Below are 57,671 nucleotides of genomic sequence, written 5' to 3'. Positions count from 1 at the left end.
CTGCGTAGCACATTAAAAGCAAACTGGAAAACAATCGTTACAATTTGTGCAGTTATGTCAACAGCAAAGGTAATGGGGTATAGTGGAATGATTTCAGATATTGCAAGTCTTTTAGTTGTAGTAACTGGAGGAGCATACCCATTAATTTCTCCATTAATTGGAGCAATTGGAGGATTTGTAACTGGATCAGGTACATCAACCAGTGTTTTATTTGGAGGATTACAAGTACAAACCGCACAAAACCTTGGACTTTCTGGTGCATGGATGGCAGCAGCAAATACTCTTGGAGCAGGTATAGGAAAGATGATTTGCCCTCAAAGTATTGCAATTGGTGCAAGTGCAATTAATCAATCAGGTTCGGAAAGTAAAATTTTAAAAAGCGTATTTAAATACTTTGTGTGTTATGTAGTTATAGCTGGAATAGTATGTTTTGTTGGAACACTTTAAGGCAGTTGATATATATTACAGGTGACCGTTTAAAGTTTACCAGGAAAATTCAGTAGTTTTTAGAAAATTAAAGAACTTTATTCAAAAGCCTACATTTTATACCCTTAGGGTATAAAATGTAAACTGAATTAGTTCGGCGTAGTAATTTGCTAAAGAAAGATAAAGTGAATTTTACATCTAATATCTTAGAAAGGAATGAATATTATGGCTGAGTATAATCAATTGACAGAGGAGATAATCTCAAAATTACAGGAGGCAGCACCAGGGCATATTTTAACAGGAGCTGATATAAACGATGACTATAGTCACGATGAAATGCCTATCTACGGAAAAGTAGCTCCACAAGTTGTGTTTATGGCACATTCTACAGAAGAAGTTGCTGCAGTGGTAAAAATATGTAATGAAAATAAAATACCAGTAACTCCAAGAGGAGCAGGAACAGGACTTACAGGTGGAGCAGTTCCACTACTTGGAGGAGTTTTAATCGATATTACAAAAATGAACAAAATAATTTCTTATGATTTAGAAAACTTTGTTGTTAATGTAGAAGCTGGAGTTCTATTAAATGACCTTGCAGAGGATTGTTTAAAACAAGGATTATTATATGCTCCAGATCCAGGTGAAAAATTTGCATGCCTCGGTGGAAATGTTGCAACAAATGCTGGTGGAATGAGAGCCGTTAAATACGGTGCGACACGTGATTATGTACGTGCAATGACAGTTGTTCTTCCAACAGGAGAAATTACTAAATTTGGTGCTACAGTATCAAAAACAAGCTCAGGTTATAGCCTTTTAAATCTAATGATTGGTTCAGAAGGTACACTTGGAATTATTACAGAACTAACATTGAAAGTAATGCCAGCGCCAAAGGTAGTAGCAAGTTTAATTATTCCTTTTGAAAATTTAGATGATTGTATTTCTACTGTTCCAAAATTTAGAATGGAACACATGAATCCACAAGCGATAGAATTCATGGAAAGAGAAATTGTTTTATCTAGTGAAAGATATATTGGAAAGAGTGTATTCCCACAAGTAATTGATGGAGTTACTGCAAATGCTTATTTACTCGTTACTATAGATGCAGGTAATGAAGATGAATTAAATAATCTTATTGAGCAAGCAAGTGAAATAGTATTAGAAGCAGGAGCAATTGATGTTCTTGTAGCTGATACACCTGCAAAAATAAAGGATGCATGGGCAGCGCGTTCAAGTTTCTTAGAAGCTATTATGGCAGAAACAAAATTATTAGATGAATGTGATGTTGTAGTTCCAGTAAATAAAATCGCTCCTTATCTTGCTTTTGTAAATAAAACTGGTGAAGAGTGTGGATTAACTATTAAGAGTTTTGGACATGCAGGGGATGGAAATCTTCACATATACCAATGTAGTAACGATTTAGAAGAAGAAGAATTCAAGACAAGAGTTGACAAATTCTTTAAGATTATTTACGAAGAAGCAATCAAATGCGGTGGACTTGTTTCAGGCGAACATGGAATTGGTAGTGGAAAGATGGCTTATTTAGCTGATAGCGTTGGAGAAATAAATATGGAATTAATGAAAGGTATTAAGGAAGTATTCGATCCAAATTCTATTATGAATCCAGGTAAGGTATGTTGTCCGATAGAAAATTAAGCTCATAATTAAAAAATTTATATATATATTAACATCCCATGAAATAAAAAAGGAAAAGATGAAAAAAAGAAAGGTAGGAAATTAAAATGGATTTTAAACAAGATGAAAATCACCAACAATTACTAGAAATGTATCGTGAATTTGCAGAAAATGAGGTAAAACCAATTGCAAAAGAAATCGATGAAAGTATGCGATTTCCAGAAGAAAATGTAGCAAAAATGGCTGAAATGGGCTTGCTTGGAATTCCATTTCCTGAAGAATACGGCGGAGCTGGAATGGACACATTAAGTTATATACAATGTGTAGAAGAATTATCTAAATGTTGTGGAACAACAGGTGTTATAGTTTCAGCACATACAAGCCTTTGTGCAACACCAATTTACACATTTGGTACAGATGCTCAAAAAGAAAAATATTTAAAACCACTTGCTTCAGGTGAAAAATTAGGTGCCTTTGGATTAACTGAACCAGTAGCTGGAACTGATGCTTCAATGCAAAAGACAACAGCAGTATTAGATGGAGACAATTATATATTAAATGGAAGCAAAATCTTCATTACTAATGCAGGATATGCAGACACATATATTGTATTTGCTATGACAGATAAGAGTAAAGGAACAAAAGGTATTTCAGCATTTATCGTTGAAAAAGACTTCCCAGGATTTTCAGTTGGAAGCCATGAATTAAAGATGGGAATTCGTGCATCTTCTACATGTGAATTATTCTTTGATAACTGTATAGTTCCAAAGGAAAATCTTTTAGGAGAAGAAGGAAAAGGATTTGGTATTGCAATGGCAACTCTTGATGGAGGCCGTATTGGTATCGCTGCACAAGCTCTTGGTATTGCAGAAGGTGCAATAGAAGAAACTGTAAAATATGTTAAAGAACGTGTTCAATTTGGAAAATCTATTGCTCAATTCCAAAATACACAATTTGAACTTGCTCAAATGCGTGCAAATACAGAAGCTGCAAAACTTTTAGTATATCAAGCTGCATGTGCAAAAGATGATCATCAAAAATTCACACATTTAGCTGCTATGGCAAAATTATTTGCTGCTAGAAATGCTACAGATGTAACAAATCGTTGTTTACAATTATTTGGTGGTTATGGATACACAAGTGATTATCCAATTGAAAGAATGATGCGTGATGCTAAGATAACAGAAATCTATGAAGGAACATCAGAAGTTCAAATGATGGTACTTTCAGGATGGATGCTTAGATAATATCATAAAAAACTAGTTAAAATGCCCTCACATTAGGCACATGAGAAAATAATAAATCAACCTGCATACTGATTTATTATTTTCAGATTGTGAATTAAACCTATTTAAATAAACTATATGAAAAAGACTAATTAAAATGCCCTCACATTAGGCACATGAGAAAATAATAAATCAACCTGCATACTGATTTATTATTTTCAGATTGTGAATTAAACCTATTTAAATAAACTATATGAAAAAGACTAATTAAAATGCCCTCACATTAGGCACATGAGAAAATAATAAATCACCTGCATACTGATTTACTATTTTTGGATTGTGAATTAAACCTATTTAAATAAACTATATAAAGATAACAAGTTTTCTACAATTGTAGGGAACTTGTTATTTTTTATGCCTTTATATAGATAAGCTAACTGTAAACTTTCAACACTAATTTAAAATACAGACTAAAATATACATATAGTTCGAAGTACGACCACAGAATAATTGGAAAACATTATCGATTTCCGTATGCATAAAAAATTGTAACATAGTTAATAATTTCTTTAACAAAACAATTATCTATATCGTAACAAATAAATATTTTTGTAGCCACAAGGGTCATAATATGGAGAATGGAATTTGAAAATGAGCTGCTAAAGATATTTAGCTTATGGTTGTTACACTTTGACTTGTCACACCCAAGGCGGGAGCATGTTTAAGTGACCACAACCGTGAGTTCACTATCTTCAGCGATATTTTTATAGCCATTCCAAGCAAACATATTTATTGATCTCTAGAGAAATTTTAAAAGGAAACTCGACTTACATACGTTCGCTGAGTAAGCGATTCACACCGAATCACAGATTCGGGTTCTCTGCTTAAAAGCCAAGGTCTTCTCCAATTAGTATAACCTTTATCTTTTTTGCGGGCCTGCTAGTTCTTGTTGTTACCATTTGCGAACAAATACAATCTGGGCTTAGACAGTCTCCACAGCTGCCATTTATATAGCATGGAGTCTTCATATCTTGAAAATGCTGCATATTTGATGGTGCAGCAATTGTTCTAGCTCTTTGAATTGCATCATCAAGAGTTTTCACAACTTTATTCATTCCAGCTACAACTATGACGCTTTTAGGTCCAAAAATCATGGCTGCTACACGATTCCCATTTCCATCGATATTAAATAGCTGACCGTCTTCGCTTATAGCATTGCTGCTCATTAAAAATGTATCACATAAAAGTGCTTTTCTCATAAGTTCTGTTCGTTCTTCAGGACTCTTTCCAGTATCTCTATCTATAACTTGATAGCATTTTTCTTTTACAAGTTCTTTTATGCCAATTTCAGTTAAGGTTTCAGAGCCACCCCAAGACACAACATGGTTTTCTGGAATCAAATCCAAAATTTGCTGAACTGCTTCGTCCTTAGTCTTGCAATAAAAAGCATCAAAATGACGCTTTTTCAAAGCCTCAATTACCTTTGTGCTTAACTTATCATAACGTTTTATTAATAAAGATTGTCTTGTCATTTTAAAGGTCCCCCTTAATTCATATATTTTATTTTATTCCTTGCGGAGAAAGTTAAATTGATATTTCTATAATATATTTATAACATAATCAACCAGTTTATATAAGAGCGCACTTTTCTGTAACATAGTATAAAAAATGATACTAAAAGATAAGTGAATATAATAATTTATTAGGAATATAATTAAGTAATGAAATCAAAGGAGATATGGATTTGAAGCTTGATTTAGATAAAAAAGATTTAATTTCTTTAGTTAAAGGAACGGACCCAAATTTAAATGTAATGGAGCATCCTAAAATAAGTTGTTGTGGAAATTATAGAGTGCAAAATAGTAGATGGGATTGGAATCAACATGTTTTTGAAAAGTATACTGATGAAGAAATATATGAAATATATAAGATATGCAAAAATAGTTGGGGTGAATAGATATCCAAATTTAAAGCTAGATTTATGTGGTACTTACCGAAATCATAAATATTTTGTTCCGAAAAGCTATGAAAATATCACTTAAAATTCTAAGTTGTAGGTTTCACCACTTTAGCATGCTCCTACTTTCAGTATGACAAGCTAAAGTGGAACAACCAACAACTAAGAATATTAGCAGCTCATTTTCAAATGTTTTCTCCATATTATGACCCTTGTGGTTACAAATATATTTATGATTTCTAGTGAAGATATGAACTTAAAGTTTTGAAAACTTTATAAACATATTTATCTAATAAGTCAAATTCTTAAATTGGGTATCTATAAGCGTGGAGGAATACACCTCTAAATATAACGTTAAGTAAATAAGTAGGTTTTGATTCTTGGAAGTCTCTGAAAATGCGGCGTTAACTTCGCGTAAAATGAACTTAGTATTGCAATCAAGAAGTTACTTTTTCATTTTAGGGGGAGAGTGAAAAAATACTTGACTTAGAGTCCACTCAAAGTAGTAGAATTTAGTTTGTAATAAGAATTACTTAAATATTTAATTCAATTTATGAATGAGGGCATGAAAATTACAATTTAATTTACTATTTTAAAAGAGTTAAGGAGAAACGAAGAGATGGAGAAGAAAAAATTAGGATTTGGATTTATGCGTCTTCCGCTAAAAGATCAAGAAAATCAAGAAAGTATCGATTTTGAAATGTTAAATAAAATGGTAGATACTTTTTTGGAAAGGGGCTTTACTTATTTTGATACAGCGTATATGTATCATGCATTTAAGAGTGAAATTGCTTTGAGAGAATCTTTAGTAAAACGTCATAAGAGAGATAGTTTTACAGTAGCATCAAAACTACCAACTATGTTTTTGAAAAAAGAGGGAGATCAAGAAAGAATTTTTGACGAGCAATTAGAAAAATGCGGTGTGGATTATTTTGATTATTATCTCCTTCACAACTTAGGTGTATCAAATTATAAAAATGCTCAAAAGTTCGATAGCTTTGCATTTGTTCAAAAAAAGAAAGACGAAGGAAGAGTAAAAAATATGGGCTTTTCTTTTCATGATAATGCAGATTTATTAGATGAAATCTTAACTGCTCATCCAGAAGTAGATTTTGTTCAATTACAAATTAATTATATTGATTGGGACAATGAAAGTATTCAATCTAGAAAATGCTATGAAGTTGCAAGAAAACATAATAAGCAAGTTGTTGTTATGGAACCAATTAAAGGCGGGACTCTTGCAAATGTACCAGAAGAAGCAGAGAAATTGTTTAAAGAATACCATAAAGATATGTCTGTGCCATCATGGGCAATAAGATTTGTAGCAAGTCATGAAGGAATAATGATGGTATTAAGTGGAATGTCAAATATGGAACAACTTCTTGATAATACAAGTTATATGCAGGATTTTGTGCCTTTAAATGATGAAGAAAAAGAAATTATTAAAAAAGCTACAGATATTATTAATAGTAGCATTGCAGTTCCATGTACTGCATGTCAGTATTGTGTAGATGGATGTCCAAAGAATATTCAAATACCAAAATATTTCTCTCTATATAATAACTATAAACAATTTGGCCCTGGGATTTCACAGGTCTACTATAATAATTTAACTCAAGAGCATGGAAAGGCTTCTGATTGCATAGGATGTAAGCAATGTGAAGGACATTGTCCACAACATATAGAAATTACAAAATGCTTAAATGATGTAGCGGCTGTATTTGAATAAGAATTGGATTAAAATGAAATAAATTATTTAAGAGCTAAGCAAAAAACAATTTTAACTATTGTTTTTACTTGGCTCTTTATTTTATCTCTAATTGAGAGGATATTTAAAAAATATATAAAGAACTAAGCTCTATCAATGTCCTTAATTAGTCCTAAATGTTCTGGCTTCCATCCAAGTCTTTCTTGAGTTAAAGCATTGGATGCTGGAATATCTGCAGCAATAAGCTGTCCTAGAGCTCCAAAATGGTTAGTTGCCTCTTCTAGAGATATTGATTTGGTTGGTACACTAAGACGACGGCCGATAGCTTCTGCAATTTCGCGCATAGGTACACCTTCGTTAGCTACTGCATGAAATATTGATCCGGTTGATGCTTTTTCTAGTGCTAGTCTATAAAGTTTTGCAGCATCAAGTCTGTTAACAGCTGGCCAGCGGTTAAAGCCATCGCCTACATAAGCAGAGAAGCCTTTACTGCGAGCTATTTCAATAAGTATAGTAACCAAGCCATATTTTTCACCATCACCATATACTATTGGTGCAGGACGAACTACTGACACACGCACGCCTTTAGATGCTAGCGAAAGTGCCAATGCTTCTGAAGCCGCTCTAGGACCTGCGGTTAAACTCTCACTAGCTCTATCATCTTCAGTTACGACATCGCCAGGCTTGATGCCTGCAGTTCCAAATGTAACTACTAATGGTTTATTAGTTCCTGCAAGTGCAGAGCCTAGTGCTTCAATAGCATTACGATCAGTTTCGCAGCAAGCTTCAAAATCAGTAATAAAATTATCATGATCAAAGGCTGCATGAATTACTCCGTCTGATAAAGAAGCACCACTGCGAAGACTGTCAAGATCCTCCAAAGAGCCATGATGGGCGGTAGCTCCAATAGCAGTAAGTGATGCAGCTGATGCATCTGACCTAGTAAGTCCTATTACATTATGTCCTGCATCAAGTAATTCTTTAACGATTTTAGATCCTATAAATCCTGTAGCACCTGTAACAAAAATACGCATGTTAAATTCCACCTTTCAAGTTGAATATGTTATCATAGTTAAAAGTTGTGAGTTACAAAATATAAAATGTGTAACTTATATATGAATTATAACATTTAAGTTTACGAGTTACAAGTATCTTTATATGTAACTTGATAATGTAGGATATTTTCTTTTTCCAATAAAACTTTTTAACAATGAAAAAAATTAAAAAGTTACAAATAAAGAAATTTAACAATATAATAATTTATATTAAACAAGAACCATATTACTTTATAAAATGTAGTATATTGAGGCTATAAGAAATAATAGATTTTAAATGAATATACCCTATATTTGTTTAGCTATATACATAATATTGGAATTAATATTATAATTATTATATGAAAATAGTGTAATTGAGAATACTATAATGTGCTTACACAAATGTGAATTTGGAAGAAAAAATGGATGAGCTTTGTCTAGTATTTATATTGGGTTGCCCTCAATAACAAAACTATATGAATTTATTATATTTTGAGGATAAAAAACAGCTCAAGCAGAATTTTTAGAAGCTAATAAAAAATGAATTTTATTTTAATAAGAAGTTCCTTAATGAAGATAGTATTTTGGAATTTATAAACTTATATATATTCAGGGGGAATAATATGTGGGAAATATTTAAAGAGCCAAATAAGCGCAGTAAATATGTTAAGAAGATAGTTCAGATGTTAAATGACTCTGAGACTTTGTATTATTTAAATATGGCTACTGATAAGCGTAATAGATATGATAGAGAAGCTATGACGGATCTATTCTTTTTTAAGACTAAAATTCTTATTGTGATGATTACGTTAATAGCACTTTTAAATAAGTTAGGATTGCCTGATATTATTAAGGGGTATCATAATGGAGGAGAATTTCCAATAAAATCTGCTTTTTTAGTTGGTTTAAGTTTTGTAATAATTATTATTCATATTTTAAAGCTGGATGATTATTGCATTAATAATCTTATATACAATAACGAGATGAATAAGAAAAAGAAGAAAACAAATGAATTTATAAATACAATAAAGAAAGATCCTAAAAATATTTCTTATGCTTTTCTTAGAAGCACTGTAAAAGAAGCATTTTCTAAGGTAATTGAGTCATTGGAACGCATGAATTTTGAAATGTGCCAAAAATATATGAGTACCGAGTTTTATGATGGGCTGCAATCACAATGTAAAAGATACTCTTTTGAGAATATTGGAAGGATAATTGAAGAACTTGAATTTATAGAAGCAGAGCCAGTTGGACTTATTCATCATCATGATAGCTATAAAGATATAGTCTGGTTCGTCATTAAATATAATGCAAAGGATTATGTTGTAGATGAAACAGATGGAGAGATTCTCTTTGGAAACAATAAAGTTAAGGAGTTTGAACAATATTGGAAGTTTCAAAAAGCAGAGGAAAATACCTGGCTGCTAAGTGATGTGGTAGCAAAAGGAGAGCGTGATATAAAAAAATGCTTTAATATTATTGAAGAGTTTTAATTTTGGCTACAATTTTAACACTCTATGTTTAAGAATAGGAATGATCAATGTAAAGTCAAAACTGTGCATAGTTTCTTTAGAAGTAGAAGAAATTATGCATAGTTTATTAAGTTTAATGTTTTAGCTAAGTATGTATGGTTTATATTAATTTTTTATATTCAAATAGTACACCTTTTGTAACCATTGTCCAAAGTATATCGAACAATTCATCTATTTCGATTTCCTGATTTTCATACCAATGGATTATGGTTGATATTACTGCAGAAAAACAAAATTCACAAAGATATTCAGCGTGAATATTATCCTTAGGTAAGTTAAATGCATTAAAGGCAATTGGAACAATTGTCTTTTTTAGTTTTCCTTTAAATTTAGGATCACCATTTTCACTGAGCAAAATTTTCAAATGTTCACTTTTAGTAAAGAAATATAGATCAGAAGCTTTAGGTCTTAAACCTTTAATTAAGTGAGGAAACAATATTTTGCTTGCATTATCATGTATATAATGAAGTAAAATATTTTCTTCTTGCTCAAGTATATCACTTACACTTGTGAAATAAGCATAGAATGTACTTCGATTATAGCCGGCTACATCGGCTATTTCTTTTACTGTTATTTTATCTAATCTTTTCTTTTTTAAAATCTTCCAAAATGCATCTATAATATTTCTTTTTGTTTGTTCGGTAATTTCAGGTTGTTTATTCATACTATCGCCTTCTTTCCAACACTTGGGTTTATTTTGTTGATTGATGAAAGTTTCATATCAGTTATAATTTAATTATACAACACCGTGTTGTGTGATTAAAGATGTAATTTGATTGAAAGATTGAAGATGCAATCAAGAAAATTTAAAAGGGGTGCTTTACAATGAAAATTAAGATGATAAAAAAGTTTTTACTGGTTATCGGAATAGTGGCTATTTGTTTTTTTGTTTTTAAAGTAGTGAAAACAAATTCAAAGAAAGAAGAAACCGTTTTGCCACCTCCTGTGGTAAAAACTCTAACGATCTCAACATCCAATAAAGATTCAGAATATGTCTATTCAGGAGTAGTCCAACCTCACTATAAAAGTCAACTGGCATTCCAAGTAGGAGGAAAGATTATTAAAAAAAATGTGTCAGTTGGAGATAAGGTAGAACAAGGTGCAGTTCTCATGGAAGTTGATTCTAGAGATATTGAACAAGCAGTAAAAAATTCTGAAGCGGCAGTTTCACTAGCAGAAGCCAAATATAAACTGGCTGAAGATAATTTGAAACGATATGAGCCACTTTATCAATCTAAATTTATATCTCAGGCAGAATATGATAATTATGTGAATGCTGATGAAACAGCGAAGGATGCATTAGAACAGGCCAATGCATTGCATACTCAAAGTTTAAATCAACTGGATTATTGTAAATTATGTGCTGATAAATCTGGAGTAATCAGTGGTATTGATGCTGAAGAAGGACAAGTTGTCACACCTGGGCAGAAGATTATAACACTAGTTCAGAATAATCAATTAGAAGTAGAAATTAACGTTCCTGAAAATAGAATTGACCAATTAAAAAGTGCTAAAGAAATCAATATAAGCTTTTCGGCTTTATCAGATGTTAAATTGAAAGGCTCTTTAGGAGAAATTTCTCCAGTAGCTAATGATGCATCACGTACTTACAGAGTTAGAATAAATCTTATAGATCCACCTCCTAACATAAAAATAGGAATGTCTTCTAGTGTGTCTATTAACGAAAATAACTCATCAAGTCAAATATGGATGCCACTTGGAGCCGTATATCAGCCAGATTCATCTCCTGCTGTTTGGGTTGTTAAAGATAATGCAGTCACCCTGAAAAATATTACAGTAAAGGATTTCGGTAGTGATCAGGTTACAGTAAGTGATGGCTTAAGCGAAGGAGATGTAGTGGTGACAGCTGGCATTACCAAACTACGCGAAGGTCAGGACGTAAGAGTAGGGAGTGATAATTAATGAAGGGTTTCAATCTGACAGAGTGGTGTCTTAATAGAAAACAACTGGTTTATTTTTTAGCTATTACAATAATTGTGTCTGGGATTTTTGTTTATCCTAAACTTGGAAGAAATGAAGATCCTGAATTTACTATTCGTGAGATGTACATAACTGTCGTTTGGCCAGGTTCAACTGCAAGTCAGGTTGAAGAGCAGGTTACAGATAAAATAGAGAGAAGACTTCAAGATATATCTAATAAGGACTATATAAAAAGTTACTCTTTTCCTGGTAGATCAGTTATTTTCATTGATTTAAAAGATGACGTGGCTTCAGATAGAATTAGAGACACTTGGGTTGAAGTTCGTAATGACATTAATGATATGAAAGGTAGTTTACCATCAAATATAGTTGGCCCTAATTTCAATGATAGATATGATGACGTGTATGGTTGTGTTTATGCATTAACATCTGATGGCTATACTTATGAAGAAATGAGAGAAAAAGCAGAGAATATTCGTAGGACTTTATTAAATGTAAAAGATGTTAAAAAAGTTGACTTAATAGGTGTTCAAACAGAAAAAATATCTATTCAGATAGAAAATACTAAAATGGCGCAGCTTGGTATTAGTCCGAATACAATCAGCAGTGCTCTACAGACACAGAATTCTGTTATACCATCTGGAATGATTCAGACATCAACAGATAATGTTTATCTTAGAGTAAGTGGAATGTTTGATAATGTTGACAATATCTCAAACCTACCAATTAAAGCAGGTAATCAAACATTTCGTTTAGGAGATATAGCAAGTATTACACGAGGTTATTCAGATCCTCCAGATCCTAAAATGTTTTTTAATGGAAAGGAATCGATAGGAATCGCAGTTTCTATGGAGAAGGGAGGAAATGTTCTAAACTTAGGTGAAAATTTAGACAAAACACTAGATGAGATTAAAAACGATTTACCTCTGGGCTTAAATATAGATCAGGTAGCTAATCAGCCTGAGGCTGTTACAGATTCTATTAATGATTTCTTAGAAACTTTTGTTTTAGCGCTTGTTATTGTAATGATAGTAAGTTTTGTAAGCTTAGGTTTCAGGACAGGATTAGTAGTTGCAATATCAATTCCACTGGTTATTGCAGGAGTGTTTGTTGGAATGTACTTTTTAGGGATCCCACTTCACAAAGTATCACTTGGAGCTTTAATAATTGCACTGGGACTATTGGTTGATGATGCAATTATAGCAATTGAAATGATGTCAGTTAAACTTGAGGAAGGATGGGATAGGTTTAGAGCAGGTTGTTTCGCATTTACATCAACAGCTTTTCCTATGCTTACAGGTACATTGATCACTTGTTCTGCTTTTACACCAATAGGCTTTTCCAAGGGAAGTGCATCTGAATACACTGGAAGCGTGTTTACTGTAGTTACTATATCATTACTTTTCTCATGGGCTGTTTCAGTTTGCTTTGTTCCAGTATTAGGTTTTGATTTAATAAAGATTAAAAATAATGAAAATAAAAAATCTGATGTATATGACAGCAAGTTTTATAATAAATTTCGTGGCGTTTTAAATTGGTGCTTAAATCATAGAAAATTAGTAATAACAACAACACTAATATTGTTTTGTACTTCTGGTTATGCACTTTCACATTATGTTCAAAAAGAGTTCTTCCCAGCGGCAACAAGGCCTGAACTTTTAGTAGATATGACTTTACCACAAGGTTCATCAATTAGTGCAACTCAAGAAGCTGCAGATCGTCTATCAGAAGCTTTAAAAGGAAATAAAGACATCGTTAATTATTCTTATTATGTTGGAAGAGGTGCTCCACGATTTGTTTTATCTTTAGAGCCTGCATCGCAGAATAGCAATGTCGCACAGTTTGTTATATTGACGAAAGATATTGCATCAAGAGAAAGGGTAAATAAGAATGTTCAGCAATTGCTTGATAGCGGGTTTGAAAATATTCAAAGTCATATAAAGGTTATCCAAAATGGTCCTCCTAGTAATTATCCTGTCATGTTTCGTGTTACAGGTTATGATAATGACAAAGTACGTGAAATTGCAGGAAAAGTACGAGATGCTATGGCATCTAATCAGAAATTATACAATATTAATTTCGACTGGTTTGAAAAAACAAAAGCAATGTCTATTGAAGTGGAACAGGATAAAGCTAGGGCACTTGGTTTAGACAGTCAACAAATTTCACTATTCTTGCAAGGACAATTATCCGGCACTACAGCATCTCAATTTAGACAAGATGATAAGACTGTAGATATAATAGTTAAAATGGATTCAGTTAATATTAATGATCTTGGTTATATAAAGAATATAAATATTCCAATACCAAGCGGCGGTTTTATACCAATGGATCAAATTGCTAAAATAAATTATGATGCTGAAGATGGCTATATAGTAAGAAGAGATTTGAAACCCACTATAACAGTTCAAGCAGAAGTATTACCAGGCATAACAGGAAATGATGCAGAAACAAATATATACAATCAGCTTGAAGATTTACGAAAGACCCTCCCTTCAGGATACAGCATAGATATGGGGGGAGCTCTTGAAAGAAGTAATAAAGGATTAGCTCAGGTTAGAGATGTTGCTCCTATTATGATAGTTTTAATGGTAATTCTTTTGATGCTTCAACTCCAAAACGTACCAAAGATGATAATGACCTTACTTACAGCACCACTTGGAATAATTGGGGTAACATTAGCTTTACTTATGCTTAACAGTCCAATGGGGTTTGTCGTAGTGTTAGGTATTTTAGCACTAATGGGTATAATCATAAGAAATTCTGTCATCTTGGTTGATCAAATTGCAAATCATATTAAGACTGGAGAATCTATCCGTGAAGCCATTATAGATTCAACTATCTTAAGATTTAGGCCAATTATCTTAACTGCTGTAGCTGCAATTTTAGGGATGTTACCATTAATTAAAAATACTTTTTGGGGTCCTATGGCAGTGGCAATGAGTGGAGGACTATTTGTTGCAACTATCTTAACCTTGTTTGTACTTCCAGTTATTTATGCTTCTTGGTACAAAGTAGACAAAAAGCCTGAAAATGAAATTGTTCTAGAGAATAAAGAAGTAGAAATAAAGGAGGAGGAAATTATTAATGAAGGCGAGAATGAATAATTTGTGTTAAATATAGATATCCAAACTAAGACCTGAACTTATGTGTATGCCTCATCGAAATGAATAACATACTTTTGTTCCAGTTTCTAGGTAATTCTGATGGGTGATTCTAAGTCTATAAAGTTGCACCCAAAGTGCTAGCCTCAAAGAACAAGCTTTGAACTAGCACATTTGGAACAACTTATAGCCAAAGAATCACATCCATCAAAATTACCAATGAAACATTCCACAAAAGTATATTACCCATTTCTAGTTGGGATATATTTCATAGTATAAATCTAACTTATAATTGGCTTATCTATATATAGATAAACAATATATAACTTAGACTTATGCAATAACCTGCCGAAAGTAAAAACATTGTTATTTCACAGGGCTATGAAAATTTCGCTGAAAGTACTAAATTGCAGGTTGCACTACTAATGCTTGCTCCCAATTTCATTGTGACAAGCATTAGTTGAACAACCTACAATTAAGAGCTTTTAACAGCTCATTTTCAATGCCTGCTGCATAAAAATGTTTCTACTTTCTAATATGGTATTTACTGCAAAGTATAAATCAAATTCTTAAGTTGTTTATCTATAGTGTTATTCAATGAGAACTTATGTGTATCCAATTTCTCTATTTGAGATATTTCTAATTTTAAATATTTAACTCATTAATGAGTGCTTATGAGCAAGCTATAGACATGAAAAAATTGAGTATAAGAAATATGAAAGAGTAGCAAATCAAATTATTAATTAAGTGGGTGAATAATAATGAATAAGAAGATAAATAAAGTAATTGCGGCTGGGATTACAGTTAGCATGATTAATGGAGCGATTATTCCTGCTTTTGCAGCTGAAAATGCGAAAACAGTGTCAGATAAAAATAATTCTATTGTATTAAATTCAAGTACATCAGGTGAAAACACTAATACTTTAAATGGACAAACTACTAAAACAAAGAAAGTTATCACTTTAGATGAGCTTATAAAATGTGCTGTTGATAATAGTGATAAGTTAGCTTTGAAAGAAAAAGAATTGAAACTGTATGATGATAAGTTGGATCTTCAGGATGAAAAAGATGATTTCTCCGATGATAACAATTTAAAGACCGGCAATGATAAAGTAGATGACTTTCCATCTGATAAGCTTAAACTTCAAAAGAAACAAACGGCTCAGTCTGAAGCTTTTTTGCATGATCAAATAACAAATGATGTTACAAAGAGGTATAATGCAATCATCTTAAAAAAGATTGATATAGACAAATTGAAAACAGGCTTAGAAATCAAAAATAATGATTTAGATGCTTTAAAAATGAAAGTTTCAGTAGGGCTTGCGATTCCTAATCAGTTGGATGACAAGCAGATTGAACTGAATAAGGCACAAGATGAGATAAAGGCTAAAGAAAACTCATTAAAAAATAATTTAGATTATTTAGGAGTATTAACAAATCTAAATTTATCAGATTATACATTGGATTCAAGTATTAGTTATGAAATATTAAAAATAGATGGCTCGCTAGATGAATATTTAGATGATAAAATAGATAGTTATTTAAAGTATAATTATGAAATTATTAAACTTACTGATGATTATATGCATGGGCTACGAGAAGAGGATATGAATAAACTTAGTTACTATGAAAATAAAGTAGTGAAGGTTAATAAAAATGATTATTATGAGATTGATGGTGATGGCAACAAAACTTTTAATACTCAGGAATATTGTTTAGCCATTGTTAGCTATGTGCAGCAATACTTAAATGCATTTAATAATTATCAGTCCTATTTAGAAGGTAGATACAGTTTAGCAGAAGCTAAGGTTAAATTAGATGATTCAAAGAAAAGTCTTAAAAATGTCTTAAAAGAGAATTATTCAACAGTGTGTGACTTAGAAAATCAAATAAAAAGATTAAATGAACAGATTATATCTAATAATACAAAGCTTAGGTCTTTAAAAGCAAAATTAGATTTAGGAATAATAACTGAAAATGACTTTAAAGCTGAACTTCTAAAGAGTAAGGATTTAGATAATTCACTAATGAATCTTATCAATACTTACAATATATTAAAAAATAGTATTGAAAAACCTTGGGTACTTAGCAGTAACTAATAGTAGTGGCGGTACTTTGAATTATATAGATAAACAATATATAGCTTAGACTTATGCAATAACCCGCCGAAAGTCGAAACATTGTTATTTCACAGGACTATGAAAATTTCGCTGAAATTGCTAAATTGCAGGTTGCACAACTAATGCTTGCTCCCAATTTAATTGTGACAAGCATTAGTTGAACAACCTACAATTAAGAGCTTTTAACAGCTCATTTTCAATGCCTGCTGCATAAAAATGTTTCTACTTTCTAGTATGGTATTTATTGCAAAGTATAAATCAAATTCTTAATTTGTTTATCTATATATGGAAATGTAACTAAATAACATAGGATTAGTTTAGAAAGTAGTTGGAATAACTTAAAAAATAATAGGTTATTTCAGCTACTTTTCTATTTTATGCAGTATATGGACATCTACCCAAAAAGACATACATATACTTTATTCTTTATGAATTATACTAGCAATTAGATACATGTTTGTAAAAGAGGCATTTGATATTGAGTTGTGATGGTTATTAGTTGAACACATTTCTGCTTGTCTTAAACTTGTTTTTGGAGCATGTAGAAATGGGGTTCAACCTTATACCTTAGAATCACCCATCAAAATTACATAGAAACTGGAACAAAAGCATATTATTCATTTCGGTAAGCTATACGCTATAAATTATAGCCAGTTTATATATGCTGAAATTCACAATTAAGGTTGAAATTCTTGCAATATATTACGGCAAATAACCAAGTTAATAAATTGTAATATTTTTGTTACAAATAATTAAGTATTTTAAATTAAAATATTGATATGGGTTATTGAGGTGTTGGTTTTTGCACGAAATAAAAAATATTTTGGCGATTATTGTTATATGATACAATTTTCTCATATAATGAGGTATAATTTTTAGTAGTTAAATGATAATCATGGAAAGATATTATATATGCCGTAATTCACAATGCATATTTTACAATTCACAATTGCAGCTAAAATGCTTGCAATATTTTAGAATTATTTATAAAGGATTATTTTTATAATATACATAATAAGAAATACGAGGGGATAAGGAAATGAGAAACAATTACAGATATAGCAGATATAACAGAAATGTTCGCATACGAAGAAAGAAAATATTAATTTTAACTATTATAATTGTGGCATTAGGAGGTTTGGCTACATCTATAATAGATGATAAATTTTTTTCAAAGGATAAGAATGTACAAGCACTTGCATCTAATGAGGCTGTTGTGTCAAAGCAAGATGATGAAGCTAATAAAACCAAAGAAGACGATACAAACGCTGAAGTACAAAGTGATTCTAATGTTGATGATGTTGCATCTGTAGAGAAATTTTTAACTCAACAAGCGAAAGGGCAGAAAATTGAAGATACTGATGGTAAAAAAGTCGTTTACTTATCTTTTGATGACGGACCATCTGAAACTAATACTCCATCAATATTAAAGACTCTTAAGGACGAAAATGTAAAAGCAACTTTTTTTGTTCTTGGAAAAGCAATAGATCAAAGTGAAACTAATAAAAATTTGCTAAAGCAGGAAGTTGAAGAAGGACATGCTATAGGAAATCATTCGTATTCACATAATTACAAGTACTTATATCCCAATGGAAGTGTCAACACAAATAACTTCATGTCGGAGATTAATAAAACTAATGAGTCTTTAAAGAAAGTGTTAGGAGAAGATTTTTCTACAAGGGCTATTAGATTTCCAGGGGGACATATGTCTTGGAAAAATACTGGAGAAGTAGACAAAATAATGAAGGAAAAAGATTACCATTATGTAGATTGGAATGCATTATCAAAAGATGCAGAAGGTCCTCATAAAAATGCAGATCAATTAACAGAAGAGGTTAAGAAGACTGTTGGAAACAAGACAAAAGTAGTACTATTAATGCATGACACATATGGTAAAGAAGAAACAGCTAAAGCATTACCAGGAATAATAGAGTATTTAAAGAACCAAGGGTATGAATTTAGGATTTTTAAATGAAATTCAATAGTGTAGTTATGAAAAATTTTTGTTATTTAGGTTTTAAGATTTATAATGTTTTGATTCTCAGTATGTCATAAATTATATGAAGTTAGGTTATGATAAGTTAAGAAGAATAGCAGAAAATAAAAATATATGATAAAATACCTTTGAATGTATTCTTTAATATTTTCAAAGGTATTTAAATCTAATTTTAATAAGAGGATAGAAGAAAAGATGGAAAAAAAAATAAGAATAGTTAGTCCTGTTTATCAGCAGATTGCCACAGATATTGCTTCAAAAATAGCAAGTGGACATTATCAAGTTGGTGAAAAAATATATGCACGTTCTGTACTTGCAAGTCAATATGGAGTTTCAGCAGAAACGGCTAGAAGAGCTATAGCAATACTTGCTGATGTGGATATTGTAGATACCAATAAGGGCAGTGGTGTAATAATAAAATCAACTGAAAATGCTATAAAGTTTATAAAGCAGTATAATGATGTTAAGACAGTTAATGATTTAAGAAACGATATATTAGATAAATTAGAAGAGCAGAAAAAAGAAAATGATTTATTAAGAGAACAAATAATTGATTTGTTAGATAGGACTGATAGATTTAAGTCCATAAATCCATTCATACCATTTGAGATACGTATAACTAAGGAAACGCCATACATAGATAAAAATGTAGCTGAAATTAATTTTTGGCATAATACCTCTGCAACAATTGTATGTATCAAGAGAAACGGATGTCTAGAAATGTCACCAGGACCATATGCTGTGTTACGCGATAACGATATTTTTTATTTTGTCGGTGATGAAAGCTGCTATGAGAGAGTAAATAAATTCTTATATCCATAATATTTCTGAATTAATTTGCAACGGGTAATATATTAATCATTTAGATTATAAAAATGGTTAGTATATTACCCGTTATAATTTTAGCGTGAAAAATCTGAATCCAAATCAAAATTAAATATATAACAACTCACTTCCAATGCCCATTGAATGCTATGAAACTGGAGTTTATTAATATGTATCTAATTTTAATCTTTGTAATATTTCAAATTTTAAATGTGAAACTCTATAACACAAAAAGCAAAAAAGTTCAAATTTGACAAAAGTAACAACCTTATATTACAATTAAGTTGTTACTAAAACTATAAAAAGTAACAACTTGTATATAGATATAAAGTTGTTAACAGAAAGGGAGTGGAATTTTTGATAGAATTTAAAAATATTCGCAAAGATTTTAAAAACAAAACAATACTCAAGGATATTACACTAAAGATAAATAGAGGAGAGCTTGTTGCTATTATAGGATCAAGTGGATGTGGAAAGACCACAACCTTAAAAATGATAAATAGGTTAATTAAGCCAACGTCAGGTAAGATTTTTATTAATGGAGAAGATATTGCATCAAAAGATGTGATAAAACTTAGACGAAATATTGGATATGTAATACAGCAGACAGGATTGTTTCCGCATCTAACAATTAGAGAAAATATTGAGATGATCCCTAAAGTTGAAAAGTTAAATAAAGCAAGTATAGAAAAAAGAACTCTTGAACTTATGGATATGGTTGGTTTAAATAGCAATGACTTTTTAGATAGATATCCAACAGAACTTAGTGGTGGGCAGCAGCAGAGAGTAGGAGTTGCAAGAGCCTTTGCTACTAATCCAGAAATAATTTTAATGGACGAGCCTTTTAGTGCATTAGATCCAATTACTAGGGCTCAGCTTCAAGAAGAATTAATTGATTTACAGAGTAAATTAAAAAGAACTATTGTGTTTGTAACTCATGATATGGATGAAGCAATAAAAATAGCAGATAAAATTTGCATAATGAATAAAGGCGAGATTATACAATATGATACTCCAGAAAATATACTTAAAAATCCTATAAATGATTTTGTTGATGAGTTTATTGGTAAGAATAGAATATGGTCTTCGCCAGAATTCATAAGAGCTAAGGATATAATGATTGATCATCCTGTTACTTGTTCTAAAAGTGCATCGCTTTTAAGATGTATTGAAAAAATGAGAAGTTCAAAAGTTGATAGCTTAATGGTTATAGATAAAGAAAATTATCTTTTAGGAATTATTACAGCAAAACAGATTCAAAATAAAACTGATAGAAATATTCCGGTTGAAGAGATAATGACTAATAAATTTATAAGCGTTGAGCCTGATGATTCTATTATAGATATTCTTGAACTTGTAAAGGAACATAGAATAGGACAAGTACCTGTTATTGATGACTTTGGAGTTCTAAAAGGAATAATTACGAAAAGTAGCTTAGTAACAACTCTAAGTAGTCAGTTTTTAGATACGGAAGAGGTGAAATAATATGAACGAATTTTTAAATTACATTTTTACAGCAAAAGAGCAGATAATTTCATTACTTTTTGAGCATATTAAACTTACAGCATTATCTGTTGGTATTGCAATAATAATTGGTATGCCTCTAGGAATTCTTACAAGCTATGTGAAAAAACTAAATAAGCCAATTCTAGGAATAGCAAGTGTTGTACAAGCGATTCCAAGCATGGCGTTACTGGGATTTGCAATACCGTTTTTAGGAATAGGTACGCCACCAGCAATTGTAATGGTAGTACTATATTCATTATTGCCAATAATAAAAAATACAACAACAGGAATTGATAATATTAATCCAGATATGATAGAGGCTTCTAAGGGAATAGGACTTACTAAATTTCAAGTTTTAGTTAAAGTTCAAATTCCATTAGCATTGCCAGTAATAATGTCAGGAATAAGAATATCAGCAGTTACAGCAGTAGGGCTTATGACTATGGCAGCATTTATTGGAGGCGGTGGCCTAGGATATTTAGTCTTTTCTGGTATAAGAACTGTTAACAATTATCAAATTTTAGCAGGAGCAATTCCAGCATGTATATTGGCATTAGTAGTAGATGGGCTATTTAGTATTGTAGAAAAACTTGTTACACCAATCAGTTTACAAAAGTCTAATAATAAATCTAAAGAAGCAAAAATCAAAGCTAGAAAAATACAAAAGACTATATTAGCAGCTACTGCATGTATACTTGTTGGAATATTTGTTGTAACTGGGATATCTCACAGAATTTCGAATAAAAAAGTTATTACAATTGGAAGTAAAGACTTCACAGAACAAGAAATATTAGGGAATATATTGTCAGAGCTTATTGAAAGAAAAACAGATATTTCAGTTAATCGTAAATTTGCATTAGGTGGTACTCAGGTTATATTTTCAGCTATGAAAAATGGTGATGTTGACATGTCTGTAGATTATACAGGTACAGCTTATGGAGATGAATTAAAGTATAAACCAATATCAGATGTAGAAGAAGTTTATAATACAGTAAAAAAAGATTTTAAAGATAAGTATAATATAGAAGTATTAAAACAAATGGGATTTAATAATACCTATACACTTGCTGTAACAAAAGAAACTGCTAAAAAATATAATTTAAAAACAATAAGTGACTTATTTAAAGTTTCAAATGACATTACTGCAACTACAACCTTAGAGTTCCTGAATAGGGAAGATGGACTAGTAGGTTTATCTAAAAAATATAATTTGAATTTTAAGAATACCGTGGGCATAGATGGTAGTCCAAGATATGCAGCTTTAATGAATAAAGAAAGTGATGTTATAGATGCATTTTCAACAGATGGATTATTAAAAAAATATGATTTAAGTGTTTTAAAAGATGATAAAAACTTCTTCCCTCCATATTATGCGGTTCCAGTTGTACGAGCTGAGACATTAAAGAAATATCCTGAAATACAACCGCTTGTAGAGGGAGTAGGAGATTTACTTAATAATGATGTAATGAGCGAATTAAACTATGAAGTAGATGAATTAAAAAAAGATCCTAAAGATGTTGCTGTAGATTTTCTAGAAAAGAATGGATTGATTTAATTAAATTAAAGTAAAATAAAATAAATTTAAGACAGGTTATTATGTAAAATGGAACCTATGAAATAGACACTAAAAAAAGACTATTTCAATAGGTTCTTTTTTTGTACAATAAAAGATAAGAAGAAATATAGTAAGGTTGTGAAAAGAATGAGTAAAAAATTATTTTCAGATGAAGAAATTAAAAGTTTATCAAAAAATAGATATGTTAAATCTGTAAGTAAACGTGGAATTACATATACAGATGAATTTAAAATATTGTTTATCGCTGAGCGTAGCAAGGGAAAACTACCTATTCATATTTTTCAAGATGCTGAATTTGATATAGATGTTATTGGAAATAATAGAATTTGGTGTGCAAGTAAAAGATGGCGTAATGCTTATAATGAATCAGGAGAGCTTGGTCTAAGAGATTCTAGAAAATTAAACAGTGGTCGTCCACTTAAACGTGAACTAACCGTTGAAGAAATAATAGCCAAAAAGGATGCAGAAATTGCTTATTGGAAAGCTGAGGCAGAACTATTAAAAAAAATCGAGCTGCAAGAAAGGCAGGTGAAAAATAGTAAACTAAGTGCATCATCAATCTTTGTAATAATACAACATATAATTTTGACATATAACTATAAAAATATGGTTTCACATTTATGCGAAGTAGCTTTAGTATCTAGATCAGGCTATTATAATTATTTAAAATCAACAGGCAAACGTAATCGTAGAGAAGAAAAGGATTTAGAATTGAAGGATATCATTCTTAAAGCATTTAATCATAGGGGCTACAAGAAAGGTTCTCGTTCTATAAAAATGGTGTTAGAGAATGAATTTAATCTTATAATAAATCGAAAATGTATACAACGAATCATGAGAAAATATAATATTGAGTGCCCAATTAGAAAAGCTAACCCTTATCGTAGAATGATGAAAGCTACTCATGAGCATACTGTTGTACCTAATATTTTAAATAGAGAATTCAAGCAAGATTTGGTCGGAAAAGTTTTATTAACAGATATAACTTATTTAACATATGGAGCATCCAATAGGGCTTATTTGTCAACTATTAAAGATGCTTCAACAAATGAAATTCTTTCATATCAGCTTTCCAATAGCCTTACATTAGATATAGCTACCGAAACTATTAAAAAGTTGATGAAAAATCACAAAAATTTACTAAATAAAGATGCCTTTATTCATTCGGATCAAGGAGTTCATTATACTAGTCCTAGATTTCAAAAACTTCTTAAAAAATATAAAATTGGTCAGTCTATGTCTAGGCGCGGAAATTGTTGGGATAATGCCCCGCAGGAATCATTTTTTGGTCATATGAAAGATGAAATTGACTTAAAAAGTTGTTCAACATTTGAAGAATTAGAAGCTTCAATTGATAACTATATGGAGTATTATAATAATTATAGATATCAGTGGGGACTTAAAAAGCTGGCTCCTGTACAATACAGAAACCAGCTCATAGCTGCCTAGCCTTTTTCAAAATGTCCTTGACATAGGAACCATTTTAATGCTTATGGTAAAGTAATCTGTCTTTTTCTATTTGTAGATTATATAGAAGTCCTTAAATAAAAGATTCTAAAATTGGATTGTCATCTGGAGTAAGCAACAAACTATTTCCCCTTAAAATAATTCTTATATTAAGTTTTTTATTAACATCTGTAAGTTAAAAAGAATAAATAGAACAAAATCGCAGGCGACTGTGGAGCCGGAGATTTTTTCACGCATCTGCCTTTTCGAACGCATGTGAGAAAAATTTGGCAGGCGAATAAGATTTCTTTTTTATTCTTTTTAAAATACAAAAACTAGTCAATCAACCTTTTTTAAATTATCCTCAGATTTTATTGGAATATAAATTCCTAAAGAATAAAAAAAGAGCCATTTTAATAAATGACTCCATTGTCTTGCTATTTGATTATAATCTTACATAAAAAAATAAATTTTTTCAAGAATTTATTTAAGATTAAACATATTTACCAAAACAATTTTATCATTATTCTAAATATCATTCAAACAAATTTTTTGTTGCACAACTACAACAAAACAGTTGTTAAATAAATTAGTTGATTTTCCTCATTTTATCACAACCATTTTATTGTAATTAAATAGGAAAAAAGTTGTTGGAAAAATATTTTTAATTGAAGTATGATGTTTGAGAAAATATTAATGCATTAAGCATAATACTAAAATATATAGATTAGAGGATGTTTATTATGGGGACAGAAAAAAATGAAAAAGTTCAATTAAATACAGCACAGCTGTTAGTTAAATGCTTGGAAGCAGAAGGAGTAGAATATATTTTTGGAATTCCAGGAGAGGAAAACTTAGAAGTAATGAATGCTATTGAAGGGTCAAGTATTAAGTTTATTACGACTCGTCATGAACAAGGGGCTGCATTTATGGCTGATTTATATGGACGGTTAACAGGTAAAGCAGGAGTATGCTTATCAACACTTGGTCCAGGGGCAACTAATTTAGTAACAGGAGTAGCAGATGCACATAGCGATGGTGCCCCTGTAGTTGCAATTACTGGACAGGTTGGAACTGAAAGAATGCATATAACATCGCATCAATTTTTAGATCTTTGTAAAATGTTTGAACCAATTACTAAGAGAAGTAAGCAAATTGTTAGACCAGATACAGTAAATGAAATTGTAAGAATCGCTTTCAAATATGCTGAAAGCGAAAAACCTGGAGCCTGTCATATCGATTTACCTGTAAATATTTCAAAGATGCCTGTAAGTATTTGTGAAAAACCATTAGAAAAGAAAATTCCACCAAAAGAATATGCAGCCTTAGCATCAATAGAGGAAGCTGCAAGTGAGATATTTAAAGCAAGAAATCCAGTTATATTAGCTGGAAGTGGAGCTATTCGGAATAATGCTGCAAAAGCAGTTACAGAATTCGCAAGTAATTTAAAGATTCCAGTAATAAATACTATGATGGCAAAAGGAATAATTCCTTTTGATAATATATATTCAATGTGGACAATAGGAATTCCGCAGAAAGATTATGTAAATAAAGTTATTGAGGATGCTGATTTAGTAGTCACAATTGGTTATGATATCGTAGAATATGCACCAGCAAAATGGAATGTAAATGGAGATACTAAGATTGTTCATGTTGATACAAGACCATCACACATCAATAAGCTTTACCAGCCAATAGTTGAAGTAGTTGGTGATATTTCAGATGCTTTATATAATATAATGAGAAGAACATCTAGAAAAGAAGAGCCAGTTGATGCACTAAAAATCAAAGAAAAAATGGTTAATGAACATCAAATCTATGCAGAAGATGAAAGTTTTCCAATGAAACCTCAGAAAATCTTAAGTGATGTCAGAAAAGTAATGGGACCCCATGATATTGTGGTTTCAGATGTTGGTGCGCATAAGATGTGGATTGCAAGGCATTATAATTGCTATGAGCCAAACACCTGTATAATTTCTAATGGTTTTGCAACAATGGGAATAGGAGTTCCAGGTGCAATTGCAGCAAAATTAATAAATCCTAGCAAGAAAGTTTTAGCAATTGTTGGTGATGGTGGTTTTATGATGAATAATCAGGAAATAGAAACAGCACTTCGTATAGGTACTCCGATTGTCGTTTTAATTTTTAACGATAGAAATTACGGGTTAATAAAATGGAAACAAGAGGATCAGTACGGTAAGAGCTGCTATGTAGAATTTACAAATCCAGACTTTGTTAAAATGGCCGAAAGTATGTATGCAAAGGGATATAGAGTGGAAAAGTCAGAAGACTTAATACCAATTTTAGAGGAAGCCTTTAAGCAAGATGTGCCAGTAATTATTGATTGTCAGGTTGATTATAGAGAAAATACAAAGTTAACAAAGCATTTAGCAGAAGTATATAAGAATCTTTAAGCAAAAAATATGATTAAGAGATGATATTTAAAACGAGGCGCTAGAGAACGAAAGGCTAATTGTTAAAACAGAAATTTGTTTATTTAAAATATATAAGGAACTTATTTATAAATTTAAATCTCTACCGGAGGATACTGAATTAAATAAATTTATAGGGAAAACTCTGGATTGCAAGGAAAAAGAAGTAGATGATAAAATAGAAGAATAATTAAACGTGCTAATTCCTAAAAAAGCTTTAAGAGATAGAATATTCTAGAATATGAACTAATATAGTTAAAGATAGTATAGTAGGAAAGTAAAGACGTTTGATGATAAGTAATTATGTAGAATTAGCAATAGAAACAGATATGAAATATATTTATATTAAATACAAGGTAGAGTAGTGTTACGTTATGATGAATTTTCTTAATTTAGAGTATTTTTTAACAGCAGCAGAAGAGCTGAATTTTACAAAAGCGGCAAAAAAATTGTTTATTTCTCAACAGTCATTAAGTTCTCATATTTCAAAATTGGAGAATGATTTGGGGGTTGAATTATTTAATCGTACAGTGCCATTAACATTGACACCAGCGGGGAAAAGTTTAGTGAAAAATGCCTTAAGAATTTTGGATTTAAAAGAGCAGTCAGTAAAGGAATTGGCAGATATTAAAGATTTCAAACGTGGAGATTTGTTTATTGGAGCTTCACATACAAGAGGACGAGCCTTTTTGCCAGAAATTCTTCCTTATTATAATGAAAAGTTTCCTAATATTAATTTACATTTACTTGAAGGAAACTCAAAGGAACTAGATGCAGCTTTATTAAAAGGTGACGTAGATTTAATAATAGGAATGTTACCTTTTAATGTTGAAAATGTAGAGATGGTTCCACTTTGTAATGAAGAAGTTCTTATGGTTGTTCCAGATAATATATTAGTTAAATATTTTCCTAATAATTATATGGAAGTAAAACAAAAACTTGAAAAAGATATGGATATTACATTACTAAAAGATTGCCCATTTCTAATGGTTAATGCTAAAAATAGAGTTAGAATTATTGCAGATGAAATGTTTAATGAAAAAGAAATAAAACCTAATATTATATTGGAGACAGAAAGCATTGAAACAGTGCTGGCACTTTCAGTTAAAGGAATGGGAATTACTTTTTATCCCAAAACCTTAATGAATAATAAAGATTTAATATTCGATAAGAATACAATTACTGGAGTTAATCTCTATCATCTGAAGTATAACAAAACTCATGGTACATTAGCTATTGGATACCAAAAAAATCGGTATGTATCTCAAGCTTTAAAAGAATTTATTGAGCTTGCAAAAGATAAGTACGGAAATATAGAATAATAGCATAAGTTATTAATTAGCGTTCTAGTTCTATAAGGTGTTAAACACTTTTAGTAAACTAGAACGCTTTTATTAATAAAGGGTAAAAGGAATAAGATAAAGGAGCTGCTTACTTTTTGCTTTGGAATTTGACTATTTAGTAATTTCAAATTTAAGTAAAATATATTCCATAACTAAAACTTCCTAGAAGTTAAATTGATTTTCTTTTAATTGAAGAACCTAAATGGATAAACATTATAGGTTTAAAGATTAAATTAACTTGAGCTTTTTTAGCCTTGCACAATAGATGAAGTTTCATTTAAGAAATAAGATCTTGTTTTAGCAGATAGAATTCCTGTCTATTTATCAGTTGTATCCAATTTGTCAATCAACATATCTCCATATCTAACCATTTCATCAATACTTAGAGGCATATTATTTTCAAGCCACCAAATGGCTAAACTAACCATTGAAGAAGAATAAAATTCTGAAAGAATTGGCGCAGGGATTAAAAATATTAGTCCATTAGCTTCGTCACTTTCCAATCTAGATTTTGTACGTCCAACTACTATTTTTTGAAGCACTTTTATTGTGGAACCATTATTTAATAGGCCGACTGAATACATCTTTATATTTTCTTGCATATGTTCTAATAGAAGTCTAAATAAATTTACATAGTATTGCCTTGGATTATCAACTGGAGTTTGTTCAGTGCTTTTTTCTTCGAAATTTTGGACTAATTGACTAATTAAAGAATCAAGCAAATGATATTTATCTTCAAAATGTTTATAAAATGTAGTTCGATGGACCATTGCCTTCTCACAGATGTCAGTAATGGTGATATTGTCGAAGCTTTTTTCAGAAAGTAAAAGTGTTAAAGCATCAAATAATAGTTTATGTGTCCTTCTTATTCTTAAATCAAGAGTTTTATTATTAGTCATAAGCTCCTCCTAAGGAAATAATCTACACATATGTAATTGTGCAGATTAACTATATAGATTAAGGTTATTGTTTCTTGATAACCCTCATACAGCAGTATATAGTATTTGTTGTACACCTGTAAAGTTTGTATACATGTGTAGATTATAAAACTATATTTAAATATTTTAATAATGGAGAGGTGGATATTAATGAGACCAAATATAAAAAATCTGATTGCTGTTGGAATTTTAGTAAGTATTATAAATAGTAGCACTGCACCAGTATTTGCAACAGAATCTGCATCTACCGAAAGTGAAAATATCTCAAAACATATTAATAGGGGGGAAAACGTAAGCGTTGGACAAGGTATACATGGGCATATAGATGAGAGAGTTCTAAAACTAACTGATGCAATAAATGCGGCAATAAGTAATAGTGATAAGTTTGCTTTAAAATCAAAACAAATAACCTATTATCGAAATAAGGAGGATCTTCAAGAAAAAAGCACTGATTTTAATAAATCCTTAGAAACAGATACCCATTACTCTGATGATGTATATGATTATCCTTACGATAAACTTGAATTGCAGGAAAAGCAGACAAAACAATCAAGAGATTTCATGGAGGATAAAATATCGAGTGATATTACCAATAAATATAATGATATGGTTTTAAAGCAAATTGATATAGATAAATTAAAAAGAAACTTGGAATTAAAGAAAAATGATTTAACTTATTTAAAAGGAAAGCTGTCGCTCGGAATGGCAACAGAGAATCAAGTTACTGATACTGAGGTTGAATTAAAATCATTACAAGATGATATAACAGCAAAGGAAAATGCTTTAAGTGATGCTAAAGATTATTTCAAAGTGTTAACTGATTTAGATTTAAAGAATACTTACATACTTGATTATGATATGGATTATGTAAAATTCAAAATAGATGGCTCAGTTGAGGAATATATAGATGATAAGCTTAACAGTTATTTTGAATATGATGATAAAATATTAGATTTAACTAAGGACTATCTGAAAGATTTGAAGGACGAAGGAATAAAAGACATTATGAATAAAGATATACCAATAGCACCTAAACAATCCGATTATATTACAACTGATGCTAATGGTAATACTACATTAGATTCTGGTGGGCTTGCTTTGGCGTCAATAGCATATGAACAAAAGGAATTAAAGTATTATACAGATCTTAAGAATTATGAAGCTTATCTAGATGGTAAATACAGTTACGATGAATCAAAAGTTAAGTTAGATGATACGAAAAAGAGTCTTAAAAATATATTAAAACAAAATTACTCAACATTACTTGATATAGAAAATAAAATAGATAACTTAAAAGAACAGATTAATTCAACAAATACTAAACTTAAATTTGCAAAAGCTCAAGTAGATATGGGATTAATGCTACAAAATGATTATGATAAACAAGTTATAGCAAGTGAAGAATTGGATACTGCTTTAAGAAAACTTATTTATATTCATAATAACTTAAGAGATAGTATTCAAAAGCCATGGATATTAAGTAACTAATAAATTTTTTCAATGAATAAAAATTATTCAGGAAAATAAACTCAATAAATATTATGTTTTATGTGCGATATGGTGAATATAAGGAGGATATATGAATAAGAAGATAATAGCTATTTGTTTAGTAATTTTAAATTTTACAACATTAAGTGGATGCAGTAAAAATGATAAAAAAATAGATGCAAAAACTTATCCAGTGAAAACAGTAGAACTTCAAAATCAAAGCCATTTAAGTGATTTAGAATATGAGGGTATAACAGGAGGAAGTGAAGTAAGAAAGCTTTCCTTCAAAAGTCCAGCTAAAATTTCAAAAATATATGTTGTAAAAGGTCAAAAGGTGAAAAAAGGAGATAACCTGGTTGGTTTAGATAAAAGTGACTTAAATTTGGCAGAAAATGCTGCAAAAGCTCAAATGGATGCAGCTCAAGCCCAATATGATAAAGCAGTGAATGGAGCACAAGCCGAGGATATAAATAAAGCTCAGATAGCAGTAAAAAATGCTCAGGATGAGTATAATTACTGCAAGGATTTATATGATAAAACCGTTAATTTATTTCAAATAAAGGCAGCTACACAGCAGCAGGTTAACGATCTTAAAATTAAATTAGATGGTAGTGAAAGCCAGTTAAATGCAGCAAAGGAAACATTGACACAGCTTCAAAATGGAACAAGGGAAGAGGATAAGCAAGCAGCATTGGCACAGGTAAATGCTGCAAAAGCTAATTATGATTCAAAGGTTAATTTAGTTCAAGATGCATCTCTTGTAGCAGATGAAGATGGTTATGTAGTAGATGTCCTTTGTAAAGAAGGAGAAATGCAACAAGCTGGGTATCCAGTAATTTTAGTTAGAAGTGACGATCAAGTGATTACTGCAGGTTTATCAGATGATGATGTAAAGAAAATACAAGTAGGAACAAAAGCAGAAGTTAAAATAGATGACACTACTACTGATGGAGAAATTATGAATATAGTTCAAGCACCTGATAAACAAAGTGGAACTTACAGTGCAGAAATCAAAATTTTAAATCCAATAGATAATGATAAATATTACGTAGGTCAGTCTGTGAAAGTTTATATTGATAATGGAGAAAAGAGTGGCATATGGATTCCAATTACCAGCATTTTGAATGATGGACAAGATTATGTTTATACAGTGGAAGATGGACGTGCTGTTAGGAAAAATGTAACTTTAGGAGATACAAATGAAAATGAAGTATGCATAGATGGATTAGAAGTTGGAGAAAACCTTATTACTGAAGGTATGAAAAATATAAAAGCTGGATATCAGGTTTCAGCAGAATAAAGGGGGATGAATTATGGGATTGATTAAAGCAGCTATTAGAAATAAAAAAATAGTATTATTTTTAATAACTATAGCTATTTTAAGTGGATGTTATTGCTATTATATTGTTCCTAAGCAGGAAATGCCAGATGTTTCATCTCCAGCAGCAATGATCACAACGGTTTATCCAGGAGGTTCTCCTAGTGATATAGAAAGTTTAGTTTCAAAAAAAGTTGAAGAAAAAGTTGAAGAAATAGATGGTTATGATTATTGTGAGTCTTACTCTGTAAATAATGCTTCAATAGTTGTTGTTTTCTTAACTAATGATTGTGATAAAGAGAAAGCATGGCGTGATATGAGAGATAAGATAAAAGATTTAAAATCAGATCTCCCAGATGGATGTCAGGATAGTGATATAAATACGAATCTTACAGAAACTGCTGGTATGATTCTAAGTGTATCTGGCGATAATTACACATATGAACAATTGGGAAATTATGCAGATGATATAAAGAAGCAGCTAAGCAATGTTAGTGGTATTTCAAGATTTGATATAAAGGGTAAGCAAGATAATCAGGTAAAAGTGGAAGTGGATTTAAATAAGATAAATAAATATCCAATTTCTTTTGAAGACATATGTGGAGCATTAAAAGCTCAAAATGTAGATATTCCTTCTGGAAATTTAGATTTAAAAACTGGGAAAATGAAAGTTGAGACACCTGGAAGTTTTACATCTCTTAGGGAAATAGAAGATACTGTGGTGAATGTTTCAACTGATACTGGACAAACTATTAGGCTTAAAGACATAGCCAAGGTTTATATGGGTTATGATGATGATTCTAGTCTTAAATTCACTAGCAATGGAGAAAATGCAGTATTGCTTACAGGTTATTTTCAAGATAATAAAAATATAGTTTTAATAGGTAAGGATGTAACAAAAAAGTTAGATGAGATAAAAAAACAATTACCACCAGATTTGAAAATAGAGCAAGTTACTTTTCAGCCTAAGGCTGTAGATGAATCAGTTTCTTTCTTTATGGAGAACCTTAGAGATGGTGTGATTCTGGTAGTTATAACTGTTTTAATAGGAATGGGATTTAGAAATGCAATGGTAGTATCAGCAGTAATTCCGATATCTATATCTATGTCATTTGTTGCTATGAATGCCCTTGGTATTAAGGTTCAGGAAATGTCTACCACAGCACTTATTATAGCTCTTGGAATATTAGTAGATGATGCCATTGTAATAGGCGATGTTGTGCAGGTAGGTATTGATGAAGGTATGTCTGGAGATGAAGCTGCTTTTCATGGTATTAAAAAATTATTTGTGCCTGTATTCACATCTACATTGATTATTATTGGTGCTTTTGCACCACTTTTAAATATACCTGGTGGAGCAGGAGAATTCTTAAGAACTTTGCCTCAGGTAGTAATGATATGTATTGCGTGTTCTTACTTATCAGCACTGTTTGTAACTCCTGCTATGGCATCTATATTTTTTAGAAAAAGTAAAAAAGTTGAGAAGGAAAGTATAATAAAAAGGTTTTTCCATAAACTTTTAAATTATGGACTTAAGAATAAAATAAAGATTATTATAATATGTTTATGTTTATTTGCAGTATCAATAGGATTGCTGAATTCAATAGGAACGAAGTTCTTTCCTTATGCAGATAAAGACATTCTTTATATAGATGTTGCTAATGAAAAAGTGGATAATATTGACAGCACGAGTGATTTAGTAAAACAAGTTGAAGATATAGTAAAATCAGATGAAGATGTTACAAGTTATACGTCAGCTATAGGTGGTGCTGTGCCTAAATTTTATATTACTATACCTCCTCTTGCACCAGCAAAAGATAAAGCTCAAATTATGATGAACATAGACCTAAATAAAACCAAAAAGTTCAGTACAAGACAAGAATTGGCTGAGTATTTACAAAGTCAAATAGATAGTAAAATATCTGGAGGTACTGCAACAGTAAAACTCTTGGAACAAGCAATGCCAACAGGTGCACCTATTCGTATAAGACTTACAGGAGATGATTTAGAGAAGCTTTATTCGGCTTCAGATCAAATACAAGAAAAATTAAATGGTATTCCAGGAACTACAAATGTAAGAGATGATGCAGCAAAAAAGACTTATCAATATGAAGTAGATATAGATAGTACTAAGGCAGTACAGCATGGTTTATTAAAATCTGATATAGAAAAGCAGATAAGCATTGCTATAAGAGGATATGCTGCTTCTGTATACAGAAAAAATGGAAGTGATTACGATATACTAGTTAAAAGTAATGCTACATCAGTTGAAGATTTAAAAAATTTACAAGTGAAATCCAGCCTTGCAAAAAACAAGGTATTGTTATCAGAAGTAGCAACTATAAAACTTGATTCACAGATAGACCAAATAAAACATTATAAGAAAGATAAAACTGTAACAGTATATAGCGATATAAAAACTGGTTATAATGCTGTTACCGTAGAAAATGCATTAAGTCCGGAAATAAATAAGATGGATATAGATGGTGTAAATGTTATTTATGATGGTGAGAAACATCAAATAGATTTGAATTTTACAAGTCTAGGTATAGCTGCAGCCATGTGTATACTAATAATTTATGTGATTTTATTTGTTCAATTTAAATCTTTTGTACAGCCACTTATAATAATGTGTGCACTTCCACTATCATTAATAGGAGTAACGGCAGGGCTTCTCACATTTAAGATGCAGCTATCTTTAACTGCTGTAATGGGAATAATAAGTTTAATTGGAGTAGTTATAAGAAATGGTATTCTGCTTGTGGAATATATAATTGAAGGAAGAAAAGAAGGTCTTTCTATAGATGAAGCATGCTTGAATGCTGTAAGTCAAAGATTCAGGCCGATAATACTAAGTTCTGTAGCAACTATTACAGGTCTTATACCACTTGCATTTTCAAAAAGTGCGTTATTTGGACCTATGTCTGTAACCATAATATTTGGACTTGCATCAGCTACTTTCCTTACATTCGTAGTTGTTCCAGTGGTTTATTCTTTAGTTAATACTAGGTTAGAGGAGATATCAATAAAGCCTGATAAGCCAAGTGTTAAATCACTGAAATTCTGGAAAAAGCAAGGATAAGTGAATAAAATAGCTACTATTTATGATGCTAATATCTAAAATAGTGGCTATTTACTGCATTTGTGATCATTGAATAAGAAGAGGTTTAGTGCTGTTTTAAAAATGTTATGTTTATGGGTATTGTTGCAGTTATGTGGAATAAAAGTACGTGAGTATATCATATACCTTCACTAGAAATTATAAATATATTTGTGAAGAAAACATTTGAAAATGAGCTGATGAGATTATTAGTTGTAAATTGTTCCACTTTAGCTTGTGAAGTGAGAGTCCAAAATTTTATTTTGGGTTCCTCGAACTTCCTCAGCGAATGTAATGAGTCGAGCTTCCCTAGGAAAGTGGGAGCATGCTAAAGTGGTGAAATCTGCAACTTAGAATTTCCAGCGATATTTTTATAGTTTTTCGGAACAAAATATTTATAATTTCGGTAAGCCATGACATAAGTTCAAGCTTATCTATAAGTTCTAAAGAATGTGCAAATTTCTTCAGCAAAATGTTCAGGATCTTCCATGGCTGTAAAATGTCCTCCTTTAGGCATTGTAGTCCAGCGAGTGATATTTAAATTGCGCATAGCCCATTCTTTTGGTGGTAGCAATACATCAGCTGGGAAGATAGCCATGCCTGTTGGTACATCTATGTGTCCCATTGGTGGCAATGAATGTGTATTTTCATAATATGCATTTGCTGATGAGCCTATGGTATTTGTGACCCAATAGATCATTATATTAGTGAGAAGTTCATCTTTGCTAAAGTTTTTACTTAAATCACCATTGCAATCACTCCAACCGCGAAATTTTTCTATAATCCATGCAGCTAAGCCTACTGGTGAGTCAGAAAGTCCATAGGCAATGGTTTGAGGTTTTGTAGATTGAATAGACATATAACCTGCTTCGTTTGACATCCATTCTGAAGCAATTTTCTTATAATTCAATTCATCTTTTGAAAGCTCTGTATCATTTGACATCATAAGATCTCTGATAATTCCAATATCAGTTAGATGGATTCCTATTAGAAGTTCTGGATGGTTTAATGCTAAGTATCTTGTAACACCTGAACCCATATCTCCACCTGCAGCAGCAAACTTACTGTAACCAAGTTTTTCAGTCATTAGCTTTGCCCAAAGCTCAGAAACACGATAATTGTTCATGCCACTATGTTTTGAAGCACTAGAAAAGCCAAAGCCAGGTAGCGAAGGGATAATTATATCAAAAGAATCATTAGGATCACCACCATAACTTGCAGGGTCAGTAAGAAGTGGTATAATCTTTTGATAGCGTATGAAACTGTCAGGCCATCCATGAGTAAGTATAATTGGGGTAGGATTAGGTCCCTTTCCTTTTTCGTGTATGAAGTGAATATCTATCCCATCCACATTACAGCAAAAATGAGAAAAGCGGTTTAATTCTTTTTCTTGTGCACGCCAGTCAAACTCATCCTTCCAATACGAAACAAGTGATTTTAAATAACTTATATTAGTACCTCGTTCCCAACTTAAGTTTTCTAGCAGCTCAGGCCAGCGTATATGATCCAATCTGTATTTTAAATCATTAAGTACCTCATCAGATACTTGGATATTGAATTTTTTAATAGACATAATAATTCTCCTTTCATATAAGTTATTAACAGTGAGTTATTAATAGACTTATTTTGCATAACTTTCTTTAATTCTTAATAATAGTCTACCATTTAGAAAATATGATACAATGTCATAAATGAAGCTTTTAACTATACTATTTGTAAGAGAACAAGAACAAAATCTCAAAGGCGACTGTGGAATTGTCGACTTTTGATATAGGGATTTTTTTAGCATTTGTCTTAGATTTTGCTATTGATTAATGAAAATATAAATGGTAATTTAAATTTATTATTTATTTTAATGTACCTAATGGAGGAATACTTATGCCACAAATGGATCGTCACAAGAATAGAACTGTATATATAGAATTTATTGCAAATGAAAACTTTGTAAATCTTCCTTATAAAGAGCGTTTAACTATAACCTTTATTACGAGTGGAAGCATGAATTTACAACTAAATGGTCGCCCTGTGAAAATTGTCGCTCCAAGTATTCTTTGTTTATCAATGGAAGATAAAATAGAAGTTATTGAAAAACAAAATGTATCTTCGCAATCATTTTGTTTCCATCCAGATTTTTTTAATACAGCTCATTTCTCAGAAAATACTGGATATCTGTCAACTAATCTAAAAATAAAAACTGGTCTTTTACTTTTTGGAAAAGATAAAATTCATACTAGGGTATATGCTGTAGATGAGAAAATATATTTGAAATTATATGAGTGGTTTTTTATTATGGGAACAGAAGTATATGCACAAAGTGACTCGCTTTGGGTGTGTAGAATAAAAAAATACTTAATACAAATACTTGGATTGATTGAAGAGCTAAACCACCATAGCGAAGAATCACCTGTTAATTTGGTTTTAGAATATATACATATAAACTATTCTGATAAAATAACATTGGAAGATTTAACAAGATGTGCTCATTTGAATCGTGTGTCACTAAATAAAAGTTTTCAGGATCTATGTGGCTGCACAGCAATGGCCTACTTACTAGCGTACCGCTTAAAGGTTTCTGAGAGTCTATTGACTCATACTGATATGAGCTTAAACGAAATTGCACGTGCCACTGGCTTTGAATATGATACATATTTTATAAAACAATTTTTGGCTAAAAAGGGTATGACTCCAACAGAGTTTAGGAAAAACTCAAGAGAGTTTTCAAGTCACCAATAAAAAATGTGAAATATATTTGAGAAGATAAATAATACCATTTAAGAAATGGAATTAGCAATAGTAGAGGATACTGAAGTTTATAAAAATCGGAATCCTCTATATTTATGGTATTTAATGTATTGTAATCTTATTTTAAGAATATACTATATTCTTAAAAGTCTAATTCATAAAAGCCTATCTTAACTGTGACATAATGTGAGTTTGATAATTTTATAAGGAATGAATATATCATTTAAAACTTATATATTCACTGCTAAAAAGTCTAATTCATTAGTAGGAGTTCATGTATGCAAATGAAGTTATTGGAAAAATATTTTTATTATGTATAGATTTACAGAACTTGAATATTTATGAAATTAAGAATAAAATGATATAATGACAGAAAATGTTGAAATATGAAATTATTTAATAGAAACGTATAAAATTTAAGTTATAGTTTCTCGATAATTATATAAAGTAGAAATTTATTAAAATATTTTATGCCGGAGGTGGTTTTATTTATATTAGTTTATTTATTTCGTTAATGTTATGTTGCGTTTTTTATTCATTCCTAGGGATATATGGATACAGGATGGACAAAAAATCAAAAGCTAATCAAATATTTTTAAATTTAAGCATGTGTTGTGCTGCTTGGGCACTTGGATATGCAATGATGCTGACTTGTGAAAATATAAATATAGCGTTTTTTTGGAGGGCAGTTTCAGTTTTTGGGTATTGTTTTTTTTCTGGTCACTGGCTGTATTTTGCACTTGTATTAAATAATGAGAAAGAAAGTAAATACAATCGGATTATAATAATTTTAGCCCACGTTCCTGCTGCATTATTATTTTTATGCAATATTATGGTTGAACCATCTTCAGCTATGATTAGAAGACCTTATGGATGGATTGATGTGGCTCCAAATTTATTTGGTCAAATTGCATACAGCATATGTTCTATAATTTTTTATGTATCAGGTCTTGTAATGCTATTTAATAGAGGGAGATATTCAAAAAAGAATAGGATAAGAAAGCAAAATAAAATTATTTTATGGACATGTTTTATAAGTATTACCATAGGGGTATTAACAGATATTATTTTACCTATGTTTGGAATTCTTGTCTTTCCTTCAGTAGTTTTGAGTGGAACTATAGCGTTGGGTGGTGTTTGCTATGCAATAAGTAAGCACAGGTTTATGTTAACTACTTCGAAGTATTTATCAGAATACATTTTTAATAGTGTTAAGAACCCAATATTTATTTTAGATGAGAATTTTGCAATCCAAAATTGTAATGAAGCGTCATCAAATATAACAGATTATAAATTTAAAGAATTAGAAGGAAAGATGTTCAGCGATTTAATATCTTATAAAAACATTGAGTTTAATACTATAATAGAAAATAGTTATGTGAGAAATGTAGAGGTTAATTTACAACAAAAAGATGAAGGATACATTGTATGTGAATTATCAAGTACAGTTATATATGATGAGTATGACGATAAACTAGGTATTGTAATTTTGATACATGATATTTCAGAAAGAAAGAGAATAGCAGAAATAGAAAAGAAATATACTTTAAAACTGGAAAGAAAAAATTCGAAACTTGTAGATCAAATAAAAGATAAGATACTTGCAGAAGAAAAAATTCGTCATTATGTATATTATGATGCTCTCACAGAAATTCCTAATAGAAAAATGATGTTAGAAAATATTAATCAACTATTAAAAAATAAAGATAAAAAATTTGCAATTCTTTTTATAGATTTAGATGATTTTAAAAATATAAATGATAATTTTGGACATCAAGTTGGTGACAAAGTTCTTAAAAAAGTAGCATCTACATTGAAAGATTCTATAGGTCCACAGGATATAATTAGTAGAATTGGTGGAGATGAATTTATAATTATATTGAAAAATGTAGAGTCTGATATATACATTAAAGAAATTGCTCTAAGAATACAAAAGGAATTGAAAAAGCCAATTACTTATAATGAAGAATCTTTAATTCTTGGAGCAAGTATAGGAATAAGTATATTCCAAGAGCATGGAGAAGATTCAGATACTTTGATTAACAATGCAGATTTAGCTATGTATGAAGTTAAGAAAAATGGTGGTTATGACTTTGCTATATATTCACCTAAAATGGAACATAAAGCAATTGATAAATTAGAAATGAAGATGAAATTAAATAAAGCATTATCAAATAATGAATTTATGGTTTATTATCAACCTATTATGGATTTAAAGTCAAAGAAAGTGTTAAATTCAGAAGCGCTTATAAGATGGAAGCAAGGGGATAGAATTATTCCGCCTATAGAATTTATTCCTATAGCTAAAAGTGTAGGAGAAATAATACCAATCGATAATTGGATGTTAGAAAATGCTTGTATACAGTGCAAAAAGTGGAATGAAATTGGATCGCATGAATTTAGTGTATCAGTAAACACCTCTTATTCTCAACTAAAGCAACCTGAATTTGTATCACTCGTTCAAAATATATTGGAGGCATATTCTCTGCCGTCTGAATACCTGAACCTAGAAGTTACTGAAGATGAGGCCATGGAGGATTTTGAAACAATTATAAACATATTGGAACAATTTAAGAGTATGGGAATAAAAATATCATTAGATGATTTTGGAACAGGCTATTCATCTCTTAATTATGTAAATAAATTGCCTATTGATAAAATAAAAATTGATAAATCCCTTATAATGAATTTGGAAACAAACTATAAAAATCTAACGATTATTAAATCAATAATAAATATGGGACATAGCTTAGATATTAAAATTGTTGCAGAAGGAATTGAAACAAAAGAACAGCTTAGAATCTTAAACGAGCTTAAATGTGATTTCATTCAAGGGTATTTAATAGGAAAACCTATGGAAGCATCCGATTTTGAACATAAGTTTATTAATTAAATTTTCGTTTAAGATTAAGCTGATCCATATAAAGAGGACTTATTTTAATGAATTCCATACTGTTTAGTAATGGGGTCCATAAAAATCGGCAATTTAGGAGGAAGAAAAGTAAAAAGAGTAAAACAAATTATTATTAAAGAACCTATTATAATAGATAAATAAAAATGAAGCATAATTAATGTTGCATATTTATAAATATGCAAAGATAAACATTGAGCTATAGAAAGCCCTAAAAATAATGAAAATATGTCAAGAAATAATGATTGTATTCCAAGAGCACCTGTGTAGGTATAGAAAAAGCAAGTTATAACAATACAGCTAGTAATAACTGAAATGACAGAGCATATGGCCCAGATATACAAGTTAACTTTATCTCGAAATATTAAAATGCCTAGTATATACCAAATAAAAGTAGGATAGGTAGAAAGTTTTAAATGTTCCCAGATACTTTCGTTAACAGGAGTAAAGATACCTACTATAACTGATTTACCACTCCAATCATATGCAAAGTGAGCTAATGATCCAAGTAAAAAAGTAATTGGAATACCGATAATAAACCAAAATTCAGGACTTAAAAGCATGTTGTTCATAATTTAGATACATCTCCAATTTAAATTATATAACTGCTTTAAATAAAGTTATAGATATCCAACTATAATCTGTACGTATGCGTATACCTCACCGAAATGAATAATATACTTTTGTTCCAGTTTCTAGGTAATTATGATGGGTGATTCTAAGGCTATAAAGTTGCACCCAAAGTGCTAGCCTCAAAGAACAAGCTTTGAGGCTAGCACATTTGGAACAACTTATAGCCAAGGATAACATCCATCAAAATTACCAATGAAACATTCCACAAAAGTATACCATTCATTTCTGGTTGGAAGATATTTCATGGGTTAAGTATAGTTCATTATTGGGTTATCTATATAAACTAACTATAAAGCAGTTTCATATAATAAATATATGTATCATAAATGAAAATTAAAACCTAAAAGCCTTATGTAAAATTTTGCTTAATACTTTCAGCGAAATTTTCATAGCTTTTCGGAATCAAAATATTTATGATTTCGTAAATTAACACATAAATCTAGGTTTTAAAGTTGGATCTCTATATAAATCATAGTTATATAAAGTATAATTAATATGCATTTCAATTATGGTATCTGTTTTGATATACTATTTTTAATGTCAGGTATATTTAAAATGGAGGTGTTTTTATGAATATTAAGTGGAATGCTAAAGGGTATACGAAAGATTTTCAGTTTGTACATCAATATGGTGAAGATGTTTTAAATTTGTTAGATATTGAGAAAGGAATTAAAGTCTTAGATCTTGGATGTGGTAATGGAGCATTAACGAAAAAGATTTCGGACATGGGAGCAGATGTAATTGGTATGGATGCATCAGGAGAAATGCTGGAAATTGCAAGAAAAAATTATCCTGAACTAACATTTATACAGGATGATGCAGTGAATTTTATTTTAAATGAACAAGTTGATGCGATATTTTCTAATGCAGTTTTTCATTGGATTGATAATCAAGATGGATTGCTAGAGAGTGTTTATAATGGATTAAAAATAAACGGAAGCTTAGTATGTGAATTTGGAGGATACGGATGCACAGAAACAATCCATTCATTTTTGCAAAAGGCTTTTGAAGCAAGGGGATTAGAATATAAGAGAACATTCTATTTTCCAACTATTGATGAATATACTCCTATTCTTAGAAAGCATGGACTACAAACAGTATATGCAGCATTATTTGATCGTAAAACCGCACTTATAGGTGAAGATGGAATGAAGAATTGGATTGAAATGTTTGTTATACAGCCTTTTAAAGGCTTAGATGACTCGTTAAAAAATGAAATTATTGATGAGGCGGTAAAAAGCTTAAAACCTATTCTATATCAGAATGGAGTATGGTATGCAGATTATGTGCGCATTAGATTGAAAGCTAGAAAAATATAAGATATATATGTTGGAAATATACTAGTTCTAAAAATATCGTAAGAATTTTAACCGTAATTGTGAATTATGAAATGTGCATTGTGAATTACAAAATATCTATAGAAAAGATACGAATTTAGAGGAATATCAATCATAAATGGTGAACAAATATATTATAGTAATAAAATAATATTAAAGCTGCAATAACATGTTTATTAATAAACAAAGCACTGTCTTTAGCAGGAGTTTATGTAAAGTAAGCCTTTAAATATTGGAGGAAATAATGAATAAAGAACGTAAACCACATATTTATAATGAATATAAATATGTAATTGATGAAATTAAGAACTTACTAAAAGATAATGAAAAATTAGTAATAGCCATTGATGGAAGATGTGGCGGAGGGAAGAGTTCCTTAGGAGCAATGCTTGCAGAAGAGTTTGATTGCAGCCTTTTTCACATGGATGATTTCTTCCTTCCTCCAAGAATGAAAACAAAAGAACGACTAGCACAGCTTGGTGGAAATGTTCACTACGAAAGATTTGAGGAGGAAATCTTAAAGTCATTAAAAAACGACGAGCCTGCTGTATATAGAAAATATTTATGCAATAAAGGGGAGCTAAGTCAGCCTATAAAAGTAGAACCTAAAAATTTAACTATAGTTGAAGGAAGTTATAGTCTGCATCCTACATTAAGGGATTATTATGATTATAAAATTTTTATAACTATTGATCCTAAAGTGCAGCATGAACGAATTCTAAAACGTAATGGTGAAGAAAAACTTCAGGATTTCATAAACAAATGGATTCCACTGGAAGAACATTACTTTACAGAACTAGACATTGAGAATAAATGTGACATAATATTTGATACTACAAATATAAAGAGATAGATGAAAAGTTCATTTAGATAATACGATTTTTAATAAAAATATTAAATACGGGAATGTGGATAATTGTGGAAAGAGTGAGAGTTAATGAAAGTATATAATAAATTAGTAAGAGATAAAATCCCAGAAATAATAAAAGCTGATGGAAGAGAATGTGATATAGACGTCGCAACTAAAGAAGAGAAGTATGAGCTTTTAGAAGCCAAACTAAAAGAAGAAGTTAATGAATTTCTGGAAGATAAGAACTTAGAAGAATTAGCTGATGTTATGGAAGTTTTGTTTGGACTTGCTGACAGCCTAGGCTTTAGTGAAGAAGAGCTTATTAAAGCTAGAGATAAGAAAAGAGAAGAACGTGGGGGATTTAAGGAAGGAATTGTCCTTAAAAGCACAAAATGATCTTGTTGTGAAAATATAACAGCAATAGAGGTAAATGACAGAATATGTTGGCTTTCTAGGTTATGTTCGCATGTTTAAAAAGATGGGCATAAAAAATTCTAACTAAAAGCCGTATATGATTTTACTAAAGAGAGTTTACACAAAGTAAGCTCTCTTTTTATGGTGTGCCCAGCATGGGCACGCGCTAATCGGTGAAAGTCCGTAATGGGGGCTGATAGTGCTAACCATTAGCTTAAGACAAGGGTGTCCATCGCAAGGTGGAATCTGAAGGAAGTCGGCGGCAAAGCCTTGGTCTGAGGAATACGAATCACATCTGAGGCTCAATTCTGTGGGTAAACTTGCCATACAAAGTAAAGCCCAATAACTATCCGAAACAGAATGAGTAAATGTGGCAGATAGATGAGGTGAAAGTGCGTGCTCTTACCTGGGGAGGTCTGATAGATAAGTGCCAAATGAATTAAATTTCTAGGATACAACCTATATAGTGATATATAGCTGAACTATCAGAAGTCAGCAGAAGTCATAGTAACTCCGCTAAACGCGATAGCGGATGAAGGACTGAACATTAGGAGGTTTACAACTTTGGATAAATCAAAGCAATTACAAAGAAAGCAGAAAACTCAATATAGAGACCAAGTGATGGAAGTAGAAGTGGAACTTCAAGGTAAATCAAAGGTGCGGAGTAATTCTATGGTTTTACCAAATAGAGAAAGCGTAAACGATGGAACATTTGATACTAGTAGATTACTTGAAGAAGTTCTAGAAAGAAATAATATGCTTCTAGCACTTAAAAGAGTAATTAGTAATAAAGGTAGCCATGGTGTCGATGGAATGAAGACCGATGAACTTCGTGAGCATATCAAGAAACACTGGGAAACAATTAAAGCTAAACTACTAGAAAATAGATATAATCCATCACCTGTAAGGAGAAAAGAAATATCCAAACCAGATGGTGGAATTAGATTATTAGGCATACCAACTGTACAAGATAGATTGATTCAACAGGCTATTGCCCAAGTTTTATCTAGAATATATGAACCTTTATTTTCCGAGAATAGCTTTGGATTCCGTCCTCGCAGAGGAGCACAAGATGCTATAAGGAAATCAAAACAATATATAAATCAAGGAAATAGATGGGTTATAGATATGGATTTAGAGAAATTCTTTGATAAAGTCAATCATGATATTCTTATGAGTAAACTTGAAAAGAAGATACAAGACAAAAGATTGTTATCATTAATAAGAAAATACCTCAAAAGCGGAATCCTCATTAATGGGGTTTCAGTAACAAGTGAAGAAGGAACACCACAAGGTGGTCCGTTAAGTCCATTATTAGCAAATATAATGTTAGATGAATTGGATAAAGAACTTGAAAGGCGAGGGCACAAATTTTGCAGATATGCAGATGATAATAATGTATATGTCAAAAGCAAAAGAGCAGGGCTTAGAGTAATGAAATCTATGACCAATATAATTGAAAATAATTTAAAACTTAGAGTAAATAAGGATAAAAGTGCAGTAGACTTTGTATCTAAACGAAAATTTTTAGGATTTTCGTTTTACTTCTCGAAAAGCGGAGCAGAAATAAGGATCCATGAGAAATCCATAAAGAGATTCAAGGAAAAGGTTAAATTCTATACTAACAGAAATAAAGGAATTAGCATGGAATATAGGTTACTTAAATTAAATCAAATTACAAGAGGATGGATTAATTACTATGGAATTGCTAACGCACGCGGAAGGCTAGTGGAACTAGATAAATGGATTAGAAGAAGACTAAGAGCTTGCATATGGAAACAATGGAAGAAGATTAGCACCAAGCAAAGAAATCTAGCTAAATTAGGAATTAATAAATACAAAGCATGGGAATACGCTAATACAAGAAAAGGCTATTGGAGAATTTCCAACAGCCCGATTTTGAGCAAATCTTTAAATAATAAATATCTAGAATCTATAGGATTTATTAGTCTAACACAAACATATCAAATGATGCATTAAATTCTGATGAACCGCCGTATACCGAACGGTACGTACGGTGGTGTGAGAGGTCGGAAAACAAAATAATTGTTTTCCTCCTACTCGATTTAAGAAAAATATACAAATTTGGATCTTGAAAATCAAGTTATTTAAATAGTTAATGCATATTGGTCATACAAGAATCTTAAAATCCTATAACAAAGGGGGAGGTGGATTAATCACTTTGTTTTGTTAAGTATACTCATATTATATTTTCTTACCTTTCACAAGGGTTATTTGTTAAGTGACGAGATAAAGTCATCTATCATAGATTTAAAGGTATCTTCTAAATCAACATCACCTTGAAAATATCCAAAGGAATATAATGAAATAAAACCATGTAGGAGACTTCTTAAAGTTCGGCTTTTATGAACCAAAAGAATTTCATCCTTAATGTAAGAATTTAGAATTTCATGAATAATATGAGTTATTTTTCTCATTAAATTAAACAATTCATTATTTTTAGTGCTAGGAATATTGATAAAAAGTTTATAAGCTGTCTTATTTTCAAAAGCAAATTCTTTATAAACACCAGCATATTCTCTTATGGCATCATAACCACTCTTGCCAATCAGCCTATGCATCAATTTCTGATTCATCTTATTTAACATATATACTGTCATTTCAATTTTAAGTTCATCCATATTATTAAAGTGATTATACAAAGAAGGATATTTTACATCCAATTTTTCAGCGATCTTTTGAAAATTAAGTTGATTAATACCAATTTCATCTGCTAGACAAAAAGAAACTAGAATAATCTTTTCTCTGGTTAGATTTCTTTTGTGCATACACTTTTCACTCCTATAATCTTATCTTATAAAAATAGTTTAACATTTAAAAAAATATATATGTTGCTATAGTAAATTTACATTTAAAACTCTAATAAAGCAAGTGTTAATCAAGAGCATGATGTAGAAACTTAATTGCAATATATAATTATAAAAACATTTAGAACTATATAATATAATTATAAACTATATTTTATAATTTACAAACTATATAATATAGTTTATAATCAAATTGAAGATGAGGAACAAAAAACTAATGGGGAAGTAATACAAACTTTATCAAAATGTTAGTAATTACTAATATTTTTTGTTCTTTAGAAAATTGTAATGTGGTTAAATTTGAGGATGATTTATATAAAAGGCTATTCAGATGATGTTACATGTAATTTTGTTCTTAATTTATAGAAATAGAAAGGAGTATGCTTATGGAAATATGGAGAAAAAATTTAATAGTGTGTTGGTTTGGGATATTTGTTGCAGCCATAGGGATGAGTCAAATCGCTCCAGTATTGCCAATCTACATACAGCATCTTGGAGTTCAAGATACAGCATCAATTACAAAAATTTCAGGAATTGCATTTGGCATTACTTATGTAATTTCAGCTATTTTTTCACCAATTTGGGGCAGTGCTGCTGATAAATATGGGCGAAAACCAATGATTCTTAGAGCAAGTCTTGGCATGGCAATAACTATAGGGTGCATGGGATTTGCACCAAATGTATATGTTCTAATAGGATTAAGATTACTTCAAGGGGTAATCACAGGGTATAGCACAGCATGTACAGCACTTATTGCAACTCAGACAGATAAAGAAAATGCAGGATATGCTTTAGGTACACTTTCAACAGCAAATATTGCAGGTTCATTAATTGGTCCAACAATTGGTGGTTTCATAGATGAGATCTTTGGTCTACAAAGCGTATTTTTCATAACAGCAGCATTACTTTTAATCTCATTTATTACAACTGTTTTATTTGTAAAAGAATCTTTTACTCATGAAGATAAAGATGTTCTAAGCATTAAGGAGGTATGGAAGGCAATTCCAGAAAAAAACCTTACTATTACAATGTTTGTAACTTTCTTTATATTAGCTGTTGCATTATATTCAGTTGAACCTATTGTAACAGTATATGTTAAGCAGTTATCTAGTAATAGTAGTCATATTGTGCTTTTAGCTGGACTAACATTTTCAGCTTCAGGTCTTGCAAATATAATTGCTGCACCAAGACTAGGTAAACTTTCAGATAAAGTAGGAGCTCATAAAATAATACTAGCATGTATTATAGGTGCAGGAATAATTTTTATACCACAAGCTTTTGTAAAAGACACTTGGCAATTAATGGGCCTTAGGTTTTTATTAGGAATAGCATCTGCTGGGCTTAATCCATCTGTAAATATCGTACTAAAGAAAATAACTCCAGCGTCTCTTACAGGCAGAGTATTTGGTTTTAACATGTCGGCAGGATATTTAGGGGCATTTGGAGGTGCAGTTTTAGGAGGACAAGTAGCAGGAAACTTGGGAATGAAATACGTATTTTTCATTACAAGTGCATTATTATTTATAAATGCAGTTTGGGTCTATTTCAAAGTTTATAAAAAACTTAGTTTAAATCAATAATTATTATATAAATAAAATGAATGAAAAGGAGAAAAGAAAGATGGAAGATTTAAAATTAAACGAAAAGGAACTTATTAATGCTAAAACTAGCGCTCTTGTACTTATAGACTTACAAAAAGGAATTGCAGGTGGAGGAATTTCAGGTTCACCTCATTTAATGGACCAGGTAATTCAAAATGCTAGTAAATTAGTTAAGGAATTTGGTGAGAAGGGTGCATTTATAGTTTTAGTAAGAGTTTCAACTGTAGATGGAAAAGATATGGTTAAGCCAAAAACAGATTTAGCTTCTAGTGGAATGAAATATCAAGAAGGCTGGGACGAGCTTGTACCTGAAATAGCAGGGACTAAGAATGTTCATATTGTTACAAAGAGGCAATGGGGAGCATTTTATGGTACAGATTTAGATTTACAATTAAGACGTAGAGGGATTGATACAATTGTGTTAGGAGGGATTTCAACTAGCATTGGAGTTGATACTACAGCAAGAGAAGCTTTCCAACATGGCTATAATCAAATTTTCTTAGAAGATGCAATGACAGCAGTAACTAAGGAAGAACATGAATATGTTTGTAAATATATATTCCCTAGAATAGGTAAGATTAGAACAAGCGAACAAGTGATTTCGTTATTAAAGTAAGTATTGGAAGATAGATGAGAATAAGATATGGAACATATAGTTCATTATATCTTATTCTTTTTTATAAGATTTACTTTTTTAAAAAAAATAGGGGTTATCCTTGGCACTTTAAGATGTTAAATAATATTATGGTGCATAAAGAAGCATACAATAATATACTAAAGCAAGCTTAAGACAATATCATTTAAATCAATAAATTGAGAAGAATTCATGTTGAATATTGTCGAAAAGATGATAAGATAGAGACATGTCCTTACTCAAAAGCAACAAAAACTTAAAAAATACTTTTTGTTTAAATAAAAATCATAAGGACAAATAAAACATATAGAAGGAGAAAAACTAATGAGAAAGAATGGTTTAAGAAGAATAGTAACTACAGTTATTGCAGCTACAACAATAGGGAGTTTCTCATCATTAGGAGTATCTGCAGCTACAATAAATTCGAGTGTTAACGATTGTAATAATGTAAATATAAATAATTTTTTAAATACTAATTCATTAATGAATACTTCTAATGGAAATAACGTTGGTAATACAGATACAGTTTCAAAAAGTAGCACAAATGCAACATCAGTAAATGTACAGGGGTTACCTAATCTGCCGACAAATTATTCAATCAGCATGCAAAATTCTGCTGAGGATAAAATTCTTCAATTAATGAATGAAAAAAGAAAAGAAGCGGGTCTTCAGCCATTAACTATAGATAATACATTAGTACAAGTTGCACGATATAAGAGTGACGACATGATTCAAAATAATTTCTTTGATCACACAAATCCAGACGGAACAAAGTGGACAAACTGGTTACACACAATAGGCTATACCTATACTACAGCAGGAGAGAATATTGCATATAACACTTCTGACCCAGTTGAATTATTTAATCAATGGTGGAACTCACCAGGTCATAGAGCAAATATGATGAATGAAAAATATACTAAGGTTGGTATAGGTGTAATCTACGGAAATAACAAATACATGGGAACACAAGAATTCTCAAACTAAAGATTAGCAATAAAAATAAGAGCTTATATAAATAGGCTCTTATTTTTTTACTGTATAAGTGTAGGCGTAGGCTATAAATAAATAGTTATATATTTGCGCTTATTTTTATTAATTACTTATATATACGTTGCAAAATTAATTCTTCATCACAATTCTAAAAATATTGAAAGAATTTCAGCCGTAATTGTGAATTGTGAAATGTGCATTGTGAATTGCAACATATATACTAAAAATATCATATTCATATCTTTGGATTAAATCAATTATTAGGCGTAATCAATATTTTAATAATATAAAATTGCTTTGTAACTTTATAAATAAGTATACCTATTAATTCCTAAAGTAAAGGATTAGAGAATTATTAAAGTATAAGTGAAATATTGAGGATAAGATATTGAAATGTATAATATTAATTAATTATGTAACAAAAATCTTTGAAAATAATATGATAAAGTGTCAATGTTATGTGAAAAAAGTAAAAAATAGAATAAATATAATAGACATTATAATTTAAATTAAAGTATAATTAATGTATTGAGAAAAATATTGGGAGGGATAGTGATGAGATTTAGTAAAATTAAGTTATCAAACAAACTAATTATAGCATTTTCATTAATGATTATTCTAATTATGGGAGTATCCTCACTAGCTATACTTAGATTAAGTCAAATTAATGGAACTATTAATCAATTAATTGACGTAGAAAATGAGAAAGTATCAGCTGCATATAATATGAGAGGAAGCCTTAACAAAATTGCAATTAGCATAAGAAATATATCAATTAGCAATGATATGAATTATATGAATGAGCAAAAAAAAATACTAGATAAGAATAAAATTATTTATTATGAAAACGAAGATAAACTTGGTAGCTTAGTTTATACTGAAAAAGGAAAAGAAATATATAAAGAAATAAAGAAAAATTCTGAATTAGCATTTTCAGCATTTGATGAAGCTGTTAATTTAGGGATGAGAACTGGAGTATCAACCGAAGAACTTCAAAATATGATTACTAATATAGAGAAACCACAAGATGAATTGCTTTTAAGTATAGAAAATATGATAGCTGCTCAAAATAATTTAATGAAATCACAAGGACAACTTTCTAAAGAGATAACAGATAGTTCTAAACAACAAATGGTTATACTATTAGTAGTAAGTATTATTATGGGAATTTTATTTATGCAGTTAATTAGAAAAAGTGTCATAAATCAAGTAAAAGAAGTTATGAATGGTGCAGGAAAATTGGCAGATGGTAACTTTGATATACAAATGAAAGTAGTTGCTAACGATGAAATAGGAAATACTGTAACTGCATTAAATGGTGCAGTTGAAAAACTGAACGAAAGTATGTTGTTTATTAAAGATAAAAGTAAAAGTATCCTTGAGAGCAGCGAATTAACAAATAAAATGTTTTCAGAGGTAAGTTCTAAAGTAGATGAAATATCAGCAGCGACAGAAGAAATATCAGCAGGAATGGAAGAATCATCAGCAGCTGTTGAAGAAGTTACATCTATGGCTGCTACAGTGAAAGAGGAAGTCAACGTAACAGCTAAAAAAGCACAAGATGGATTAAATGTTGCATTGAATATACAAGAAAAAGCGGTTTCAATCAATAATGATTCTATTAAATCAAGGGAAAATGCAGAGAGAATATATAGGGAAACAAAAATTGGATTAGAAAAAGCATTGAAGGAAGTTGAAGTTGTAAACGAGATATCAGAAATGGCAAAAAGTATAGATGCAATAGCAAACCAAACTAACTTACTTGCGCTAAATGCAGCAATAGAGTCCGCTAGAGCAGGGGAAGCCGGTAAAGGATTTGCTGTTGTAGCAGATGAGGTTAGGAAACTTGCAGAACAGTCATCACTAACAGTTTCTGAAATTCAGAATAAAATAAATGCTGTATTAGCTTCAGTTGGAAAACTTTCAGGTTCATCACAAGATATCTTAGTATTTATAGAAAAGGAGGTTCTTAAAGATTATGATAAACTAATTACTATAAGTGCTGAGTATAAAAAGGATGGAGATACTGTTAAAGAAATTATAGGTAATTTTGCAGAAGTTTCTGAAAGTGTTTCTGAGTCTGTAGATCAAATTTCAAAAAGCATGGAAGATGTTGCAATTTCAGTATCAGAAGTAGCTAAATCATCTGCTAATATTGTTTCAAATGTTATTGATGTAAGCAGCAAAAATGAATCTATATTAGCTGCATCTAACAATAATGCAGAAAGTGCTTTAAAGTTAGAAGAAATTATAGAGCAATTTAAATTAAAATAAAATACAAATATAAGGAAAACGCTATTCATTAGTGAAAGTTGTGCGATATAAGAGTGACAAGATGATCCAAAATAACTTCTTTAATCACACAAATCCAGACGAAACAAAGTGGACAAACTGGTTACACACAATAGGCTATAATCATACTACAGCAGAAGAGAATATCGCATATAACACTTCTGACCCGGTTGAATTATTTAATCAATGGTGGAACTCGCCAGGCCATAGAGCAAATATGATGGATGAAAATTATACTAAGGTTGGTATAGGTGTAATCTACGGAAATAACAAATATATGGGAACTCAAGAATTCTCAAACTAATTATTAATAATAAAAATAAGAGCTTATGTAAATAGGCTCTTATTTTTTACTGTATAAGTGTAAGTGTAGACTATAAATAAGTGGTTATACATTTGCGCTTATTTATATTTACAATTAAGAGAGAAAGCATCAAACAAAACAGATAAGAGGAATTATGACAAATGAAATCATAAATCCTCTTATCAAAAGAACTAAAATCTAAAATGAAAATGCTGAGGTTCAAGGCAAATCTGTCTAAAATTCATAGCAAAGATAGCTTAAGTTTCCTAATTGGTAATCTCTAAATATAACTCTAGGGGTTAATTCTGAACTGCTGCCTAAAGCTATAAATAGTGGGACAAGATGATCTGCAGTTGGAACTGCTAAGTTAGCATGAGGAGCATATTTTTTATAGTTATTAAGGGCATTCATGTCCTTGTTTCCTATCTTGTCAATTAACCAATCATCAAATTCTTTAGACCAAGAATCAATTGTATTACTATCAAAATTAACTAATCTTAGATTATGAACTGTATTTCCACTTCCAAGAATTAAAATATCTTCAGAACCAAGCTCTTTGAGTGCATTGCCTATTTTAATCTGCTTATCAATAGGTAGAGTATAATTTATAGAAACTTGAATAACTGGTATATTAGCTTTTGGATAAAGATGCTTTAAAAGAGTCCATGCACCGTGATCCAAGCCTCTTGTTAGATCTGTTTTTACATCAATACCTGAATTTATTAATTTATTTCTAATTTTTGTTGCAATAGTGCTAGAACCTCGTGCAGGGTATTTAATTTTATAGAGTTCTTCTGGAAATCCATAAAAATCATATACAGTATCATATATATCATCAGAAGCAGAAATAGTAAGTGTTTCAGTTGTCCAATGGGCTGTGAACACAACTATAGCTTTAGGATTAATAGATCCTCCAAGGTCATTTAAAAATTTAGTATACACGCTTTGCTCAATTGCCATCATAGGTGAACCATGAGCTAAAAATAAAGGTTTAATCATATAATAAACACCTCCAAATATTTTTGTTAAATTAAATATATAGTGCATAAATAATTATTTAAAACTTAATGATTTCCAAAGGAAATCAGCAGTAATTGGCCATTTAGCATTATCCTTAGAACATATAAGTTTTAAGGATTACCTTACATTAAGAATTAATGTAACTAAACTATAAATTTATTTTGCTCAGCGATTAATTTCTTTGTCATATTATTTAAGGTAGCAGAAGCTTTTGCAACTTCATTAGATAGTTTGTACATTTCATCAGTAGAAGCAGATATTTCTTCAGATGAAGCTGATATTTCTTCGGCTATAGCAGATGTACTTTCAATTTTATTAAGAATATCGTCCTTTTCTTTATTTATTTCTATAGTTGCCATATTTACAGTTTGAACTTTTGGAATTACGGTTTTAATAACATCAATTATATTTTCAAATGAATTTATAGTTTCATTTATAATGCTAACTTGATTGTTAAGATCTGTGGTCATGCTATTTGTATCATCTTTTATTACAGTAGTATCATTAGAGATATCAGATACTAATTTACTAATATTTTGAGATGAAGATTTTGTTTGTTCTGCCAAGACCTTTACTTCATTTGCTACCACTCCAAAACCCTTTCCGGCTTCACCAGCATTTGCAGCTTCTATAGATGCATTTAATGCTAATAAGTTAGTTTGATCTGCTATTGAATTAATAATTTGTACTATATTATTTACTTCTTTTATATTGCTGCTAAAAGTAATAATTTTATTAGATAAATTTTTAAAGGATAAACTTATACTGCTTACTGTATCCATTAATAGCTTCATGCTTGAGCTGCTATTATTTGCAAGTTCATTCATTATTATTGTATTTTTATCTATATCTTTAGTGTTAATTACTATATCTTCAAGTTTGCTGCTGAAGATATTTAAAGTTGTAGTGATTTCCATTAGATTATTCGCTTGAGAATTAATTCCACTTGCTACCTCTTGCATTGAATTTGCCACATTATTAGAAGATGAGACCATGTTTTGAGATATAGTTGATAAATCACTTGAGTTTTCATCTATTATTAGAGAACTGTCCTTAGACATTTTAATCATATCTCCAATTGAGTTTTGCATGGTATTCATGGAGTTAGCGATATCACCAATTTCATCTTTAACGTATAAATATTTTTCACTTATCTTATTAGTAAAATTTCCAGTAGCCAATATATTTAAGGAATTAGAAGCATATCGGATTCTTTTAGATAGCCTATTTGAAATAATATAAATTACAAGAATTCCAATAACCAAAAACAATATAGATGTAAGGGTTATTGAGAATTTTAGGGAGTTAAGTTCTGATAGAAGTTCAGATTTCTCTAAAATAACAACTACCGACCATTTTTCTTTTTCGATTGGAGCAAAACCTCCATAAGATTCTTTTCCACCAAAAGTATATAAACTTAAACCAGTTTCACCAGCTATCATTCTCTTTTGCATATCAGCGATACCTTTTAGGCTAGGATCTTTTTCTGCTTCTTTTATAGAATTATATTGATTTAATGGCATGCTTGAATCCTTATAAGCAATGCTATTGCTTTGACTGTTAATCATGTAGGCACTTCCAGTTTTACCAAAAGAGATCTTCTTAATCATCTCACTAAGTTCCATTCCATCTCTAACTGATACTAATACGCCTATAATTGAGTCATCATTTTTTATTGGTACTGAATATATCATTGTCATTGCAGTTTTGTCTTCATTAACTTCAGGATCATTAATAAAATTTTCTCCAGACATTGATTTTTTAAAATAAGTAGTATCTTTTATATTAGTTTGTTCACCAGTAGTATATATAATGTTTCCATTCATATCAGCGTATCCCATTTTAATACTACCATTTCTTTTTGCTTCAGCTTTTAAAATAGTCATTAATTTATCTGGAGTATCATTGTTTAATGAAGCAGTCTTAGCAGTAACTTCCAGTGAATTTAATTGATTATCTAAATTAGCCTGAACAGTATTAGAAGCCTGGATAGCTATTTCAGGTAATGTCTTTGTAATATTTGATATTAAAGCGTTAGATGCATTAATATAAGAAATAATTCCAAATCCAGTGCTTACAACTAAGAGTAATATACTTATCAGAATAATTAATTTTGATTTTATAGTTTTTATAAACATAATTAAACCATCTCCTTAATATTTATTTCATAGTTTTCTTATCTTCATATAGATCTCGCATTTTTATAATCAAGTTCTGAGCTTTTAATAGTGATTGAGATAACTCAGATATTTCTTCATTAGAAAGAACATTAAATCGTTCTAAAAAAATATCCTCTCCAGCTGCAGCAACAGATGAAATAAGATTTAATGATTTATTTGATAGTGATAAATAAACAATTCTTTTATCTTTTTCATCTTGTTTTTTTATCAAGTAACCAAGATTATATAAAGCATTAATACTTCTGCTTGTATTTGGTACAGATATGTTTAATTTTTTACTTATTCTTGATGCTGTAGTAGTACCTTCAAAATGAATAAAATTCAGTATTTTTGAAAGAAGGGGAGTTATTTCTGTATTAGTTAGGTCTGGAATTAGATCTATAAACTCAACATTAAATAAACTATAAAAGTTAACCATATTTAAAATTAATTCTCTATTATCTTTTTTAGTCATATGAAAACTCCTTTGATAATTATTATTAATTAAGATATATTATAACAATATAGTTATCATTTGACAACTACTTTATAAGTTTTATATAGAAATTATTGACAAAGACAAAGTGGAAAAGATTTATTCTAAAAAGTTGCAGATTTTCTTGAGATTTCATAAAAAGAGTTTATGAATATGTATATTGAAGAAGATTTTGGGAAATATGAAATTAAGCAAATACTATGTTCTTTTTTAGAAAAGATGGAAGCTGTGAAATTAAAGCATGTAAACCAGAAAGCTGCAAGAGGTATCGATTTACTGATAGACCTGAGAGTATTATTAGTTTAATTAATATAATTGAGTCGACAAGCGTTTGTTATGTTGTATTTGAAATGATTGAAATATTAAAAAAGGAATATGGATTTAAAAGAAGAAAATAATTATATATAGTCATGATCAAATTTAACCTGATAAATAAAATTCAATCACAAAAAAATATAAAAACTGAGGATGGATTAATAAAAATGAGTAATATTAACAGTGCAATAAACGATTTTGAAAAATTTATAGAATTTATAGAAAATGAAAAGCCTATACTCTCAGCGACTCAGGAAGTATTAGGCAGAAAGGATTGCTATAATCTAAACATGATCCTTGAAAATAAAAAAGATGTAATAAATCCTAGTTATAATCAAGATAAATATTATGCAATAGACTTGATGTTTTCACTAGTTCTTGCAAGTAAGCTTTATATAAAGGCTAACGATGAAAAGGGAAAAGTAAGACTCTTTAAAACAGATAAATTAGAAAGCTTTCAAAATTTAAATGAAGATGAAAAATATATTTTCTTACTCCAAACTTATTGGACCCAATATGATTTTGAAACAAAATTTGATAGAACCCATAATATAGCAGCTTTTTACAATATTTTAGCTGAGATAGCTAGTGCTAAACAAGGAGATATAATTTTAAAAGATGAAAAGGATATTTCAAATGTAATGTATTCAACTGGGGCTGCATTTTTTCATCATTTAAAATTCTTTAGTTTTGGTGAACTAGAATTAATTAATGGCGCAAAAACAAGGTATGAAGATACGATAAAAAGTTTTTCTCCAAATGAATTTGGGATTAAAACAAGTATATTACTTCTAACAAGGGCTATTCAGTATTGGAATAAAGAAGATGTTCCAGTATTACTAGAGTATTATAATTTAAAAGTTACAACTAACAAAAACGAAAAAGCATTTGACGTTTTTAAAACCATATTTAAAGGGAACACTGTTAAAAATACAGTAGAAGAAAGTAAGATAAATAAAGGTGGAACGTATACTTTTAAAGTAAGTTTATCAAAGACTGTATGGAGAAAAATAAATTTAGCATATAAGCATACTTTTGGGGATTTACATAATGTTATTCAAGAAGCCTTTAAATTTGATAATGATCACTTATATGCATTTTTTATAGGAGGCAACAGAAGAAAAGGAATATACTGTAAGTATGCAGAGTATGAAGGACCTGTAGCAGAAACTACGACTATAGCAAGTTTGAATCTTTATAAAGGAGAAAGACTTCTATACTTATTTGATTTTGGAGATGAATGGGAATTTAATGTGGAGCTTACCGAAATAAATGAAGAAGGACCAGTTCCTTTAAAACCTATGATTATAGAATCAAAAGGAAAGTCACCTCATCAGTACAGTGGAGGTTGGGGACTTTACGAATAACATAATTGTAAATAGATACTATTATTCTAATAATAGTTTTTCAATATTAGGGGTGCACGGATAATTAAAAAGCACCCCAATGTTAGGCATCAACGTCTTTTCATTTTAAACTAAGGCTAGCCTT

41 protein-coding genes and 1 pseudogene (1 of these 42 running past the window's edge) are annotated in these 57,671 nt (G+C 30.3%); 32 read left to right on the top strand and 10 right to left on the bottom strand.

Translation table 11 applies throughout. The features are described from left to right. From KEC93_RS14695 to KEC93_RS14685, 3 genes are all read left to right on the top strand, one after another. A protein-coding gene (locus KEC93_RS14695; RefSeq protein WP_038457654.1) for an L-lactate permease crosses the window boundary here: on the top strand, window positions 1–447 show its 3' end. 1,089 nt of this gene lie to the left of the window's left edge; the window shows 447 of its 1,536 coding nt (coding positions 1,090–1,536); its start codon lies beyond the left edge, outside the window; its stop codon occupies window positions 445–447. Between the two features lie 204 nt (window positions 448–651). Continuing rightward, complete coding sequence (locus KEC93_RS14690) at window positions 652–2,079, top strand: D-lactate dehydrogenase (protein ID WP_012059084.1); 1,428 nt, start codon at window positions 652–654, stop codon at window positions 2,077–2,079. Between the two features lie 86 nt (window positions 2,080–2,165). Continuing rightward, entirely contained in the window at window positions 2,166–3,305 is a 1,140-nt protein-coding gene (locus tag KEC93_RS14685; protein WP_012059083.1) for an acyl-CoA dehydrogenase, read from the top strand. Window positions 3,306–4,168: 863 nt separating this feature from the next. Here KEC93_RS14685 and KEC93_RS14680 read toward each other — a convergent pair. Continuing rightward, window positions 4,169–4,816, bottom strand: coding sequence for a lactate utilization protein (locus KEC93_RS14680; RefSeq protein WP_023975401.1), 648 nt, complete (start codon window positions 4,814–4,816; stop codon window positions 4,169–4,171). A 212-nt stretch (window positions 4,817–5,028) separates the two neighbouring features. On the opposite strand from KEC93_RS14680, the gene KEC93_RS14675 reads away from it, so the two are divergent. Further along, window positions 5,029–5,241, top strand: coding sequence for a hypothetical protein (locus KEC93_RS14675; RefSeq protein ID WP_017212936.1), 213 nt, complete (start codon window positions 5,029–5,031; stop codon window positions 5,239–5,241). Window positions 5,242–5,860: 619 nt separating this feature from the next. Beyond that, window positions 5,861–6,970 carry an aldo/keto reductase gene (locus KEC93_RS14670; protein WP_077869067.1) on the top strand — a complete coding sequence of 370 codons (1,110 nt, stop codon included), beginning with the start codon at window positions 5,861–5,863 and terminating at the stop codon, window positions 6,968–6,970. 122 nt (window positions 6,971–7,092) lie between these two features. On the opposite strand, the gene KEC93_RS14665 is transcribed toward KEC93_RS14670, so the two are convergent. Further along, complete coding sequence (locus KEC93_RS14665; protein WP_077869068.1) at window positions 7,093–7,983, bottom strand: SDR family oxidoreductase; 891 nt, start codon at window positions 7,981–7,983, stop codon at window positions 7,093–7,095. A gap of 626 nt (window positions 7,984–8,609) precedes the next feature. Between KEC93_RS14665 and KEC93_RS14660 the strand changes: the two genes are divergently transcribed. After that, window positions 8,610–9,479 carry a Tim44 domain-containing protein gene (locus KEC93_RS14660; protein ID WP_077869818.1) on the top strand — a complete coding sequence of 290 codons (870 nt, stop codon included), beginning with the start codon at window positions 8,610–8,612 and terminating at the stop codon, window positions 9,477–9,479. 139 nt (window positions 9,480–9,618) lie between these two features. Here the strand turns inward: KEC93_RS14660 and KEC93_RS14655 are convergent, their stop codons facing one another. Further along, window positions 9,619–10,182, bottom strand: coding sequence for a TetR/AcrR family transcriptional regulator (locus tag KEC93_RS14655; protein WP_077869819.1), 564 nt, complete (start codon window positions 10,180–10,182; stop codon window positions 9,619–9,621). Window positions 10,183–10,463: 281 nt separating this feature from the next. Here KEC93_RS14655 and KEC93_RS14650 point away from each other — a divergent pair, with 281 nt between their 5' ends. The 10 genes from KEC93_RS14650 to KEC93_RS14605 all read left to right on the top strand — a co-directional run bounded on the left by KEC93_RS14650 (window position 10,464) and on the right by KEC93_RS14605 (window position 27,786). Beyond that, window positions 10,464–11,441 carry an efflux RND transporter periplasmic adaptor subunit gene (locus KEC93_RS14650; protein ID WP_242960342.1) on the top strand — a complete coding sequence of 326 codons (978 nt, stop codon included), beginning with the start codon at window positions 10,464–10,466 and terminating at the stop codon, window positions 11,439–11,441. Further along, window positions 11,441–14,566 carry an efflux RND transporter permease subunit gene (locus tag KEC93_RS14645; protein WP_077869821.1) on the top strand — a complete coding sequence of 1,042 codons (3,126 nt, stop codon included), beginning with the start codon at window positions 11,441–11,443 and terminating at the stop codon, window positions 14,564–14,566. The genes KEC93_RS14650 and KEC93_RS14645 overlap by 1 nt, the downstream gene beginning before the upstream one ends. A gap of 758 nt (window positions 14,567–15,324) precedes the next feature. Continuing rightward, window positions 15,325–16,662, top strand: coding sequence for a hypothetical protein (locus KEC93_RS14640; protein WP_039768759.1), 1,338 nt, complete (start codon window positions 15,325–15,327; stop codon window positions 16,660–16,662). 1,060 nt (window positions 16,663–17,722) lie between these two features. Beyond that, window positions 17,723–18,658, top strand: a complete 936-nt coding sequence (locus KEC93_RS14635; protein WP_077869822.1) for a polysaccharide deacetylase family protein — start codon at window positions 17,723–17,725, stop codon at window positions 18,656–18,658. Window positions 18,659–18,874: 216 nt separating this feature from the next. Further along, a complete protein-coding gene (locus KEC93_RS14630) occupies window positions 18,875–19,501 on the top strand; it encodes a GntR family transcriptional regulator (protein WP_041896469.1) in 627 nt (208 codons plus the stop codon). A gap of 360 nt (window positions 19,502–19,861) precedes the next feature. Continuing rightward, window positions 19,862–20,989, top strand: a complete 1,128-nt coding sequence (locus tag KEC93_RS14625; RefSeq protein WP_041896471.1) for an ABC transporter ATP-binding protein — start codon at window positions 19,862–19,864, stop codon at window positions 20,987–20,989. A gap of 1 nt (window position 20,990) precedes the next feature. Further along, entirely contained in the window at window positions 20,991–22,565 is a 1,575-nt protein-coding gene (locus KEC93_RS14620) for an ABC transporter permease/substrate-binding protein (RefSeq protein ID WP_077869823.1), read from the top strand. 147 nt (window positions 22,566–22,712) lie between these two features. After that, complete coding sequence (locus KEC93_RS14615) at window positions 22,713–24,035, top strand: IS3 family transposase (protein WP_077870076.1); 1,323 nt, start codon at window positions 22,713–22,715, stop codon at window positions 24,033–24,035. Between the two features lie 740 nt (window positions 24,036–24,775). Beyond that, entirely contained in the window at window positions 24,776–26,446 is a 1,671-nt protein-coding gene (locus KEC93_RS14610; RefSeq protein WP_077869639.1) for an acetolactate synthase large subunit, read from the top strand. 392 nt (window positions 26,447–26,838) lie between these two features. Continuing rightward, on the top strand, window positions 26,839–27,786 hold the full coding sequence (locus KEC93_RS14605; protein ID WP_023975382.1) for a LysR family transcriptional regulator: 948 nt from the start codon (window positions 26,839–26,841) through the stop codon (window positions 27,784–27,786). A gap of 338 nt (window positions 27,787–28,124) precedes the next feature. On the opposite strand, the gene KEC93_RS14600 is transcribed toward KEC93_RS14605, so the two are convergent. Further along, window positions 28,125–28,706: a TetR/AcrR family transcriptional regulator gene (locus KEC93_RS14600; RefSeq protein ID WP_012059068.1), complete on the bottom strand. Its 582-nt coding sequence runs from the start codon at window positions 28,704–28,706 to the stop codon at window positions 28,125–28,127. Window positions 28,707–28,895: 189 nt separating this feature from the next. Between KEC93_RS14600 and KEC93_RS14595 the strand changes: the two genes are divergently transcribed. The 3 genes from KEC93_RS14595 to KEC93_RS14585 all read left to right on the top strand — a co-directional run bounded on the left by KEC93_RS14595 (window position 28,896) and on the right by KEC93_RS14585 (window position 34,633). After that, window positions 28,896–30,233 (top strand): TolC family protein, encoded by a 1,338-nt coding sequence (locus KEC93_RS14595; protein ID WP_077869640.1) that lies wholly within the window; start codon window positions 28,896–28,898, stop codon window positions 30,231–30,233. Between the two features lie 91 nt (window positions 30,234–30,324). Further along, window positions 30,325–31,533, top strand: coding sequence for an efflux RND transporter periplasmic adaptor subunit (locus KEC93_RS14590; protein ID WP_077869641.1), 1,209 nt, complete (start codon window positions 30,325–30,327; stop codon window positions 31,531–31,533). Between the two features lie 13 nt (window positions 31,534–31,546). Continuing rightward, window positions 31,547–34,633, top strand: coding sequence for an efflux RND transporter permease subunit (locus tag KEC93_RS14585; RefSeq protein ID WP_077869642.1), 3,087 nt, complete (start codon window positions 31,547–31,549; stop codon window positions 34,631–34,633). 448 nt (window positions 34,634–35,081) lie between these two features. On the opposite strand, the gene KEC93_RS14580 is transcribed toward KEC93_RS14585, so the two are convergent. Beyond that, window positions 35,082–36,224 carry an epoxide hydrolase family protein gene (locus KEC93_RS14580; protein WP_023975377.1) on the bottom strand — a complete coding sequence of 381 codons (1,143 nt, stop codon included), beginning with the start codon at window positions 36,222–36,224 and terminating at the stop codon, window positions 35,082–35,084. Between the two features lie 305 nt (window positions 36,225–36,529). On the opposite strand from KEC93_RS14580, the gene KEC93_RS14575 reads away from it, so the two are divergent. Further along, on the top strand, window positions 36,530–37,384 hold the full coding sequence (locus tag KEC93_RS14575; protein ID WP_039768739.1) for a helix-turn-helix domain-containing protein: 855 nt from the start codon (window positions 36,530–36,532) through the stop codon (window positions 37,382–37,384). 571 nt (window positions 37,385–37,955) lie between these two features. After that, a complete protein-coding gene (locus tag KEC93_RS14570; RefSeq protein ID WP_238893335.1) occupies window positions 37,956–40,286 on the top strand; it encodes an EAL domain-containing protein in 2,331 nt (776 codons plus the stop codon). Window positions 40,287–40,330: 44 nt separating this feature from the next. Here KEC93_RS14570 and KEC93_RS14565 read toward each other — a convergent pair whose 3' ends face one another. Further along, complete coding sequence (locus tag KEC93_RS14565; RefSeq protein ID WP_039768734.1) at window positions 40,331–40,876, bottom strand: DUF6512 family protein; 546 nt, start codon at window positions 40,874–40,876, stop codon at window positions 40,331–40,333. Window positions 40,877–41,506: 630 nt separating this feature from the next. On the opposite strand from KEC93_RS14565, the gene KEC93_RS14560 reads away from it, so the two are divergent. The 4 genes from KEC93_RS14560 (at window position 41,507) to ltrA (ending at window position 45,518) form a co-directional block, all read left to right on the top strand. Then, the gene (locus tag KEC93_RS14560) at window positions 41,507–42,256 is read left to right on the top strand and encodes a class I SAM-dependent methyltransferase (protein ID WP_077869644.1); all 750 of its coding nucleotides are present in this window, start codon (window positions 41,507–41,509) and stop codon (window positions 42,254–42,256) included. 262 nt (window positions 42,257–42,518) lie between these two features. Then, window positions 42,519–43,127, top strand: a complete 609-nt coding sequence (locus KEC93_RS14555; protein ID WP_077869645.1) for a uridine kinase family protein — start codon at window positions 42,519–42,521, stop codon at window positions 43,125–43,127. An 84-nt stretch (window positions 43,128–43,211) separates the two neighbouring features. Beyond that, window positions 43,212–43,520: a nucleoside triphosphate pyrophosphohydrolase gene (locus KEC93_RS14550; RefSeq protein ID WP_012059057.1), complete on the top strand. Its 309-nt coding sequence runs from the start codon at window positions 43,212–43,214 to the stop codon at window positions 43,518–43,520. Window positions 43,521–44,102: 582 nt separating this feature from the next. Next, a complete protein-coding gene (gene ltrA / locus KEC93_RS14545) occupies window positions 44,103–45,518 on the top strand; it encodes a group II intron reverse transcriptase/maturase (protein ID WP_077870066.1) in 1,416 nt (471 codons plus the stop codon). A gap of 251 nt (window positions 45,519–45,769) precedes the next feature. Here the strand turns inward: ltrA and KEC93_RS14540 are convergent, their stop codons facing one another. Further along, window positions 45,770–46,327, bottom strand: a complete 558-nt coding sequence (locus tag KEC93_RS14540; protein ID WP_077869002.1) for a TetR/AcrR family transcriptional regulator — start codon at window positions 46,325–46,327, stop codon at window positions 45,770–45,772. Window positions 46,328–46,752: 425 nt separating this feature from the next. Here KEC93_RS14540 and KEC93_RS14535 point away from each other — a divergent pair, with 425 nt between their 5' ends. The 5 genes and pseudogenes from KEC93_RS14535 to KEC93_RS14515 all read left to right on the top strand — a co-directional run. Beyond that, window positions 46,753–47,946 carry a multidrug efflux MFS transporter gene (locus KEC93_RS14535; RefSeq protein WP_077869003.1) on the top strand — a complete coding sequence of 398 codons (1,194 nt, stop codon included), beginning with the start codon at window positions 46,753–46,755 and terminating at the stop codon, window positions 47,944–47,946. Between the two features lie 40 nt (window positions 47,947–47,986). After that, window positions 47,987–48,583, top strand: a complete 597-nt coding sequence (locus tag KEC93_RS14530) for an isochorismatase family protein (protein WP_012059054.1) — start codon at window positions 47,987–47,989, stop codon at window positions 48,581–48,583. 342 nt (window positions 48,584–48,925) lie between these two features. Beyond that, on the top strand, window positions 48,926–49,588 hold the full coding sequence (locus KEC93_RS14525; protein WP_012059053.1) for a CAP domain-containing protein: 663 nt from the start codon (window positions 48,926–48,928) through the stop codon (window positions 49,586–49,588). A 561-nt stretch (window positions 49,589–50,149) separates the two neighbouring features. Then, on the top strand, window positions 50,150–51,868 hold the full coding sequence (locus KEC93_RS14520) for a methyl-accepting chemotaxis protein (protein ID WP_039768721.1): 1,719 nt from the start codon (window positions 50,150–50,152) through the stop codon (window positions 51,866–51,868). Window positions 51,869–51,893: 25 nt separating this feature from the next. Then, window positions 51,894–52,190: pseudogene (locus KEC93_RS14515) on the top strand (CAP domain-containing protein); the annotation flags it as partial. Window positions 52,191–52,424: 234 nt separating this feature from the next. Here the strand turns inward: KEC93_RS14515 and KEC93_RS14510 are convergent. The 3 genes from KEC93_RS14510 to KEC93_RS14500 form a co-directional block, all read right to left on the bottom strand. After that, window positions 52,425–53,189, bottom strand: a complete 765-nt coding sequence (locus KEC93_RS14510; RefSeq protein WP_039768719.1) for a DODA-type extradiol aromatic ring-opening family dioxygenase — start codon at window positions 53,187–53,189, stop codon at window positions 52,425–52,427. A 164-nt stretch (window positions 53,190–53,353) separates the two neighbouring features. Next, window positions 53,354–55,348 (bottom strand): methyl-accepting chemotaxis protein, encoded by a 1,995-nt coding sequence (locus tag KEC93_RS14505; protein WP_077869004.1) that lies wholly within the window; start codon window positions 55,346–55,348, stop codon window positions 53,354–53,356. 22 nt (window positions 55,349–55,370) lie between these two features. Next, window positions 55,371–55,844: a MarR family winged helix-turn-helix transcriptional regulator gene (locus KEC93_RS14500; protein WP_039768718.1), complete on the bottom strand. Its 474-nt coding sequence runs from the start codon at window positions 55,842–55,844 to the stop codon at window positions 55,371–55,373. Window positions 55,845–56,065: 221 nt separating this feature from the next. Here KEC93_RS14500 and KEC93_RS14495 point away from each other — a divergent pair, with 221 nt between their 5' ends. Then, window positions 56,066–56,263, top strand: coding sequence for a hypothetical protein (locus tag KEC93_RS14495; protein ID WP_139357402.1), 198 nt, complete (start codon window positions 56,066–56,068; stop codon window positions 56,261–56,263). Window positions 56,264–56,347: 84 nt separating this feature from the next. Next, window positions 56,348–57,547 carry a plasmid pRiA4b ORF-3 family protein gene (locus KEC93_RS14490; RefSeq protein ID WP_172462712.1) on the top strand — a complete coding sequence of 400 codons (1,200 nt, stop codon included), beginning with the start codon at window positions 56,348–56,350 and terminating at the stop codon, window positions 57,545–57,547. The last annotated feature ends 124 nt before the right edge of the window (window positions 57,548–57,671 follow it).

Origin of the sequence: Clostridium beijerinckii (assembly GCF_018223745.1) — a bacterium.
Classification (GTDB): Bacteria; Bacillota; Clostridia; order Clostridiales; family Clostridiaceae; genus Clostridium; species Clostridium beijerinckii.
This window is presented reverse-complemented; position numbering and strand designations above follow the sequence as displayed.

What these genes read in the sequence shown, in the direction of transcription:
- KEC93_RS14685 (WP_012059083.1), top strand. Translation starts at nt 2,166, where the DNA reads ATGGATTTTAAACAAGATGAAAATCACCAACAATTACTAGAAATGTAT.
- KEC93_RS14530 (WP_012059054.1), top strand. Translation starts at nt 47,987, where the DNA reads ATGGAAGATTTAAAATTAAACGAAAAGGAACTTATTAATGCTAAAACT.
- KEC93_RS14680 (WP_023975401.1), bottom strand. Translation starts at nt 4,816, where the DNA reads ATGACAAGACAATCTTTATTAATAAAACGTTATGATAAGTTAAGCACA.
- KEC93_RS14575 (WP_039768739.1), top strand. Translation starts at nt 36,530, where the DNA reads ATGCCACAAATGGATCGTCACAAGAATAGAACTGTATATATAGAATTT.
- KEC93_RS14510 (WP_039768719.1), bottom strand. Translation starts at nt 53,189, where the DNA reads ATGATTAAACCTTTATTTTTAGCTCATGGTTCACCTATGATGGCAATT.
- KEC93_RS14670 (WP_077869067.1), top strand. Translation starts at nt 5,861, where the DNA reads ATGGAGAAGAAAAAATTAGGATTTGGATTTATGCGTCTTCCGCTAAAA.
- KEC93_RS14590 (WP_077869641.1), top strand. Translation starts at nt 30,325, where the DNA reads ATGAATAAGAAGATAATAGCTATTTGTTTAGTAATTTTAAATTTTACA.
- KEC93_RS14595 (WP_077869640.1), top strand. Translation starts at nt 28,896, where the DNA reads ATGAGACCAAATATAAAAAATCTGATTGCTGTTGGAATTTTAGTAAGT.
- KEC93_RS14630 (WP_041896469.1), top strand. Translation starts at nt 18,875, where the DNA reads ATGGAAAAAAAAATAAGAATAGTTAGTCCTGTTTATCAGCAGATTGCC.
- KEC93_RS14620 (WP_077869823.1), top strand. Translation starts at nt 20,991, where the DNA reads ATGAACGAATTTTTAAATTACATTTTTACAGCAAAAGAGCAGATAATT.
- KEC93_RS14495 (WP_139357402.1), top strand. Translation starts at nt 56,066, where the DNA reads ATGTTCTTTTTTAGAAAAGATGGAAGCTGTGAAATTAAAGCATGTAAA.
- KEC93_RS14640 (WP_039768759.1), top strand. Translation starts at nt 15,325, where the DNA reads ATGAATAAGAAGATAAATAAAGTAATTGCGGCTGGGATTACAGTTAGC.
- KEC93_RS14500 (WP_039768718.1), bottom strand. Translation starts at nt 55,844, where the DNA reads ATGACTAAAAAAGATAATAGAGAATTAATTTTAAATATGGTTAACTTT.
- KEC93_RS14690 (WP_012059084.1), top strand. Translation starts at nt 652, where the DNA reads ATGGCTGAGTATAATCAATTGACAGAGGAGATAATCTCAAAATTACAG.
- KEC93_RS14505 (WP_077869004.1), bottom strand. Translation starts at nt 55,348, where the DNA reads ATGTTTATAAAAACTATAAAATCAAAATTAATTATTCTGATAAGTATA.
- KEC93_RS14655 (WP_077869819.1), bottom strand. Translation starts at nt 10,182, where the DNA reads ATGAATAAACAACCTGAAATTACCGAACAAACAAAAAGAAATATTATA.
- KEC93_RS14520 (WP_039768721.1), top strand. Translation starts at nt 50,150, where the DNA reads ATGAGATTTAGTAAAATTAAGTTATCAAACAAACTAATTATAGCATTT.
- KEC93_RS14635 (WP_077869822.1), top strand. Translation starts at nt 17,723, where the DNA reads ATGAGAAACAATTACAGATATAGCAGATATAACAGAAATGTTCGCATA.
- KEC93_RS14535 (WP_077869003.1), top strand. Translation starts at nt 46,753, where the DNA reads ATGGAAATATGGAGAAAAAATTTAATAGTGTGTTGGTTTGGGATATTT.
- KEC93_RS14660 (WP_077869818.1), top strand. Translation starts at nt 8,610, where the DNA reads ATGTGGGAAATATTTAAAGAGCCAAATAAGCGCAGTAAATATGTTAAG.
- KEC93_RS14550 (WP_012059057.1), top strand. Translation starts at nt 43,212, where the DNA reads ATGAAAGTATATAATAAATTAGTAAGAGATAAAATCCCAGAAATAATA.
- KEC93_RS14585 (WP_077869642.1), top strand. Translation starts at nt 31,547, where the DNA reads ATGGGATTGATTAAAGCAGCTATTAGAAATAAAAAAATAGTATTATTT.
- KEC93_RS14665 (WP_077869068.1), bottom strand. Translation starts at nt 7,983, where the DNA reads ATGCGTATTTTTGTTACAGGTGCTACAGGATTTATAGGATCTAAAATC.
- KEC93_RS14565 (WP_039768734.1), bottom strand. Translation starts at nt 40,876, where the DNA reads ATGAACAACATGCTTTTAAGTCCTGAATTTTGGTTTATTATCGGTATT.
- KEC93_RS14610 (WP_077869639.1), top strand. Translation starts at nt 24,776, where the DNA reads ATGGGGACAGAAAAAAATGAAAAAGTTCAATTAAATACAGCACAGCTG.
- KEC93_RS14560 (WP_077869644.1), top strand. Translation starts at nt 41,507, where the DNA reads ATGAATATTAAGTGGAATGCTAAAGGGTATACGAAAGATTTTCAGTTT.
- KEC93_RS14580 (WP_023975377.1), bottom strand. Translation starts at nt 36,224, where the DNA reads ATGTCTATTAAAAAATTCAATATCCAAGTATCTGATGAGGTACTTAAT.
- KEC93_RS14615 (WP_077870076.1), top strand. Translation starts at nt 22,713, where the DNA reads ATGAGTAAAAAATTATTTTCAGATGAAGAAATTAAAAGTTTATCAAAA.
- KEC93_RS14490 (WP_172462712.1), top strand. Translation starts at nt 56,348, where the DNA reads ATGAGTAATATTAACAGTGCAATAAACGATTTTGAAAAATTTATAGAA.
- KEC93_RS14645 (WP_077869821.1), top strand. Translation starts at nt 11,441, where the DNA reads ATGAAGGGTTTCAATCTGACAGAGTGGTGTCTTAATAGAAAACAACTG.
- KEC93_RS14605 (WP_023975382.1), top strand. Translation starts at nt 26,839, where the DNA reads ATGATGAATTTTCTTAATTTAGAGTATTTTTTAACAGCAGCAGAAGAG.
- KEC93_RS14555 (WP_077869645.1), top strand. Translation starts at nt 42,519, where the DNA reads ATGAATAAAGAACGTAAACCACATATTTATAATGAATATAAATATGTA.
- KEC93_RS14540 (WP_077869002.1), bottom strand. Translation starts at nt 46,327, where the DNA reads ATGCACAAAAGAAATCTAACCAGAGAAAAGATTATTCTAGTTTCTTTT.
- KEC93_RS14570 (WP_238893335.1), top strand. Translation starts at nt 37,956, where the DNA reads ATGGACAAAAAATCAAAAGCTAATCAAATATTTTTAAATTTAAGCATG.
- KEC93_RS14525 (WP_012059053.1), top strand. Translation starts at nt 48,926, where the DNA reads ATGAGAAAGAATGGTTTAAGAAGAATAGTAACTACAGTTATTGCAGCT.
- KEC93_RS14600 (WP_012059068.1), bottom strand. Translation starts at nt 28,706, where the DNA reads ATGACTAATAATAAAACTCTTGATTTAAGAATAAGAAGGACACATAAA.